The organism is Kitasatospora sp. NPDC034023, from assembly GCF_055575795.1.
In genome coordinates, this window is record NZ_JBVIRY010000019.1 from 55970 (window position 1) to 111166 (window position 55197).

Consider the following 55197-nt stretch of genomic DNA (forward strand, 5'->3'; position numbering starts at 1 on the left):
TCCACCTGCGGCCTCCCGACCGTCACCACCGCTCCGTTGCTTCTGCTTTGTTCTACCAAGTTGGCACTTGGAAAGTCCAACCTTTTGGCTATGCTGATCCACATGTCACGCCGAAGCTACGACCAGTACTGCGCCGTCGCCCGCGCCCTGGACGCGGTGGGGGAACGCTGGAGCCTCCTGATCGTCCGTGAACTCCTCGGCGGCCCCCGCCGCTACACCGACCTGCACGCCGACCTGCCCGGAGTCTCCACCGACATCCTGGCCGCCCGGCTCAAGCAACTGGAGGGCGAGGGGCTGGCCACGCGGCGGCGACTGGAACGACCGGCCAACGCGACGGTCTACGAGCTGACCGAGCGCGGGCGCGAACTGCGGCCGGTCATCGAGGCACTGGGGGAGTGGGGCCTGACCGCCCTCGGCGAGCAGCGGCCCACCGACGCCGTGCGCGAGCACTGGTTCACGCCCCGCAAGGCGGGGGACGAGGCGGCGGCGGTCGCGGGCTGACGACCCGGCGAGGCGAGGCGGTCCGGGCGGGGCGGTCCGGGGAGGTGTGGTGCGGGGGGTGCGGGGCGGCGGCAAGGCCCCCGTCGCCGGCCGCCGCCCCGTGGCCCCAGGGTGGCGCGGGCCGATAAACGAACGCTCGACGCGCGATGAGCGCCGAGGTCAGGGACCTCCCCGCAGGGCCCTGACGCGGGACCTCCCCGCAGGGCCGCGCAGGCGCACACGTACGATCGTCGGACCGCGAAGCCGTCCCAGGAGAGCGGAGGCCAGCCCGTGCCCACCCCCTATCGCAGCTACGTCGACTACGTCGCCCTCGGTGACTCCTTCACCGAAGGCATGTGCGACGACCTGCTGCCCGACGGCCACTACCGCGGCTGGGCCGACCGGGTCGCCTCGGCACTGGCGGCGGAGCACACCGACGGCCACTTCCGCTACGCCAACCTCGCCGTCCGCGGCAAGCTCATCGGCCAGATCCACGACGAGCAGCTCGCCCCGGCCGCCGCCATGGGCGCCGACCTGGTCACCCTGGCCGGCGGCCTCAACGACGTGCTGCGCCCCGGCTGCGACATCGACCGGGTCGAACGGCTGCTCGGCGACTGCGCCCGCGAACTGCGGGCCACCGGCGCCACCGTCGTCCTGTTCACCAGCACCGACCCCACCCGCAGGATGGCGGGCGGCGCCCGGCTGCTGCCCACCATCCTGCGGATGAAGGCCTTCGTGCAGGAACTCGGCCGGCAGGACGGCTTCGCCGTGGTCGACCTCTTCTCCGCGCCCTGCTTCGACGACCGCCGCATGTGGGCCGAGGACCGGCTGCACCTCTCGCCGGAAGGCCACCGGCGGGTCGCCGAGGGCGTGCTGGAGGCGCTCGGCCGCCCCGCCTCCTTCGACTGGCGCGCCCCGCTGCCCGTCGCCGCCCCGCCCGGCCGCGCCGAGCGCCTGCGCGCCGACGCCCGCTGGCTGCGCACCCACCTCGGCCCGTGGATCGGCCGCCGCCTGACCGGCCGCTCCTCCGGCGACGGCCGCCCGCCGAAGCGGGCCGAGCTGCTGCCGTACTCGTAGCGGCTGCCTTCAAGCTCCCGCCTGCGGGGCGAGTTCGAAGGCAGCCCCTAGGCCGCAGCCGGCTTCGGCTCCAGGACCAGGCTCGCCATCGGGGCGTGGGTGGTCCAGCCGAGCGCGGTGTAGAGCGCCTGTCCCTCCGGGGTGCCGACCAGTACGCCGGTGCGCGCGCCCCGCTCGTACGCGGCGGACTGCAGCGTCCGCATCACGAGGGCGCCCAGGCCCCGGCGGCGGAACTCGGGCACCGTGGTGATCTGGTCGGGGACGGCCACCGGGCCGGCCAGGCCCGCCTGGCCGCGGGCCGCCGGATGCCCGGCCTCGGTGCGCACCAGCGTCCGGAGCACTCCGCCGCGCTCCCAGATGGTCACGGTGTGGCCGGCCGGGGGCTCGGGCCGCTCGGGGGCGAGCGGGACGCTCATCAGGAAGCCCGGCGCGTCCAGCCGCCACTGCGGGCCCAGCCAGGGGCGCACGGTGTCGCCCTCGGCGAACAGCTTCAGCCAGGTGGTCGGCGCGGTGGTGGCCTCGGCGATCTTGCGGACCTCGGCCTCGGTCGGCTCGGGCAGCACGTGCCGGCCCACCTCCCCGACCGGCGCGCCGACGTCGATGCTCCAGCCCCAGGGCTGGTCCACCGGCTCGGCGGAGCCGCGCGAGACGGCCCAGCCCGAGATCCACATCCGGACCAGTTCCCTGATGCCCGGCTCCGTCATGATGCCCACCCTTTGCATGTAATAGTCACTTGTGCAGTTCATACCTTACAGGCGGTTCGGGTGGTCTGCCCAGTAGGATTTCGGGGTTCACGGCGCCGCACCGGCGCCCAGTTGGAAGGACCCCGGAACGTGCGCGAGACCCAGCCGCCGCAGGACCCCACGGCGGCCGCGCCGACCCCGCTCCAGTCCGACTGCGGCAGCTGCTTCGGGCTCTGCTGCGCCGCCCTGCCGTTCACCGCCGGCACCGACTTCGCCATGAACAAGTCCGCCGGCACCCCCTGCCGCAACCTGCAGACCGACTTCAGCTGCGGCATCCACGCGCGGCTGCGCGAGAGCGGCTTCCCGGGCTGCACCGTCTACGACTGCTTCGGCGCCGGGCAGCGGGTCTCCCAGGTGACCTTCGGCGGCCGCAGCTGGCGCGAGGAGCCGGACAGCGCCGGGCCGATGTTCGAGGTCTTCCCGATCGTGCGGCAGCTGCACGAACTCCTCCAGTACCTCACCGAGGCGCTCACCTTCGAGCCCGCCCGCCCCCTCCATGCCGAGCTGCGACAGGCCCTGGAAGAGACCGACCGGCTGGCCGGCGGCACCCCCGAGGAGATCCTCGCCGTCGACGTCCCGGCCCACCGGCAGCGTGTCAGCGAGCTCCTGCTGCGCGCCGGCGAACTCGTCCGCGCCGCCGTCCCGCGCCGCCGCGAACACCGCGGCGGCGACTTCTTCGGCGCCCGCCTGCGCGGCGCCGACCTGCGGGGCGCCAACCTGCGCGGGGCGCTCCTGGTGGCCGCCGACCTCGCCGGCGCCGACCTGCGGCTCGCCGACCTGATCGGCGCCGACCTGCGCGACACCAACCTGGCCGGAGCCGACCTCAGTACGGCCCTCTTCCTCACCCAGGCCCAGCTCCACGCCGCCCGCGGCGACGCCGCCACCCGCCTCCCGGCCGGCCTCACCCGCCCCGCCCACTGGCCCACCACGGCGCTGCCGGTGGCGGCCCCGGCGGCCAAGCCCCGGTCCCGGTCCGGTGCCGGGTCCGGGTCCGAGGCCGGTTCCGGTTCCGGTTCCGGCAGGTCCGGCGGCCGGCCGGCCCGGGGGCGTCGCCACTAGAGCGGCCCAGGGGCTACTGGCCCACCCGGCCGTCGACGCACTCGCGCAGCAGGTCGGCGTGCCCGCAGTGCCGGGCGTACTCCTCGACCCGGTGCAGCAGCACCTCCCGGATCGCGATCCCGCCCTTCCCGACCCGCTCGCCCAGGTCGGCGTACCCCGCCAGCGCGGCGTCCGTCGCGGCCTGCTCGCGTTCGAGGTCCCGGAACGAGGCCTCCACCACGGCCTGTTCGGCCACCGCCCCCTCGAAGTCGGCGTCCCGCGTGCCGTAGAGCTTGGGCAGCGGCTCGTCCTCGGTGAGCCAGTTGCGCCAGTCCCGCTCGACCTCGGCCAGGTGCCGGACCAGCCCGAGCAGGGACATCGTCGACGGCGGGACCGAGCGGCGGGCCAGCTGTTCGGCGTCCAGGCCCTCGCACTTCATCCGCAGGGTCAGCCGGTAGTTCGTCAGGTAGTCCTCCAGCGTCCCGAGTTCGCCGTCGGGGCTGGGGCCTTCGCTGTTGCGGGGGTCGGCGTCCGGGTCGGCCCACATGTCGGGGTAGACGGTCGCCTCGGTCCGTCGCGCGGGTTGCTCGGTCATACCGTGCATGGTTGTCGCAACCGCTCCTGCCCGCCACCGAGTTATCGCCGCGGGCGCACGGGAAGTCGGCCGGTCCGACTTCCCGTGCGGGCAACGGCGCGGCTCAGTCGGTGAGCAGGCGGGCGCGCAGGTCGGCGACCTGGTCGCGGTCGATGCCGAGGGTGCCGGTGAGGTAGCCGTCGACGGAGCCGTAGCGGGCGGCGAGGTCGGCGAGGGTGAGGCGGATGACGGTCTCCGGGGCGCGGCCGTAGCCGGGCCAGCGCAGGACGCGGTCGGGGTGGGCGGCGTGCCAGTCGGCGATGAAGTGCGGGGTGGCGAGCTCGGTGAGGGCGAAGTCGGCGGCGGTGTCGTCCTCGGCGACGCCCAGCAGGGTGAGCAGCAGGGCGGCGATGAGCCCGGTGCGGTCCTTGCCGGAGGCGCAGTGGAAGACGACCGGGGCGTCGGCGGCCGCGATCACGTCCAGGACCTGGCGGATCTCCTTCACCCCGTCCTCGGCGACCTCGGCGAAGCGGTCGGCGAGGTAGCGCCAGGGGTCGAGCTCCGGGTCGATCTCGGCCTGGTCGTAGGGGCGGTGCTCGATCGACAGGTTGTGGTATTCCAGTCCGTCGACGTCGGGCACCCGGCCCTTGGCGGCGATCTCCCAGGGGTAGCGGAGGTCGATCACGGTCCGGACGCCGAGGGCCCGGAGCTTGTCGAGGTCGGCGGGCGAGGTGAGCTTGCCGAGCGAGTCGGAGCGGTAGAGCAGGCCCCACCGTACGGACCGTCCTCCGGCGGCCGGATAGCCCCCCAGGTCGCGGAAGTTGTGCAGGGCATCGAAGGTGTGGTGACGCGTCGTCATGCGCGGCACTCTAGGACAGGCCGCTAGCCGGCGGCGGGCCGGCCGTAGCCGTGGGCGAGGAGGTCGAAGGCGCGGGTGGCGTCGCCGACGGCCTCGGCGTGCAGGTCGTCGGGGGTGCGGCCGTCCTGGATGCGGCGCCAGTTGTGCAGGGCGAGGACGCGCTGGGTGGCGGTGACCTGGGCGGCGAGCAGTGCGGCGGTGAGCTCGCGGGGCTCGGCGAGGTCGGGGGCCTCGCGCAGGGCGTCGGCCAGGGACCGTTCGGCGCGGGCCACGTACTCGCCGACCCGGGCGGCCAGGCTCGGGGTGCCGTAGACGAGGGCGGTGAAGGCGAGGACGGCGGGGTGGTCGTTGAGACCGGTGACGGGGTCGCGCCGGGTCAGGCCGGTCAGGAAGTCCCGGAGCAGGGCGTCGAGCACCGGTTCGCCGGCGAGCCGGTTGCGGACGACCTCGGCGGCCTGTTCCTGGTGGTCGGCGAAGCGGTGGACGACCAGGTCCTCCTTGCTGGGGAAGTAGGAGAACAGGGTCGGCTTGGAGACCTCGGCGGCCGCCGCGACCTCCGCCACCGACACCTGGTCGAAGCCGTGCTCCAGGAAGAGCGCGATGGCCGCCTCGGAGATGGCCCGCCGGGTCTGCTCCTTCTTGCGCTCACGCAGTCCGCTCATGCCGTCAGGCTAGCAGAAACCTTGACTCGGGAAGGGTTTTGACCCGGTCGCCCTGTCGGCGCGGCGCCGTCAGGAGTTGATCGACTCCAGGATCCGGCGGATCGACTCCACCACCGGGGCGCCCGCCGTCACCAGGGAGGCGACGCCGGAGATGTTCCGCAGCGCGCGGCGCAGGACGGACGGCGGCGTGCCGGTGCCGTCGCCGATGGCCTCCAGTGACTCGTCCAGCACCTCGCGGTCCTCCGCCGGGACCTGCCCGCGCAACGCGTGCACGGCGGCGACGAGTTCGCGCATCGCCGCCCGGGGGTCGGCCGGGGCCTGGTGCTTGACGATGCCGATGTTGTGGTCGCCGTGCTGGGTGACGGAGTCGCCGAAGTGGATGTCGCCGCTCATCGGCCGACCTGCTTCCCTGTGTTGTGGTTGCCGTACTGGTTGATCCGGTCTCCGATGTGGACGTTCTCCACCTGGAGGGCGAACTCGGCCTGGGGGTTGTCGATCGCGTCCATGATCATCTGGATCAGGTCGCCGATCTGCCGCGGGTCGTGGCTCACCACCGCGGTGGTCGAGGAGTTGGAGGTCTCGATGACCAGTTTGTACAGCGCCCGCTGGCGCAGCCTGGCGACCAGGCGGTAGACGATGAAGACCAGACCGACGAGCACCAGCAAACCGGGGACGACCGCCGCCTGCGACTTCTCGAGGGAGTTCTGGACGAGCGCGCCGAGGGTGGCGGTGGCGAACACCAGCGCGAACAGCTGCCGGACGAACCGGATGATCGTCCGCGAGCGCTTGGGCGGCCACCAGACCAGCTGCCGCGCCCGGGCGATGTGCTGGAGCGGGTACGCGTCGCCACCGATCCACAGCACCCGCCGGCTCACGCTGACGTCGATCACGTTCCGTGCCAAGTCCGTTCCCCCTGCCCCTAGTGGCACAGGAACCATAGCAACCGACGCCGACATCGTGACGTGGAGTCAAGAGGGCGGCTCAGGAGGGAGAGTCAGGATGGCGGGTCAGGAAGGAGAGTCAGAAGGGCGGGTCAGGACGCCGCCCGACGGGCGGTGACTTCGATCTCGATCCGCATCCGGGGGTCGGCGAGCCCGCACACCTGCATCGTGGCGGCCGGGCGGACGTCGCCGAAGCAGCGGCGCAGGACCGGCCAGCAGGGCTCGAAGTCCGCGCGCTCGGGCAGCAGGTAGCGCACCCGGACCACGTCGGTGAAGCCGCAGCCCGCCTCGGCCAGCGCGGCCGCGATGTTGCGCAGGCACTGCTCGGCCTGCTCGACCACGTCCTCGGAGATGGTCATGGCCGTGTAGTCGAACCCGGTCGTCCCGGACACGTGGACCCAGTCGCCGTCCACCACGGCACGGGCGTAGCCGATCTGCTCCTCGAAGGTCGAACCGCTGAGGATCGCGCGTCGTTCTGTCATGCCGGGAACGCTAGGTGGGCTGCGGGGATACGTCCAACACTCCGAGCGGGATGATCTGATATCCCTGGAGGTATGGAGCGCCCCGAACTCCCCCTCCCACAGCTGCACGCCTTCGCCGTGCTCGCCGAGGAACTGCACTTCGGCCACGCCGCCGCCCGCCTCGGCATCGCCCAGCCGCCGCTGAGCCAGCAGATCCGGCGACTGGAGGAGAAGGTCGGCCACCCGCTGTTCCGGCGCGACCCCGGCGGCGTCGCCCTCACCCCGGCCGGCCGCGAACTCCTGCCCGCCGCACGGCGGGCCCTGACCGACCTCGCGGACGCGCTGGCCGCCGCCCGCGCCGTCGGCAGCGGCGAGGCCGGCCGGCTGCGGATCGGCTTCTCCGCCTCCCTCGCCCTGACCGTCCTGCCCGGCCTGCTGGACACCTTCCGGCAGCGCCGGCCCGCCGTGCACCTGGACGTGCGCGAGATGACCAGCGCGCCGCAGCTCGCCGCGCTGCACGACCGGAGCATCGACGTGGGGCTGCTGCGCGAACCGCCGACGGACGAGCCGGAGCTGCGCTTCCGGACGATCCTCACCGAGCCGTTCGTGGCCGTGCTGCCGGCGCACCATCCGCAGGCCCGCCGACGGACCGCCCGGCTCGCGGAGTTGGCGGACGAGCCGTTCGTGCTGCTGCCCCGGGAGGACGGGCCGCAGCTGTACGACCGGATCACCGGCCTGTGCGCCGGGGCGGGCTTCACCCCGCGGATCGGGCAGCACGCGGTGGAGTGGCAGACGGTGTGCGCGCTGGTCGGGGCCGGACTGGGCGTCTCGCTGGCCCCGGCGAGCATCCGGCGGATCCGCCTGCGGGGCGTCGCCTTCCGCCGCGTCGAGCCCGGCACCGCCCGCACCCGGGTCGCCGTCGCCTGGCGTGCCAACGACCCCAACCCCCTGGTGCGCCACCTGCTCGCGGCCGTCGACGAGGAGCAGCAGACGGAGCCCTAGGCTCTAGACGCTGCGGTCGGCGAGCACCTCGCGGACGACGTGGCGGGCGTTGGCGGTCAGGGCCTGGTCGGTGTGCCGGTAGTACGGGATCGTCACCAGGGCGATCGAGAAGGCCCAGGCGCGGCCGCGGGCCCACATGGCGTCGTCGGCGCGCAGGGCGGCGCGGAAGGCGGGGCGGGCGGCGGCGGGCAGCAGGTTCCAGGCGGCGATCAGGTCGGCGGTCGGGTCGCCGACGCCCATCAGGGCGAAGTCGATGACCGCGGCGAGCCGGCCGGTCCGGGAGACCAGCAGGTTGCCGGGGGTGAGGTCGCCGTGCATCCAGACCGGCGGTCCGGCGTAGTCGGGCAGGCGCAGGGCCTTGTCCCACAGGGCGGTTGCGGCCGCGGTGTCGATGGAGCCGGCGAGCTGGGCGATGGCCGCGCGGGTCGCGCCGTCCCGGGAGGCGAGCGGGACGCTGCGGTGGCCGGCCGGGGCGTCGGTCGGGTTGACGGTGCGCAGGGCGTTGACGAAGCCGGCCAGGTCGCGGGCGAGCGCGTCGGGCGCGGCGAGGACGCCGACCGCGGGGTTGACGCCGTCGATCCAGTGCAGCACCGACCACTCCCACGGGTAGCCCGCGGCGGGCCGGCCGATCGCGAGCGGGGCGGGGACCGGCCGCGGCAGCCGTGGTGCCAGCCGGGGCAGCCACTGGTGCTCCCGGCGGACGTCTCCGGCCGCCCACTCCACCCGGGGCAGCCGGACGGCGAGTTCGGGCCCGAGGCGGAACATCGCGTTGTCCGTCCCGGCGGAGCCGACCGGCGTGATGGGAAGGCGCTCCCACTGCGGGAACTGGGCGGAGATCAGGCGTCTCACCAGGGCCGCGTCGACCACCGGCTCGTTGGGGTGCATCCGGGTGGCAGCGCACATGCCCGGCAGCGTACAGCTCCGGTCGTTTTCGTTCAGGCGTATTCCCGAAGTGTGCGGACTTATAGGCTGACGGCATGGTGATCAGTCAGCGGACGCCGGGAGAACGCCGGGCCCTGCACGCGGCCCTGGCCGTGCTGGCGCTGCTCGTCCTGCTCGGTGCGGTCGGGCAATACAGCGAGCGCCCGGGCGGCCTGCTGGTGCTGCGCGACTGGTTCGACCGGCCGCTGCTGCTGTGCACCGTCGCGCTGCCGCTGCTGCTGGTGGTGCTGTACTGCGTCACCTGGTCGGCCTGGATCCGGGTGGTCCTGGGCGTCGGCGTGCTGCTGACGGCCGCGGCGACAGTGCCGCTGTGGATCTTCCTCGACGACCCGCGGTCCACCGCGACGCGGCCGGCACCCGACCGCTCCGACCGGCGGATCGTCCGGCAGGAGGAGCCCGGGATGCTCAGCACCGCCCAGTGGGTCTTCGTCGACCAGGGCACCGGCCTGACCACCCGCCGCTGGCAGGTCGCCTACGCGGGCTTCCGGTACGGCGACGGGGTCGACGCCGCCTGGGACGGCCCGGACCGGATCAGGCTGACCTACGGCAGCCGGACGACGGTGATCGACCTCGCCGCCGACGGCCGGCCCGACGGTTCGCTCACACTGGAGTGACCCGCACCCCGACCGTGCCGCCCTTGCCGAAGCGCAGCACGTTCGCGGTCAGCGCGATCGCGCACAGCAGCCCGTACTTGCGCCGCAGCAGCTTGCGGTAGGCGGGCGCCCGGGCCGGGTCGAGCACGGCGGTGGCCGGGACCTGGGCGCCGAGCAGGTTGCCGCGGATGTCGCTCGGGCCGACCAGCACGTCGGAGCGGTTGCGCAGGCGCTTGACCTTGCCGGTCTTCGTCACGGTGGTGAAGACCAGCGCGTCGCCGTCCCGCGCGACCCAGACCGGGGTGGCGACCGGGGTGCCGTTCCTCCGGTAGGTGGTGAACAGCAGGTACTTGGCGGCGGCGAGCCGCTCCACCTCGGCGGCAGCGTCCAGAGTGTCCATGCCCGCCAGCCTAGGAAGCGGCAACTGGGCATCGCTTGAGCCTTCTTGGGGCCGCCGGCCGGGCACGCCACGCCCGGCCGCCCCGGGTACGGCCGGGCGTCGTCGTCGGCACCTGCCAGAATGCAGGGCGTAACGGCGAAAGCACTGAAGGAGAAGGTGACCGGCTTCGTGACCACGCCAGCCGAACAGGTGGCCCGCCAGGCCCAACAGGCGATCGAGCGCAAGATCGCCGAGGAACTGGGCGTCCGCGAGGGGCAGGTGAAGGCGGCCGTCGACTTGCTCGACGGCGGCTCGACCGTTCCCTTCGTGGCCCGCTACCGCAAGGAGGTCACCGGCTCCCTCGACGACGCCCAGCTGCGCAGCCTGGAGGAGCGGCTGCGCTACCTGCGCGAACTGGAGGAACGCCGGGCGGCCGTCCTGGAGTCGATCGAGTCCCAGGGCAAGCTGGACGACGCGCTGCGCGCCCGGGTGCTGGCCGCCGACTCCAAGGCCCGGCTGGAGGACATCTACCTGCCGTTCAAGCCGAAGCGGCGCACCAAGGCGCAGATCGCCCGCGAGGCGGGGCTGGAGCCGCTGGCCGACACCCTGCTCGCCGACCCCTCGCAGGATCCGACGGCGCTCGCCGGCGGGTACCTCAACGAGTCGGTGGCGGACGCCCCGGCGGCCCTGGAGGGCGCCCGGGCGATCCTGGTCGAGCGCTTCGGCGAGGACGCCGACCTGGTCGGCTCGCTGCGCGAGCGGATGTGGACCCGCGGCCGCGTGGTCGCCACGGTCCGCGCCGGCAAGGAGCAGGACGGCGCCAAGTTCGCCGACTACTTCGACTTCTCCGAGCCGTTCACCAAGCTCCCCTCGCACCGCATCCTGGCGATGCTGCGCGGCGAGAAGGAGGAGGTGCTCGACCTCGAACTCTCGCCCTACGACGGCGAGTCCGAGGGTGACCTGCCCGGCGAGAACGACTACGAGCAGCGGATCGCCGCCCGCTTCGGCATCGCCGACCGCGGCCGCCCGGCCGACAAGTGGCTCGGCGACACCGTCCGCTGGGCCTGGCGCACCCGGATCCTGGTGCGCCTCGGCATCGACCAGCGCGCCCGGCTGCGCGCCGAGGCCGAGGACGAGGCGGTGCGCGTCTTCGCCGCCAACCTGCGCGACCTGCTGCTCGCCGCCCCGGCCGGCACCCGCGCCACCATGGGCCTGGACCCGGGCTTCCGCACCGGTGTGAAGGTCGCCGTGGTGGACGCCACCGGCAAGGTCGTCGCGTACGACACGATCTACCCGCACCAGCCCGCCAACAAGTGGGACGCGGCCCTGCACACCCTGGCGGCGCTGGCGAAGAAGCACGACGTCGACCTGGTCGCGATCGGCAACGGCACCGCCTCCCGGGAGACCGACAAGCTCGCCGAGGACCTGATCAAGCGCCACCCCGAGCTGAACCTCACCAAGGCGATGGTCAGCGAGGCCGGCGCCTCGGTCTACTCGGCCTCCGCGTTCGCCTCGCAGGAGCTGCCGGAGCTGGACGTGTCGATCCGCGGCGCGGTCTCGATCGCCCGCCGTCTCCAGGACCCGCTGGCCGAACTGGTCAAGATCGACCCCAAGTCGATCGGCGTCGGCCAGTACCAGCACGACCTGAGCGAGGTGAAGCTCTCCCGCTCGCTGGACGCCGTGGTCGAGGACTGCGTCAACGCCGTCGGCGTGGACGTCAACACCGCCTCGGCGCCGCTGCTCACCCGGGTCTCCGGGATCACCGGCACGCTCGCCGACAACATCGTCGCCCACCGCGACGCCAACGGCCCGTTCCACACCCGCAAGCAGCTCAAGGACGTCGCCCGGCTCGGCCCCAAGGCCTTCGAGCAGTGCGCGGGCTTCCTGCGCATCCCCGGCGGCGAGGACCCGCTGGACGCCTCCAGCGTGCACCCCGAGGCCTACCCGGTGGTGCGCCGCATCCTCGCCGCGACCGGCGGGGAACTGCGCGAGCTGATCGGCAACGGCGCCGCGCTGCGGGCGCTGAAGCCCGGCGACTTCGCGGACGACACCTTCGGCGTCCCGACCGTCACCGACATCCTCGGCGAACTGGACAAGCCCGGCCGCGACCCGCGCCCGGCCTTCCGCACCGCGGTCTTCAAGGAGGGCGTCGACAAGATCGGCGACCTGGAGGTCGGCATGGTGCTGGAGGGCGTGGTCACCAATGTCGCCGCCTTCGGCGCCTTCGTGGACGTGGGCGTCCACCAGGACGGGCTGGTGCACGTCTCGGCGCTGTCCAGGAACTTCGTCAAGGACCCGCGCGAGGTGGTCAAGCCCGGCGACATCGTGAAGGTCCGGGTGCTCACGGTGGACGTGCCGCGCAAGCGGATCGGGCTCACCCTGCGGCTGGACGACGAGGTCGGGCGCGAGCGCGGCGACCGGGGCGGCGACCGCGGTGACCGTGCGGACCGGGGCGAGCGGCAGGCCCGTCCGCCGCGCCAGGAGCGGCGCGGCAGCGGGCAGGGCGGCCAGGGCGGCCAGGGCGGCCAGGGCGGTCAGGGTAACCAGGGTGGTCAGGGCGGACGCGGTGGCCAGGACCGGCGCGGTGGCGGCCAGGGCGGTCAGGGTGGCGGCGGCGCGGCACCGGCCAACAGTGCCATGGCGGACGCGCTGCGCCGGGCCGGCCTGACCGGTGGCGGCGCCGGCGGCGCGGGCGACCGGCGCTCCGGGCGGCGCTGAACCGGCGCTGACCGGCACTCCGGGCGGCGCTGAACCGGTGCTGACCGGCCGGGTGAACGAAGGCGGGGCCGGTGGACGTTCGCGCGTCCACCGGCCCCGCCGTCGTGCCGGTCGCAGTGCCCGTCGCAGTGCGGTGCCGGTCAGACCAGGAGTTTGTCCTTGGCCTTCTGGTACTCCTCGTCGGAGATGGCGCCCTTCTCCTTGAGGGCCGCGAGTTTCGCCAGGTCGTCGACGTGGCTGCCGCCGCCGGCGGTCGGCTCCGTCCCGGCCGCGTCCCGGATGTAGGACTTGAACGCGGCTTCGGACCGTTGCGCCTGCTCGATGTCGCGTGTGCTCATCGATTGCCCGCGTGCGATCAGGTACGCGAGGATGCCGATCAGCGGCAGGAAGATCACCAGGACCAGCCAGCCGGCCTTGCCCCAGCCGCTGAGGTCGTGGCTGCGGAAGATGTCCGTGATGATCTTGAACAGCAGGAAGAACCAGAGGATCCAGAGGAACAGCTCCAGCATCGTCCAGAAGATGTTGAGCACCGGGTAGTCCACGGCCAGCGATGTGGTGTCCATGGATGAGTCATATCACCACAAAACGGACATCGTCGCCCGATGCTCCGCCGTTCCAGTGGTCTTCCCCGACCGCGGGAATACCTCGGCCGGGCGACGACCTCGGCCGGGCGACGGCCTCGGCCCGGTCAGGGCCGGCTCGGCCTCAGCCCCGTCCGGCCCGGCCCCGCAGTTCGACCGCCAGGCCGATCAGCTCGCCCCACCAGGCGTCGTGCCCGCTTAGCAGCAGCCGCTGCGCCTCGGCGACGGGGACCGTACGGACCTCGACCACCTGCTCGCCGTCCGCCGGGTTGGTCGGCGAGGACTCCAGCACGACCTCGCCCCAGCCCCACAGCCAGGCCTTCTCCGGGTGTGGCTGCCACGGCCGGTACGGCACCGGATCGTCGGTGCGGCAGCGGTGCGCGCCCAGCCAGCCCGGCTCGCCGAGCAGCCGGGCGCCCGCCTCCTCGCGCAGTTCGCGCTCCAGGCAGGAGGCGACGCTCTCGTCCTGCTCGCGGGTGCCGCCGGGCAGGAACCAGTGGTCCCGGTCGTCCCGGCAGAGCACCACCTCGCCGTCCGCGAAACCGACCAGGTGGATGTTGGTGACCAGTGAGTCCGGCGGCATCTCGATGGAGAACTGCGCGTCGTACCGTCCCCAGCTCCAGTGCTGCGGCGCGTGCAACGCCGGGAAGCGGGCGGCGAGTTCGGCGGCTCTGGCGGAGGTGTCGGTGCGGTCCGTGGTGTCGGTCATTCGGTGATCGTAGTGCCGGTCGGGAAACGGCGGGGAGCGGTCGGATGGACGAGGGCGATGTCGGACGTGGAGATGGCGCGCGGCCGGCGCGGGCGCAGCGTGTCGGTCGGTGCGCCGACCCAACTCCCCAGCGAGATCTCGGCGGTGATGCCCGGTCCGAAGCCGGCGATCAGTCCGGTGGTGCCCTCGGAGACGCCGCCGTCGTCGAACAGCCGGGCGAGGGCGTCGAAGACGACGGCGCTGGCGATGTTGCCGCGCTCGGTGAGCGTCGCGCGGCTGTAGCGGAAGGTGGCCGGCTCCAGGTTGAGGAAGCGGCACAGGTCGTCCAGGATGCGTGGGCCGCCGGCGTGCACGATGTAGAAGCCGAGCCCGGAGACGTCCCAGCCGTGCTCGCCGGCCAGGCCGCGCAGTGCGGGCGCGAGCATCTCCATCGTGCCGGGCACCCGCCGGTCCAGCTGGAAGTGGAAGCCGGTGTCCCTCACCCCGTACGAGATCCAGTCCTCGGTGCCCGGGACGAGGTGCGAGCCGTTGCGCTCGATCTGCACGCCGCGCCCGCCGTGCCCGCGCATCACCACGGCGGCCACCGCGTCCCCGAACAGGCCGTTGGAGAGCAGCGAGCCCACGCCGAGGTCGGTCGGCTGGTAGCAGAGCGAGCAGAACTCGCAGGCGACGATGAGCACGTTGGCGCCCGGGTAGGCGCGGCAGAAGTCGTGCGCGCGGTTGACGGCGGCGCCGCCGGCCGCGCAGCCGAGCTGGGCGATGGGCACCTGGCGGGTGTCGGAGCGGAAGCCCATGGTGTTGATCAGCCATGCGGTCATCGACGGCATCATGAAGCCGGTGCAGGACACGTAGACCATCAGGTCGATGTCCCGGGCGGTCAACTCGGCGTACTCGAGGGCGCGTTCGATCGCCTCGGGGACGCGGCGCTTGGCCTCGCGCTCGTACACCTCGTTGCGGACGGTGAAGCCCGGGTGGGTGAGGGTCCGCTCGATCGGCTGGACCAGGTGCCGGGTCCGCACCCCGGTGTTCTCGATCAGCCGCAGGGCCAGGCCGAGTTCGGGGTGGCCGGCGTGCAGGGTGCGGGCCAGGGCGAGGGTCTCGTCGAGGGTGATGACGTGCTCGGGTACGGCGATGGCGGGGCGGCAGAGTGTTGCCATGGGCGTGGGTCTCCCCTGGGGGCCTGCGGGCAGGCCGGTGGATGCCTGGAACGGTACGGGCGCGGCGGCGGTGGCGGGCGCGGCGGTGGCGGGCGGGGGAGCTGCTACCAGGCCACCGGCAGGGTGCGCGGGAACCGCCAGATCGAGCCGGAGTCCCAGTCGAGGTCGGCGGGTTCGGCGGCCAGCCGCAGGTCGGGGAAGCGCCGCAGCAGGGTGCCGATGGCGACCTGCAGCTCCATCCGGGCGAGGTGCGAGCCGAGGCAGTGGTGCTGGCCGTAGCCGAAGGCCATGTGGGTGGGCTCGCCGCGGTCGAGGTCCAGCTCGTCGGGGCGCTCGTAGACCGCCGGGTCTCGGTTGGCGGTCAGGTAGGAGACGTGCACCGCCTCGCCGGCCCGGATCAGCACCCCGCCCAGCTCGACGTCCTCGGTGGCGACCCGGGCGATGCCGACGCCCTGGCGGAACGGGATGAAGCGCAGCAGCTCCTCCAGGGCGCGCGGCAGCAGGTCGGGCTGGGCGCGGAGCTTGGCGAGCTGCTCGGGGTGGGTGAGCAGGGTGTAGGTGATGTTGCCGAGCTGGTAGGTGCTGGTGTCGTGGCCGGTGACCAGCAGGACCATCGCCATGACGGTCAGTTCGTCGGCGTCGAGCAGTTCGTCGCCGTCGCGGGCGGTGGCGAGGGCGCTGATCAGGTCCTCGCCGGGGTCGGCGCGGCGGGCGGCGGTCAGCTCGCTGAAGTAGCCGCGCAGGGCGGCCTTGGCGGCTTCCTGGCCGTCCCGGCTGGCCGGGCCCATCCGCATCATCGCGACGGCGTGGCCGCGGAGTTCGGCGCGGTCGGCTTCGGGGATGTCCAGCAGCTCGCAGATGGTGGTGAGCGGGAGCCGGGCGGCCAGGAAGTGCATCAGGTCGGCGGGGGAGCCGTGCTCCGCCATCTCGTCGTAATAGCCGTCGACGGTCCGCTGGGTGGCGGGGCGCATCCGCTCGACCTGGCGGTTGGTGAAACCCTGGGCGACCAGTCGGCGGAGCCGGTTGTGGGCGGGCGGGTCCATCAGGTTGATCGCCTCGGACTGGGCGATCGGGGCGGGCGTCATCCGGGGCAGGTCGCGGCCGATGCCCGCGGCGCGGCTGAAGCGGCGGTCGGTGGTGACCACCCGGACGTCCTCGTAGCGGGTGGCCAGCCAGGCCTCGCCCTCGCCGTGCGGCAGCCGGATCCGGGCGATCGGGGCCTCGGTGAGCAGCCGCTTGAGGAGGGGGTCGAACTCCAGGCCGTCGGTGTGGTGGAAGGGGCAGTCCCACACGAGGGGAGTGGTGGTCACGGGCCTGTCCAATGGTCTTCGTCATGCCGGGTGATGCCGCCCGCGGTGGATCTTCCGTTCGGGCGCGGACATGCAGATGTTGCCCCATGAACTGGCAAAACGGGGGATTCGACGTGGAGTTAGCTCTAATGAGTGAGATGAATGATTGTCATGTGAACTGCCGTATTTGTGAGGCGAGTTGATGGTCAGCCGCCGCCGCCCCGTGCGACCAGCCCGGTCTCGTAGGCGAGGACCACCGCCTGCGCCCGGTCGCGCAGGTTCAGCTTGGCGAAGATCCGGGCCACGTGCGTCTTCACCGTCGACTCGCTGAGGGTGAGTTCGCGCGCCAACTCGGTGTTGGAGAGCCCGCGTCCGAGCAGGGCGAGCACCTCCGCCTCGCGCGGGGTGAGCGGGGCGAGGTCGCGGTGCAGCGGCGGGCCGTCGGCACCGGGAGCCGGACGCGGGGCGCCGGCCGCGAAGCGCTCGACCAGCCGTCGGGTGATCGAGGGCGCGAGCAGGGCGTCCCCGGTGTCCACCAGCCGTACGGCGGCGGCGAGGTGGGCGGAGGTGACGTCCTTGAGCAGGAAGCCGCTGGCCCCGGCGGACAGGGCGGCGTAGACGTAGTGGTCGAGGTCGAAGGTGGTCAGCATGATCACCCGGCAGTCCGGTACCCGGGCGAGGATGCGCCGGGCGGCCTCCAGGCCGTCCATGCCGGGCATCCGGATGTCCAGCAGGGCGACGTCCGGCCGGTGCAGGACGGCGGCGGCCACCGCCCCGGCGCCGTCGCCGGCCTCGGCGACCACGTCGATGCCGCGCGCGGTCAGGATCATCCGGAAGCCGGTGCGGACCAGCTCCTGGTCGTCGGCGATCACCACCCGGGGGCGGCGCTCCTGGTGCTCTTCCTCCACGGTGCCCTCCGTCGTCTGCTCCGTCGTCTGCCCGGTCGCCCGCGCTGTCGCCCGCTCCGTCACGGCCGGTCCAGCGGGATGCGGGCGCGGACCCGGTAGCCGCCGCCGAGCCGGCGCCGGGCGTCCAGGTCCCCGCCGTACACGGCGACGCGCTCGCGCAGGCCGATCAGCCCGCGCCCGGCGCCGTCGGCCGGCCGCGGTGCCGGGGCGGGCGCGCCGGGCGGGGCACCGGACAGCACGCTCGGCCCGCTGTTCAGCACCTCGACCCGCAGGAAGTGGTCCGCGTAGCGCACCGTCACCTCCGCCGTCACCCCGTCCCCGTGCTTGAGCGCGTTGGTCAGCGCCTCCTGGACGATCCGGTACGCCGTCACGTCGATGCCGGCGGGCAGCGGCCGGGGCTCGCCGGAGATCCGGACCTCGACCGGCAGCCCGGCGAAGGCGAACCGGTCGATCAGCGGGCTCAGCCGGCCCAGGCTCGGCTGCGGCGCGAGGTCCTCCCCGTCCGCCTCCTCGCTGCCGTCCGCGGCGGGGGCGAGCAGGCCGAGCAGGTGCCGCAGTTCGGTCATCGCGTCCCGCCCGGCGGCCTCGACGGCGCCCATCGCCGCCGCCGCCTCCTCGGGCATGGTGGCCAGCACCTCGCGCGCCGCCCCGGCCTGCACCACCATCAGACTCACGTTGTGGCTGACGATGTCGTGCAACTCGGCGGCGATCCGCGCCCGTTCGGCGTCCACGGCGGTACGGGCGGCGCTCTCGCGCTCCCGTTCCAGCAGCCAGCCGCGCTCGCCGATGGCCGCCCGGTGCAGCCGCCGCGCCCGGGCCAGCGCCACGGCCAGCCAGCCCGCGCCCACGCCCGCCGTCCCCGCCACCGCGACGGCGGCCCACTCCAACCCCGTTCCCCACACGGCGCCAGCTTCCCAGGTCACGGCATGATCCACATCATCCGGGAGTGCCGGGCCCGTACATCCCCGGTACTACGGCCGCCCGCGGTTACACCTCGGGTGGGACGTACCGGCGGGGCGCCCGCGCCTACCGTCGTCCACCATGAGCAACGACCACGACGGGACCTCCCGGCCGGACGACGCGCAGGTCGTCGTCGAGCTGTCCGGGGTCCACAAGGAGTTCGGCGACGCCAGGGCCCTCGACGGCGTCGACCTGCGGATCCGGGCGGGCGAGGCGGTCGCCGTGATGGGCCCCTCGGGGTGCGGCAAGTCCACCCTGCTGAACATGGTGGCCGGCCTGGACCGGCCCACCTCCGGCACCGTCCGGGTCCAGGGACAGGACCTCGGGCAACTGAACGAGACCGGCCTGGCCCTCTTCCGCCGCCGACACGTCGGCATGATCTTCCAGTTCTTCAACCTGATCGACGACCTCCCGGCCCTCGACAACGTCGCCCTGGCCGCCCAGCTGACCGGCACCACCGCCCGCCAGGCCCGCCGCCGCGCCCTGGAACTGCTGGACGAACTCGGCGTCGCCCACCGCAAGGACGTCTACCCGGCCGCGCTCAGCGGCGGCGAGCGCCAGCGGGTCGCGGTGGCCCGGGCCCTGATGAACCGTCCGGCCCTGCTGCTGGCCGACGAGCCGACCGGCGCGCTGGACAGCCGCTCCGGCGAGCAGGTGATGGACCTGCTGATCGACCTCAACCAGATCGGCCAGACCCTGCTGATCGTCACCCACGACCCCAACCTGGCCACCCGCTGCGCCAGCCGGCTGGTCGAGGTCGCGGACGGCAAGGTGGCGCGCGAGCGGATGCTGGAGGCCCAGTCGTGAGCGAGCGAAGCGAGGGAACCGTCAAGAGGTGCGTGTTGCGCGAAGCGCCCGCCGAGCGCAGCGAGGTGGGCGCATGAGCGGGGCTGTCTGGCGGGCGTCGCGGGCGGCGGTGAAGCGCCGCCGGGTGCAGACCATCGTGATCGGCCTGGTCGTCTTCTGCTCCACCGCGACCGTGCTGCTCGCCCTCGCGGTGATCAGCGCCGCCCGGGCCCCGTTCGACGCCGCCTTCGAGGCCGAGCACGGCGCCCACGTCAGCGCCGTCTTCGACCCGGCCAAGGCCTCGGCGGACCAACTGGCCGCCACCGCCCACCGGCCGGGCGTCGAGGCCGCCGCCGGGCCCTTCGACCAGGCCGTGGTGACCATCCCCACCGACTGGGCCGGCCACCCGCCGGGCCCGCTGACCCTGGTCGGCCGGCCCGACCCGGCGGCCGCGCCGGTGGACCGCGCGGAACTGCTGTCCGGCCGCTGGGCCACCGCACCCGGGGAGATGGTCATGGCCACGGCCGGGGGCTCCGCAGAGGGAGTCATCGGCACGTCGATCACCACCGGCACCGGGCTCAAGCTCACCATCGTGGGCTCCGCGTCCACGATGAGCCAGTCCGCCGGCGGCTGGGTCACCCCCCAGCAGGCGGCCGCCCTGCACCCCACCGGCCGGCAGATGCTCTACCGCTTCACCGACGCGGGCACCGAACAGCAGCTCACCACCTCGCTCGCCAACGCCACCGAGGGCCTGCCCGGGGACGCCGTCGCCAGCGGGCAGTCCTACCTGGTGCTCAAGCAGGCCTTCTCGGCGGGCGCCGACGCCTACCTGCCGCTGATGACGGTCTTCGGCGTGCTCGGCCTGATCGTCGCCGCGCTGATCATCGGCAACGTGGTCAGTGGTGCGGTGGTCTCCGGCTACCGGCACATCGGGGTGCTGAAGTCGATCGGCTTCACCCCGCGCCAGGTGGTCACGGTCTACCTGACCATGGTCTCGGTGCCCGCCGTCGTCGGCACCGTCCTCGGTACGGCGGCCGGCTGGGCGGCCGCGTACCCGATCCTGCTGACCGCGTTCAGCGGGATCGCGACCGGCACCGCCGTGATCGAACCGGCCGGCTGGCTGCCGGTCGCGACCCTGCTCGGCGTCCCGTTGCTGGTCGCGCTCGCCGCCTTCGTCCCCGCCTCGCGGGCCCGCCGGCTCTCCGCCGCCGAGGCCATCTCGGCCGGCAGCGCGCCGCGCGGCGGGCGCGGCCTCAAGGTCCAGCGTTGGCTGAGCGGCACCCGGCTGCCGCGCGCCGTCAGCCTCGGCCTCGGCCAGCCCTTCGCCCGCCCGGCCCGCACCGCGCTGACCATGGCGGCGATCGCACTCGGCGTGGTCACCGTGACCGTGACCACAGGGGTGACCGGCACCCTGGCCAAGTCCATGACCGCGTCCGACACGTACACCCACATCAACGTGCAGACCGGTGCCTTCTCGGACAACAAGGTCGCGCCCCGGCTGACCCAGGAGCAGACCGAGGCGATGCTGCACGCCACCCCCGGCGCCGACCGGGTCTCCGTCCGCGGCCTCCTCCGGGTCGCCGTCGCGGGCCAGCCGCAGCTGGTCTTCGCCAACTTCTACGGCGGCGACGCCATGGTCGACCACCGGCGGCTCGACGTGGTCGAGGGCCGCCCGGCGACCGGGCTGGGCGAGGCCGAGGTCGGACCGGCCTTCCTCGACCAGCACGGGCTCAAGCTCGGCGACAAGGTCACCCTGCTGCTGGACGGCCGGCAGACCACCGTCACCATCGTCGGCGAGGAGGCCCAGGGCAACGCCAACGCGCTCACCTCCAACGCCGCCACCGCAGCTCTGCTCACCTCCGACCCGCACGTGGTCGAGTACGACGTACGGCTCGCCCCCGGCACCGACGCCAGGGCCTACCGGGACGCGGTCTCGGCGGCCGACCCGAGCCTGTCGACCTCGGTGGTCACCGCGGGCACGGAAGGGTCGATCGTCGCGATCCAGTCCTTCACCACGATCTTCACCGTCCTGCTGTCGGTGGTCGCCGCGCTAGGCGTCTTCAACACGCTGCTGCTCACCATCCGCGAGCGCCGCCGCGACCTCGGCATGCTCAAGTCGATCGGGATGACGCCCCGGCAGGTCGTCGCCATGACCATCACCTCGGTGGCCTGGCAGGGCGTGGCCAGCGGGATCATCGGCATCCCGGTCGGGATCCTGGTGCACCGGGTGATCGTCGAGAACGTCCGGATCATCCACTTCACGGACTCGATGATCGACGTCTGGGGCGCCCCGCTGCTGGCCGCCCTCGCCCTCGCGGGAATCGCGATCGCCGTCCTCGGCGCGCTCGTCCCGGCCCGCTCGGCGGCCCGGCTGCCGATCGCGGAGGTGCTGCACAACGAGTGAGGTTCTGCACAACGAGTGAGGTTCTGCGGGAGCGGACGGCCGGGCGAGGAACCGCCCGGCCGTCCGTCGCGTCCCAACTCCCGTCGACACCCGGGGAGATGAGGCGAGTGCCCGTCAGCCGTAACGGATTGGGCCCGAGGGCGGCCGCCACGCTCGGCGGCGTCGTGCTGTTCCGACTCGGGCAGAGCCTGCCGCTGCCCGGCGTCGACCCGGCGGTCCTGCGGCGGGTCGCGGACCGCACCCAGCCGGCCGACCAACTGCGCGGCCTGGCGCGGCCGACGGGTACCGGTTCAGCGGCGCGAGCCTGCTGGTGGCGGCCGGTACGGCGCTCGGTGCGGTCGGGCAGCTGATGCGGGACGTCCAGCGGGCGGCGGTGCCGCGCCGTGTCGCCGAGTGGGCGAGGCACCCCCGGTCGAGACCGTATGGGCGCCTATCATCGCGCCATGGCCACCGCTGAGCTGATCCGCATCGTCTCCCGCTCCTCGCCCATGGCACTCGCCCAGGTCGACCGGGTCCGCGCCGAACTCGCCGCGCTGCACCCGGACCTGCGTACCGAGGTGGTGCCGGTCACCACCTCGGGCGACCGCTGGACCGGGGACCTCGCCGCCCTGGGCGGCAAGGGCGCTTTCACCAAGGAGGTCGACGCCGCGCTGCTCGCCGGGGAAGCCGACGTCGCCGTGCACTGCCTCAAGGACGTGCCCGCCGACCGCCCGCTGCCCGCCGGCACCGTCTTCGCCGCCTACCTGCGCCGGGACGACATCCGCGACGCCCTCGTCCATCCCGGCGGCCTGACCCTGGCCGAACTCCCGCCCGGTACCCGGATCGGCACCTCCTCCGTCCGCCGCACCGCCCAACTCGCCGCCGCCCACCCGCACCTGGAATGCGTACCGATCCGCGGCAACGCCAACAGCCGGCTCGCCAAGCTCGAGGCCGGCACCGTCGACGCCCTGCTGCTCGCCGTCTCCGGCCTGGAGCGGATCGGCGAGCAGGCACGGATCACCGAGGTCCTCGGCATCGAGGCGATGTGCCCGCCGATCGGCGCCGGGACCCTCGTCCTGCAGTGCCGCGAGGACGACACCGCGACCATCGACGCCGTCACCACGCTCGGCCACCACGACACCTGGCGCGAGGCGGCGGCCGAGCGGATGTTCCTGCACGTGCTGCAGGGCCACTGCAACAGCCCGATCGCCGGCTACGCCAAGGCCGAGCCGGACGGCCGGCTCTCCCTGCGCGGCCGGGTCTTCACCCCGGACGGCAAGCGGGTGCTGGACGCCCACGAGTGGGCAGGCGCGCTCAGCCCGGAGGACCTGGGGACCTCGGTGGCCCTGGCGCTCAAGCGGCAGGGGGCGCAGGAGCTGATCACCTCGATCGCGCACTGAATCGCTCACTGGATCGCGCACCGAACCGCGTACTGGATCGCGCACCGAATCGCGTACTGGATCGGCTACTGAATCGCGCACGGCGCGCGGCCGTGCGCCCGTTCCGCGGCTGCTTCGTTCCAGTGGGCGTGATCGCCAGAGTGCGGCGGCGGTGGCGCCGGCAGCCCGGCCGAGGCAACACCTTTCCCGTCGCGAGAACCGAGCAGCCGCGTGCGGCGTCCGTTGAGGCGTGATCAGTGCGGTGATCGGCGGGATGCCGATGTTCTGGCCCGGGCTGCTGCTCTCGCTGGCGCCCGCGGCCCTGCTGAACCGGCCGGTGGGGCGGCTGTTGCGGGCCCACTGGGCGGTGGGCTTCGTGCTGCTGCTCGGGCTCGGCGGGGTGGTCGTGGCGACGCTGCTGCCGGAGGCGTTCCGGCTCTCCGAGGACGCCGTCCGGCACTGCACCGTCGAGGGCGGGCGGCCGCGCTCGCCGTACGAGCTGCTGCACGTCCGGCACATCGAGCTCAAGCTGGCGACCTATGCCCCGGTCGGCTTCGCGGCCGCGCTGGCGGGGACCCGGCGGCGGGCGACGACGGCGCTGTTCGGCGCGGCGGCGCTGCCGTTCGCGGTGTCGGCGTTGCACTACGCGCTGCCGGTGATCGGGCGGACCTGCGATGTGCAGGACGTCTGGGACGGGGTGCAGGGGGTTGCCCTGGGCGCCGCGGCGGGGTTGCTGGTCGGGCCGGTGGTACGGGCGGTGGCCCGGCAGTCCTGGCGCCAGGCCTGAGCGTCGGTCACCGTCGCACGGGTAGCTCCTCGGTCACCGTTCCTCGGGCATCGCTCCCTCACCGTTCCTCGGGCAGCCCGTCGGGAAGCTCGTCGAGGAGCGGGAAGAGGCGGGTGACGGCGGCGACCGGGCGGGCGTCGGCGGGGCGGGCGGCCGGGTCGGCCTCGCGACGCCGGTAGCGGGCGAGGACCTGGCGGACGGCCTCGCCGACGGCCGAAAGCTCGTCGGGGGTCAGGTAGACGACGGCGCTGAAGGCCTCGTCGTGCTGCCAGTCGGCGGGGGCCTCGGCGCGCCGGGCGAGCCAGCGCCGGTAGCTCTCGTCCTCCAGGCCGCGGGCCAACGCGCCGAACTGGTCTTCCGTCCGGTCTTCCACCCGGCCTTGCGCCTGGTCGTCCGGGACGGGCTGCTGCTCGTGCGGCAGGCGCCACGGCCGGGCCCGCCCGTCGGTGGCCGGGGCCTCCTCGATCAGCCCGTGGCGGGCCAGCTGCCGCAGGTGGAAGGAGCACAGGCCGGAGCTGTAGCCGAGCCGGGCGGCCGCCTCGGTGGAGGTGAGGGTGCCGCGTTCCGCGAGCAGCTCGAGCAGCGCGGTGCGGACGGCGTGCTCGGGGAGGGCGCCGGTTCTGATGAGGTCTTCGGTCACTTTGCAAAGTCTGCTACTTTGCAAAGCTGACAGCAAGCCGTGCCACCCCCGAAGGAGCACCCGTGTCCGAGCTGCGCGAACGCCCGACCGTTCTGCGGATCACCGAAGTGGGGGAGGAGATCCTGCGCCGCACCTGCCGCCCGGCGACCGAGGACGACTTCGGCAGCGAGCGCCTGGCCCGGCTGATCGACTCCATGTTCGCCACCATGTACGTCGCCGACGGCTGCGGCCTCGCCGCCAACCAGGTGGACGTGGACCTGCGCCTGTTCGTCTACGACTGCCCCGACGACGACGGCGTCCGGCACGTCGGCCACGTGCTCAACCCGGTGGTGGACGAGCAGGAACCCGGCCGCCGCCTGATCGAGGACGCCGAGGGCTGCCTGTCCGTGCCGGGGGCGGACACCCGGCTCGCGCGGCCGGCCCACGCGGTCGTGCGCGGCGTCGACCAGCACGGCAATCCCGTCACCATCGAGGGCACGGGGTACTTCGCCCGCTGCCTCCAGCACGAGACCGACCACCTGAACGGCCACCTGTACCTCGACCGGCTCTCCGCCCGGGACCGGAAGCGGATGATGAAGCAGACCGCCGACCGGCGCGAGAAGGTGTTCGCCGAGCGGGCCACCAGGGCCGCCAAGGCCGCCAGGGCCGCCAAGGCCGCCAAGGCCGCCGAGGCCGCCGAGGCCGGGCGTTAGGGCGACGCGGTGACCGACCCCGCCCACCTCGCCGCCCACCTCGCCGCCGTCCGGGAGTCGTACGACACCGTCGCCGCCGACTACGTCCGCCTGGTCGTCCCGCCGGATGGCATGGACCCGGTGTCCAGGGCGATGCTCGCCGCCTTCGCCGAACTGGTCCGGGCTTCGGGCGGCGGCGAGGTCGCGGACCTCGGGTGCGGCCCGGGGCGGGTGACGGCGTACCTGGACGGTCTGGGGCTGTCGGCCTTCGGCGTGGACGTCTCGGGCGAGATGGTCGCGCTCGCCCGCCGCGCGTACCCCGAACTCCGGTTCCGGCAGGGCACGATGACCGCCCTCGACCTCCCCGACGGCGCCCTCGGCGGCATCCTCGCCTGGTACTCCGTCCACCACACCCCGCCCGAGCTGCTGCCCGCACTGTTCGCCGGGTTCCACCGCGCCCTCGCGCCCGGCGGCCACCTCCTCCTCGGCGGCCACATCGGCGACGCCCGACTGCACCCGGCGACGGGCTACGGCCACCCGGTCTCGTACACCTCCCACCTCGTCCCGGCCGACCGGCTGGTCGAGCTGCTGGCCGGGGCCGGCTTCACCGTCACCACCCGGCTGGAACAGCCCTGCCCGGGCCACCCGGACCGCGGGTACGTCAGCCTGCTGGCGCACGGGTAGTCGGCTCCGTCAGGGGGCTCCTGCCACCAGCCGTTATGCTCCGGGGCCATCGCGCAGGAAGTCGGCGTGGCCGACTTCCCGCGCGCGTGCATCGCTGGGCCGGATGACTATGTAGACCGACCGTCATATCCGTGCCGCAAGTGTCGCGCGAGAAGTCGACCGGGCCGACTTCCTGTGGGTGTAGCTGCCCCTGGTGTGCGGGCGGGGGCTGGTGGTTCCGAAGGCTGAGGGCGCGGTCAGTCGCCCGCGTTCCCGGTGACCAGGGAATCGGCGAGCCGCTCCGCCGTGGCCGGGTCCAGTGGTCCGTGGCCGAGCAGGAAGCGGTACCAGAACACCCCGTAGACCTGGTCCACGATCAGCTCCAGGTCGGCGTTCCCGGCCAGTTCGCCGCGCTCGCGTCCCCGGGAGAGGAGTTCGCGCAGGGCGGTGCGGCGGGTGGCGGTGAAGGTCTGCATGAGCTCGGCGAGGTGCGGGTCGCGGGCGGCCTCGCGGGCGAGGGTGCGCAGGGCGGAGGCGGTGGTGCTGCGCTGGGCGGCGTCGAAGGTGGTGGCGACGAAGGCGCGCAGGTCGGTGCGCAGGGTGCCGGTGTCGGGGCCGTGGACGTCCTGGTCGGCGCGGTCGGTGAGGGCGTCGAGCAGGACGGCGCCCTTGGAGGGCCACCACCGGTAGACGGTCTGCTTGCCGACGCCGGCCGTACGCGCGATGGCGTCGATGGTGACGGGGGTGCCGTCGGAGTCGGCGAGCAGGTGGAGGGCGGCGTCGAGGATCGCCCGGTGGGCGGCCTCGTTGCGGCGGCGTCCGGTGTGCGGGCGCGTGGACGGGCCCCGCTCGGCCTGCTCGGTCGCCCGGTCGGCCTGCTCCGGCTGGTCAGCCTGCTCCGCGCGATCCGCTCGGGGTTCGGTCTCGCTCATGGTCGCCCTCTCTTCCTGCCCCGTTTTCTTGCCCCCGCTTGACAAGACTAGCAGTCTCGACAAACATCATTACCGGAACAGACGGTCTCGACAAGTTGAAAGGCCCCACCATGAGCACCGCGTCAAACCAGTTCGCCGGACAGCACGTCGTCGTGATGGGCGGCAGCTCGGGCATCGGCGAGGCGGCCGCCACCGCCTTCGCGGCGGACGGCGCCGAGGTCGTGGTCACCGGCCGTGACCGCGAGCGGCTGGACGCCGCCGTCGCCCGGATCGGGGGCAAGACCACCGGCCGTCAGCTGGACGCGGCCGACCCCGCCGCCGTCGCCGCCTTCTTCGCCGAGGAGGGCACCGTGGACCACCTGGTCGTCGCGGTCAGCGGCGCGGCCGGCAGCGGCCCGTTCGCCCAGCTCGACCTGGCCGACCTCGCCACCGGCTTCGACGCCAAGTTCTGGCCGCAGGTCCGCGTCCTGCAGGCGGCGCTGCCGCACCTGCGCAACGACGGCTCGGTCACCCTGATCACCGCCGCCTCCGCCCGCGCCGCCATCCCCGGCACCGCAGGCCTGGCCGCGATCAACGGCGCGCTGGAGGCGATGGTCCCGCCGCTGGCCGTCGAGCTCGCCCCGCTGCGGGTCAACGCGGTCTCGCCCGGCGTCATCGACACCCCGTGGTGGGACCGTGTCCCGGCCGAGCAGCGCACCGCGCTCTTCGAGGGCCTCGCCGCCACCACCCCGGTCGGCCGGGTCGGCCGCGCCGAGGACGTCGCCCGGGCGATCCACATGCTGGCGGCCAACACCTTCGTGACGGGCGTGGTGTTCGACTGCACCGGTGGGGCCAACCTACCCACCGGCCGCTGAGCCGGCGGCGGCCCGCTCCGGGGCGGCTTCCCGGGGCGGGCCGTTGTCACGGGTCCCACAGGTCTCACAGCTCCCTGGGGTGGCTGCTACGACAGGTGGGCCGTCACCTCACCACTCCGCCACCCGGTAGTCCTTGAGGAACACGCCCGACACCGGGTGCCCGGCCTCGCCCCGGACGATCGGGTCGTACACCCGGGCCGCGCCGTCCACGATGTCCAGCGGGGTGCGGAAGCCGTGGGCGGCGATCCGGGCCTTCTTGGGCGCCGGGTTCTCGTCGGTGATCCAGCCGGTGTCGACGGCGCACATGTGCACGCCCCGGGTGGCGAGTTCGGCGGCGCTGGTGCGGGTGAGCATGTTGAGCGCGGCCTTGGCCATGTTGGTGTGCGGGTGCCGGGCGGTCTTGTTGCGGACGGCGAACCGGCCCTCCACGGCCGTGACGTTGACGATGTAGCGGGCGGGCTGCGGGGAGGCGAGCAGCAGGGGCAGCAGCCGGTCGCAGAGCAGCGCCGGGGCCAGGGCGTTGACCAGCTGGGTCTCCAGGATCTCCGCCGGGTCGAGCGAACCGAGCGTGGCGGACCAGGAGTTGGCGGCGGCGAGGTCGGGCAGCAGCCCGGCCTCGTCCGTCAGGTCGAGCAGGGATCCCATGCCCGAGGGGAGTCGGGGCGTCCCGGCGAGCGGCCGGAACCCGGGGGCGTGGCCGATGGCCCGGCGGTCGGCGGCGGGCAGGGCGTCCTGCTCGCCGGCGGCCAGCAGTGCGTACGACTCGGGCGGGCGGCGCAGCGTCTGGGCGGCGTTGTTGACGAGGATGTCGAGTGGGCGTCCGTCGGCGCGCAACTGCTCGGTCAGGCCCAGGACTTGGCGCGGGTCGCGGAGGTCGATGCCGACCACGGTGAGGCGCTCCCACCAGCGCTCGCTGCCCTCGGCGGCGCGGAAGCGGCGGACGGTGTCCTGGGGGAAGCGGCTGGTGACGATGAGCTCGACGCCGTCGCGCAGCATCATCAGGGCGAGCTGGAAGCCGATCTTCACTCGCCCGCCGGTGAGCAGCGCGCGGCGCCCGTGCAGGTCGGTGGCGAGGGCTCGGCGGGCGGTGTTGTCGGCCGAGCAGTCCGGGCAGAGCATGTGGTAGAAGCCGTCGACCTGGCGGTAGGCCTGTTTGCAGACGTAGCACTTGCGCGGTATCCGCAGCTCGCCGACGGGCCCGCCGCCGGGTGCGAGCGGCGCGTCCTCGCGGCGGTGCCGGCCGCCGGTCGCGGTGGCGGCGAGCAGTGCGGCGTCGGCGTCCCGGAGGGCCTGCCGCGACTCCTGGCGGCGGCGCTTGCGGCTCTCCATCACGAAGGAGCTGAGCTGCCGCTCGGCGTGCAGCCGGGTGCGGTCGTGGGAGGGGAGTGCGCGGAGGCGGCCGAGGGTGCGGCTGAACGCGGCGAGTTCCTCGGTGGTGAGGCCGCCGGCGCAGGCGGCGTCGCTCGTCGGATGGATGGTGATCAGCTGGTTGTGGTCGTCCCGGACCGTCATGTCCGCTCCCTCGTGCCGTACAGGTGGGAGGGACAGTAGCCGACGGTCCGGGACGATGAGATGTCAATTTCCCCCGGGTGCTCGGCCGCAGTCGGGCGTGGGCGAACCGACCCGCAGTGCCGGTGGCCCTGACCCGGCCGGCGTTCCGGAGCCGGCACCCCGGAACGGTGATCAGCAGTCGGCAGCCCGCTGGTCAGCCCGGGTACTGGGCGAAGAGCTTCGCGAACTCGTACGGCTGCTGCGGGATGTTGGTGCACTTGGAGAGCGAGCCGCCGGTGCAGGCGTTGGCGTCCCGGGTGGCGTCCCAGAAGGCGAGCAGGCCGAGGTGGTTCTGCTTGGCGAAGGTCACCAACTGCTGGGCGGCGGCCTGGTTGTAGATCTGGTGGTCGTCGTTCTCGCCGATCATCGGGGTGACGCCGACCATGGCCCACAGCTGGGCGTCGGTCTTCGCCGGGTAGAGCGCCTTGAGCTGGCCGAACAGCGACTGGGCGGCCTGGACGGCGGCGTTGCCGTAGTCCGTTCCGCTCCGGTAGTAGTCCATCGCCATGATGTTGACCAGGTCGGTGTTCACTCCGGCGTCGCGGGCCGACTTGGCGATCGCGACGCCTTCGGCGGTCAGGCCCTCGGGCAGGACCGGCAGGGTGAAGGAGACCTTGAGGCCGGGGTGGGCCTGCTGCAGCCTGGCGAGCGCGGCGGAGCGGCGGTCGTTGGCGGCGGTGTCGGCGATCGCCGCGCCCTCGATGTCGAAGTCGACGTAGCGCAGGTCGTAGGCCTTCACCACAGCGTCGTACTCGGCGAACAGCGAGTCCACCGAGGTGCAGGCGGCGGCGAGTTCGGTGCCGCCGGCGCCGCCGAAGGAGACCTTGACGTCGCCGCCCGCCGCGCGCAGGGCGTCGACCTGGTCCTTGGCCCAACCGGTGCGCGGGTCGTAGGCGTTGAACCAGCTGGCCTTGCAGCCGACGCCGGTGACGAAGCCCATCGTGTAGCCCTTGAGGTGGCCGGCCTTGGCCAGGTCGGGCATGGACGGGGTGGGCCAGGCGCCCATGTCGATGTAGGGGGCGACCGGGAGCGGGACGTTCGGCGGCGGGGTGCTCGGGCCGCCGGTGGGCGTCGCGGTGGGCGTGCCGGTCGGGGTGGCGGTGGGCGTGCTCGAACTCGGCGGCGGGGTGCTGGGGCCCCCGCCGGGGCCGGTCAGCGTGATGTCGTCGGCCAGGTAGCCGCCCTGCCCGTACCAGCCGTGCAGGTACACGGTGATGCTGGTGGTGGCCGGGCCGGTGGTGAAACTGGTGGACAGCTGCTGCCAGTCGGCGCCGCCCGGGGTCCAGGTGGCCGGGTCGGTGACGCCGCTGCCGGTGGCGCCGAGGTAGACGTACTGGCCCCGCACCCAGGCCCTGAGGCTGTACGTGGTGCCGGGCCGGACGCTGACGGTCTGGCCGCACTGCGCGGTGTCGCTCGCGCTCACCGCCCCCTTCAGTGCGTACGTCCCGCTGTGCGCACCGGAGTTGACGACGCTCCCGGTGCCGGCGGAACAGCTCCAGGGGCTGGGCTCGGCGCTCTCCAGGCCGCCGTTGGCGAGCAGGTTGCCGTCGGCGGCCCCGGCGTTCCCGGCGAGGACGGCCAGGCCGCCGGCCGCCAGTGCGGTGGCGGCGGTGAGGCTCAGCAGGGTGGTCCGGCCGGTGGGGCGGCGGTGCGCGGGGGCGTGCTGGGGCGCGCTGGGCATGGGGGTGCCTCTCGGGACGTGGGGGCCGCCCGCGCCGCGAGGGGGGGGGAGGCGCGGGGCGGGCGGCCTGGGGTGGTCCGGTGCGGGGGAGCGCGGTGCTGAGCATCAAACTGGACTAGACCAGCTGTGCACGTCAAGCACTTCCCGGCACCGGACGCCTCGCCGAGGGCAGGTTTTAGGAAGGGTTAAGGCGGGGCCCGGGACGGTGGCGGCCCCCGCGGGTCGGTCGGTCAGCCGCAGCAGGGCTTGCACTCCTTGACCTGCACGTTGTCGATCACCGGTCCGTACGCCCCCGCCACGGTGCTGGCGAAGGACAGCGTGGTGGACGAGTTCTGGGCGACGAAGCTGAACTGCCGCCCCACGTAGCCCATCGCGGCCCTGGTCTTGCCGGTGGAGTCGAAGGAGAAGTCCTGGAAGTCCTGACCGTCGATCAGGGCCCGGCCGGTCTTCAGCGCCAGGCCGCCCGCGGGGTTGGAGGCCAGCGCGTACGTCACCGAGTAGGTGGCGCCCGGGACGGTGGTGAAGGTCTGGGCGACGGTGCCGCTGCTGCCGCCGTTGAGGTCCAGCGACTGGTCGCCCTCGGCGGCCTGCCAGAAGCCCGCGCCGCTCAGGTCGACGCTGCCGCTGACGACCTGCCACGGGCCGATGACCTGGCCGGCGCTGAACTCGGTGAAGGCGTTCGCCGGGGCCTTGGGCGTCTCGAAGCTGCCGTCGTCGAAGTGACTGAGCGCGCGGTGCCCGCCGGCGGCCTGCGCCGGGACGGCGAGCGCGGTGGCGGCGGCCGCGAGCAGGGCGACGACGGTGACGCGGGTGCGCGAGAGCTGCATGGGTCCTCCCCGATGGGATGTGAGGTGTGAGGCGATGAGCCGATGATCGGCCGTGCACAGAGCGTCGACCGTCCCGGTGGGCCCTGCCAAGGCCGGACGGGCGGCGCCCGGTGGTGCGGGGTGCTCGCGCGCGGGCTCTCGCGCGCCGGTTTGGCGGAGGGGTACCTGTGATGACCCGGTGAAAGGTCCGGGGACGAACGACGGGGGGCTGACGGCCGGGTCTTCCTGCCTGGTGGTGAAACCGGAATCGTGCGCCCCGCCCGCACCCCCCGCGGTGAGCCGATGGCCGTACGAACGGACTTGACCTTGAGTGCACTCCAAGGTGAAAGCTGAAGGCGTTGATCACGCACCACCACGCGAATCACTGCGCGAACCGCCACACGAACCACGACACGAACCACCGCGAAGACAACACATGGGAGCACCGTCATGCGCAAGGCCTCGTTCGGTACCAAGGGCCCCGAGATCGGCGTCATCGGCCTCGGCTGCATGGGCATGACCTGGGCTTACGACGTGCAGAACCGGGACGACGAGAACTCCGTCCGGGTGATCCGGCAGGCGCTGGACCTCGGCGTCGGCCTGATCGACACCGCCGACATGTACGGCCCGTACACCAATGAGGAGGTCGTCGGCGCCGCCCTGGCCGGCCCGTACCGGGAGCGCGCCTTCCTGGCCACCAAGGTGGGCATCGTCCCGGGCGGCAACGGCCAGCAGGAGCGCGACGGCCGGCCCGAGCACGTGCGCCGCTCGATCGACGAGAGCCTGCGCCGCCTGGGCACCGACCACGTCGACCTCTACCAGCTGCACCGGGTCGACCCGCAGGTCCCGATCGAGGAGACCTGGGGCGCGTTCGCCGAGGTCGTCGCGGCGGGCAAGGCCCGGAGCATCGGCCTCTCCGAGGTGACCGTCGAGGAGATCAAGCGGGCGCAGTCGGTGCACCCGGTGGCCTCCGTGCAGAACGAGCTGTCCCTGTGGACCCGGGACGCGCTGGCCGAGGTCCTGCCGTACACCGAGGAGCAGGGCATCGCCGTCCTGCCGTTCTCCCCGCTCGGCCGGGGCTTCCTGACCGGCAGCATCGCCTCCTTCGACGAGCTGCCCGCCGACGACTTCCGCCGCCGGCTGCCGCGCTTCCAGCAGGACGCGCTGAAGGCGAACCTGGCGCTGGTCGGGAAGGTCCGGGAGGTCGCCGAGCGGATCGGTGCCACGCCCGCGCAGGTGGCGCTGGCCTGGGTGCTGGCGCAGGGCCGGTACGTCTTCCCGATCCCGGGCACCCGGACGCCGCGCTACCTGGTGGACAACGTGGGCGCGGCCGAGGTCGTGCTCTCGGCGGCCGACCTCGCCGAGCTGGACGCGCTGCCGGCGCCGACCGGCGGGCGCTACTGACCGGCGGGCGCTACCGGCCGGCGGGCGCTACCGGCCGTCCCGCACGGACCCGGTCCGTTCCTTGACCCACACCAGCTGCCGTCCGGTCTCGCCCGGAGCCCGGACGGCGGCCGCGGCGACCCGGTCCAGCCGGTAGCCGAGCTTGCGCGGGACGGCCGCGCTGGCGGCGTTCGCCCGGTCGCAGTGGATCTCGACCCGGGTGATCCCGGGCAGGGCCAGCGCGGCCTCGGTCAGCGCCCCGGCCGCGGTGGTGGCGATGCCCCGGCCGACGTGCCCGGCGCCGACCCAGTACCCGATCTCCAGTGCGCCCGGGCCGATCCGCCCGTGCAGGCCGACGGCGCCGATCACGGCGCCGGGTTCGGCGTCCAGGCCGACCAGGTACATGAAGTCGGTGCCGGCCTCCCAGGCGGCGGAGCCGGCCCGGGTGAGCTCGGCGGTCTGGGCCCGGGTCGGGGCCTCGGCCGCCCACTCCATCCAGGGCCGCAGGTGCTCCAGGTTGGCCCGGACGGCCCGGTTCAGCGCCACCGCGTGGGTGCTGCCGCGGCGGCGCAGCCAGAGACCGCCGGGCAGCCGCAGCAGCTCGGGCGGCCGCCCGGTGGTCACCTCGGCCGCCGCCCGCGCCCGGTCGGCCGTGCGCGCCTCTTCGACCGGGACGGAGTCACAGGACCGTGGCTGTGCTTGGCTCATGACGGCGATTATGTCCTTGGCCCGGACCTGTCACCATTCGGCCCGGTCGGAAGCCCCCTGATGGCGGGCGCGCACGGCGGAGGCCCCCGGCGCGCGGTCGCGGCCCCGGCGTACGGCCGCCGACCGGGGCGCGTCAGAGCCGGACCAGCACCTCGTCGAGCTCCTTGCGCCGCAGGTCCGGCACACGTGCTCCCTCGGCCGGGTAACCGACCGGAATCACGTACGCCGCCCGCTCCTCGGCCGGGCGGTCGCACACCTCGTTGAGGAACCTCATCGGGCTCGGTGTGTGGGTCAGCGTGGCCAGTCCGGCCTGGTGCAGCGAGGCCAGCAGCAGCCCGACCGCGATCCCCACCGACTCCTTGGTGTAGTACGGGCGCGGCGATCCGGGCCCCTTGTGCACCTCGAACACGACGATCACGGCCGGCGCGTCCTCCAGGAACGGCTTGCGCCAGTCGGTGCCGATCGGCGCCAGCGCGGCCAGCCACTCCTCCGACGCCCGGTGGCCGTAGAACTCGCGCTCCTCGGCCTCCGCGGCCTCGCGCAGCCGCCGCTTGCGCTCCGGGTCGGTGATCACCACGAACCGCCAGGGCTGGACGTGTGCGCCGCTGGGCGCGGTGCTCGCGGTCCGGACCGCCCACTCGACCACCCCGTCCGGGATCGGGCGGGTCGCGTAGTCGCGGACGGTCCGGCGCTGGGCCATCACCTCGTGGAAGGACCTGCTGCGGGCCTCGGCCTCGTGGGCCGGGACCGTCATGGGGGCGAGGGGGACGGTCGGGTGGGACGTCCCCGCCACGGTGCTCTCCGCCACGGTGCTCTCCGCCACGGGGCTCACCGCACTGTCGATGTCCGTGCTGTCGACGTCTGCGTCAACGTCTGTCCTGTCAACCATGGGCGACAGCACAGCACATGGCGGTCCCTCCGGGAAGAGGTAGAGACCAATAGTGGCCGCTACAGCTCGTGCACCCGCCCGTCCCGGACCTCGATCCGCCGGTTCACCGCGACGGTGTCCAGCATCCGCCGGTCGTGGGTGACCAGCAGCAGGGTGCCGGTGTACGAGCCGAGTGCGGACTCCAGCTGCTCGATCGCGGCCAGATCCAGGTGGTTGGTGGGCTCGTCCAGGACCAGCAGGTTGACCCCGCGGGCCTGCAGCAGCGCCAGCGCGGCCCGGGTGCGCTCGCCGGGGGAGAGGGTGCCGGCCGGGCGCATCACGTGCACCGCCTTCAGGCCGAACTTGGCCAGCAGGGTGCGCACGTCCTCCGGCGAGAGCTCCGGTACGGCGGCAGCGAAGGCCTCCGCCAGCGGCTCCCCGCCGAGGAACAGGCCGCGCGCCTGGTCCACCTCGCCGACCACCACGCCGGAGCCCAGCGAGCCGCTGCCGCCGTCGAGTTCGAGGCGGCCGAGCAGGGCGGCCAGCAGCGTGGACTTGCCCGCGCCGTTGGCGCCGGTGATGGCGACCCGGTCGGCCCAGTCGATCTGCAGGTCCACCGGGCCGAAGGCGAAGTCGCCGCGCCGGACCGTGGCCCCGTTCAGGGTGGCGACCACCGAGCTGGAGCGCGGCGCGGCGGCGATCTCCATCCGCAGCTCCCACTCCTTGCGGGGCTCCTCGACCACCTCCAGGCGCTCGATCATCCGCTGGGTCTGGCGGGCCTTGGAGGCCTGCTTCTCGGTGGACTCGGAGCGCATCGCGCGACCGATCTTGTCGTTGTCGGAGGACTTGCGGCGGGCGTTGCGCACGCCGTGCTCCATCCAGCCGCGCTGCATCCGGGCGCGGGCCTCCAGCCCGGCCTTGGTGTCGGCGTAGTCCTCGTAATCCTCGCGGGCGTGCCGGCGGGCCACCGACCGCTCCTCCAGGTACGCCTCGTAGCCGCCGCCGTACAGGTTGACCTGCTGCTGGTGCAGGTCCAGCTCCAGGACCTTGGTCACGGTGCGGGCCAGGAACTCGCGGTCGTGGCTGATCAGCACGGTGCCGGTGCGCAGGCCCTTGACGAAGGCCTCCAGCCGCTCCAGGCCGTCCAGGTCGAGGTCGTTGGTGGGCTCGTCGAGCAGGAAGACGTCGTAGCGGGAGAGCAGCAGCGAGGCGAGGCCGGCCCGGGCGGCCTGGCCGCCGGAGAGCGCGGTCATCGGCAGGTCGAGCGAGACCTTCAGCCCGAGGGAGTCGGCGACCTCCTCGGCCCGCTCCTCCAGGTCGGCGCCGCCGAGGTCCAGCCAGCGGTCCAGGCTCGCCGCGTACGCGTCGTCGGCGCCCGCCCGGCCCTCGACCAGGCCCTCGGTGGCCTCGTCCAGCGCGGCCTGGGCGGCCGCCACGCCGGTGCGGCGGGCCAGGAACGCGCGCACCGACTCGCCCTCGCGCCGCTCCGGCTCCTGCGGGAGGTGGCCGATGTTGGCACCGGCCGGGCTCAGCCGCAGCGAGCCGCCCTCGGGGGTGTCCAGGCCCGCCAGCAGCCGGAGCAGGGTCGACTTTCCGGCGCCGTTCACACCGACCAGGCCGATCACGTCGCCGGGGGCGATGACCAGGTCCAGGCCGGAGAAGAGGGTGCGTTCGCCGTGGCCGGCGCTGAGGTCCTTGACTACGAGTGTCGCGCTCATGATGGGCCCGATTGTAGGAGGAACAGGGCCGGCACCGGAAAAAGCCGGCCGGCAACGGAAAGGCCCGGGGGCCGCGGCTGTGGCAGCCGCGGCCCCCGGGACCGGTGGGGGATCATCCCCCGTGGATCACTTGGCCTTCTTCGAGAAGTAGTCGAACATGTGCTGGGCCACGTCCTCCAGGTACGGACCGGCCTCGTAGGTGTTCGCGCCGTTGCCGATGGAGGTGTCGCTGACCAGGGCTGGCTTGCCGTCCTTGGTCGCGTACCAGCCGCCGCCGCTGCTGCCGCCGGTCATGTTGCAGCCGATCAGCAGCATCGCCGGGCGGCTCGGGTCGCCGGTCTTCTTGGACGGCTTGCCGCCGTCGCAGTGCTCCAGCTCGACGCCGTCGAAGGGCTTGCCCTCCGGGAAGCCGTAGTTGGAGACGGCGGCCAGCTGGTCGCGCGGGGCGTTGAACCACAGCGGCACCGAGCCGCCGACGGTCTCCTCCAGCGACTTGCCGTTCGGGTCGGGGTTGGCGACCTTGATGATGCCGAAGTCGTACTGGCTCCACGGGCCGCCGTGCTCCGGGTCGGCCTCGGCGGTCCACTGCGGGGAGACCATGCCGGCGGTCGCGCCCCACTCGCCGTACGGCTCGGCGTCGTCCAGCTTGGACTTCTGCTTGTTGCCGTTGCTCAGCACGCCGTTGCTGTTGAAGGCCGGGGCGAAGGTGATGTCGGTGTAGTACTTGTTGCCCTTGCCGCCGTGCAGGCAGTGGCTCGCGGTCCACACCAGGTTGCTCTTGCCCGGGTTGGCCGGGTCGGAGACGACGGTGCCGGAGCACACGTAGTCGTCGTTGCCGTCCTTGAAGAAGAGCTTGCCGTTGACGTGCATGTTCTTCGGGAACGGGTGCGCCACGGGCTTCGCCGGGACCATGGCGGGCATCTGGTCCGGGCCGACCGGCGGCTGGGCGGCGGTGGGCTGGGCCGGGGCCGGGGCGGCGCTGGTGGGCTGCGCGGTCGGCTGGGCGGGCGCCTGCGTCGGGTCCTGGGCCGGGGCCTGGGGCAGCGGCTTCGGCTTGGCCTCCAGCAGCTTCTGCAGGGTCCAGTAGCCCTTGACCGCCGGGGTGATGACGTTCGCCTGGGCCCACTTGTCCCAGTCCTCGGGCTTCCAGGTCTTCAGCTCTTCGAGCGTCGGAAGCTTGATCGGCGCCGCGCCCGGCTTGCCGGAGGCGCTGGCCGCGACGGAGGGGGCCGTGGTCTGGGCGCCGGCCGGGTCGCTGTTGTCCGGTCCGCACGCGGTGGCGACCACCATGGTCAGTGCGGCGACGGAGGCGCCCAGGACGGCACGGCTCGGCCGGGATATCGGTGACATGAGTTCAAATCCCCCTGTTGACTACCGCCATACGGCCCGTTCCGCGGGTACGGCTGCACTTCGCCGCAGGTATGGCGGTGAGGAGTCTGCCATGTGGATAAGGAACTCCTTACACCCACCCCTGACCGGGACGAGGCTGTCACCGGATTGGCACGGGATCGGCACGGAGCCTCCGTCGGGGCCTCGTCGGGATCCCGTCGCGGCCGGAAAATCGGTTGCACACGTTCCCCGGTGTGCCTAGCGTGGTTCGGGTCATCAGCCAGACAAGGAGAAGGCCGTTGCTCTACTGAGGTCCCGGGACACCGCCCCGCCACGCAGGCCCTGCTGCCGCGTGGTGCGCGCGTGTGCGACCTCAGTCACGGCCCCGTGGCGATCCTCCGTGTGACGCCACCCCTTCGTCCCCCTCCGGCCGGACCGGTTCCGCACCAGCGGCGTCTCCCCGTGTTGCTCACCACCCCATCGGCAACCATCCCGGGAGGCCTTCATGGCACAACCCACCACCGCCGTCCTCTGCACCGACCTCGCGTTCGAGTGGCCCGACGGCAAGCCCGTCCTGGACGGCTTCCACCTCGCCGTGGGCCCCGGCCGCACCGGCCTGATCGGGCTCAACGGCGCGGGCAAGTCCACCCTGCTGCGGCTGATCGCCGGCGACCTCACCCCGACCGGCGGCACCGTCCGGGTCGACGGCGAACTCGGCTACCTGCCACAGGGCCTGACACTCGACACCACCCTGCGAGTGGACGAGGCACTCGGCATCCGGGCCGCCCGCGAGGCCCTGCACGCCATCGAGTCCGGCGACACCGACCAGCGCCACTTCGACGCCGTCGGCGACGACTGGGACGTCGAGGAGCGCGCCCGCGCCACGCTCGACCGGCTCGGCCTGCGCCGCCTCGGCCTCGACCGCACCACCGGCGAACTCTCCGGCGGCGAGGCGGTGCTGCTGCGGCTGGCCGCCCTGCTGATGGCCCGCCCCGACGTCCTGCTGCTGGACGAACCCACCAACAACCTCGACCGGGCCGCCCGCGAGCGGCTCTACGAGACGGTGGCCGGCTGGCACGGCGTGATGCTGATCGTCAGCCACGACCGCGAACTGCTGCAGCACGTCGACCAGATCGCCGACCTGCGGGACGGCGACGTCACCTGGTACGGCGGCAACTTCGCCGACTACGAGCGCACCCTCACCGCCCAGCAGGAGACCGCCGAGCGGCTGCTGCGCAACGCCGAGGCCGATGTCCAGCGCCAGAAGCGGGACTTGGTCGAGGCCCGGAGCCGGCTGGACCGCAGCGCCGCGTACGGCAGGAAGCGCTCGGTCACCCGCAACGACCCGCACATCTTCGCCGGGATGCTCAAACGCAAGGGCCAGGAGACCGCCGGGCGGCTCCAGGGCATGCACACCGAGCGGCTGGAGGACGCCAAGGCACGGCTCAGCGCGGCCGAGGAAGCGGTACGCGACGACGCCGAGATCCGGATCGACCTGCCGCGCACCGAGGTCCCGGCCGGGCGCACCGTCCTCACCCTGCAGAAGGTCCGGCTGCCGCACGGCGGCACCGCCGACCTCGACCTGCGCGGCCCCGAACGGATCGCCCTGGTCGGCCGCAACGGGGCCGGCAAGTCCACCCTGCTGCGCGCCATCGCGGGCGAACTCGCCCCACTGGAAGGAGAGATCACCACCCCGGTGCCGCTGCGGCACCTCCCGCAGCGGCTCGACCTGCTGGACGACGAGCTCAGCGTCGTCCAGAACGTCAAACTGTTCGCCCCGGCCGCCGGGGACAACGCGATCCGCGCCCGGCTCGCCCGCTTCCTGTTCCGCGGCGCCCGGGCCGACCAGCCGGCTGCCACCCTCTCCGGCGGCGAGCGGTTCCGCGCCACGCTGGCTGCCCTGCTGCTGGCCGACCCGCCGCCGCAGCTGCTGCTGCTCGACGAGCCGACCAACAACCTGGACCTCGCCAGCGTCCACCAGCTCACCCAGGCGCTGGCCGCCTACCGGGGCGCGCTGATCGTGGCCAGCCACGACCTGCCGTTCCTGCGCGGCCTGGGCGTGACGAGGTGGCTGGAGCTGGACGGCGACCTGCGGGCGGTGGATCCGATGTAGCGGACACCGATGTAGCGAACACCGCTCCGCCGGGGCAGCAGAGAAGCCGGGGCGGCTGGGGCGAGCACCTGGCGGCTGGGGCGAGAACCCGGCGGCCGGGCTCAGGGACGAGTCCCTGAGCCCGGCCGCCGGACGTGCCTACGCTCGGGCGGGCTTGAGCTTGCCCGCGACCAGTGTCCCGAGCCGGTCCAGCCCGACGACGAGGGCGGCGAGCACGACGAACTCGACGGTCAACTGGGCGATCTGGCCCCAGACGTAGCCGTAGCCCTTGGTGGTCGGGTCGAAGAAGAAGTACGGGTACGGCAGTGGGTAGTCGGCGAACAGGGCGTTGCGGGCGAGCACGATCGCCGCGTAGCCGAGCGGGAAGGCCAGCCAGAGTGGGATGTCCTTCCAGGCCGCCGCGTTGCGCGGCTTCAGCACCAGCCAGTCGACGATCACCATCACCGGTGTCACGTAGTGCAGGAAGAACGAGGACCAGTGCGCCAGCTTGTCCGGCCCGCTGACCAGCCCGGGCAGGGGGCTGGCGCCGTGCTGCAGCAGGACGTGCGAGACGAGCCCGGTGATCAGGATGTACAGGGTGGCGGCGCCGCGCAGCCGGGGCGCGGGCGCGTCCACGGTGCCGCGCTGGATCATCCAGTACACCGCTCCGATGAAGTAGCCGAGCACGATCACGTTGCTCTGCACGGTGAAGTACACCAGCGGTGCCGTCCCGAGGGTCAGGCCGAGGCCCGCCGAGAGCACGATTCCCATGCGCCACCACAGCGCGGGTCGGGTCCGGACTGTCATGCGGCCACCAGTTCGTTTCAGGCGATACGGGAGGTATCGGACGGCTGAGGGGAAAATCGCACTCTACTCGCTGGTACGGGCGAGGTGGAACCTGTGTGCGACCCCTGCGGAGCTCAGGCCGGCACCTCAGGCCGGACGCTGCGGCCGGAAGTACGACTCAGGCCGGCAGTACGAACCCGGACTCGTACGCCGCGATGACCGCCTGGGTGCGATCCCGCGCGCCGAGCTTGGCGAGCACACTGCCGACGTGGGTCTTCACCGTCTCCTGGCTCACCACCAGCCGAGCGGCGATCTCGCCGTTGTTGAGCCCGGTGGCCATCAGCCGCAGCACCTGCCCCTCCCGTTCGGTCAGCCGCCCGATCGGCCCCCGCTCGACTGCGGCCTCCCTGCGGCGGTCCGTGCCGTGGCGCACCGCGAGTTCGCGGACGGCCGCCGGGAAGAGCAGCGAGTCCCCGCGCGCGACCAGCCGTACCGCCTGCACCATCTCCTCCGCCCGGGCCCGCTTCAGCAGGAACCCGGCGGCGCCCGCGCGCAGCGCGTCGTACACGTGGTCGTCGTGCTCGAAGGTGGTGACCACCAGGATCCTCGGCGGCTCGGCCATGCCGCCGACCAGCTGCTCGGTGGCCCGGATCCCGTTGATGCCGGGCATCCGGACGTCCATCAGTACGACGTCCGGCCGCAGTTCGCGCACCAGCGGGACGACCTCGGCGCCGTCGGCGGCCTCGCCGACCACGGTGAGGTCGGGCTCGGCGTCGATCACCACCCGCAGGCCCATCCGGACCAGCCGTTCGTCGTCGGCGATCACCACCCGGATGCCGTCCTCGCGGCCGTCCTTGCCGTCGTCCGCGCGGCGGTCCTCGCGCCCGTCCCCGCTTTCGCGCTCGCCGCTGTTCCTGCCGTGTCCGCCGTTCACCGTGTCCCCGTCTCTCATCGTGCGGTCCCTCCCACCGGCAGCCAGACGGCCAGCCGCCACGTCGTTCCGTCCGCGCTCGGCCCGGCGGTGCTGCCGCCGCGCAGGGCCGTCGCGCGCTCCCCGATCCCGCGCAGCCCGCGCCCGCCACCGGGGCGGCTCGGGCGGGCGGGGCCCAGCGGGTTGGTCAGTTCGATCTCCAGCCGGCCGTCGGCCAGGCCGACCCGCAGCCCGGCCGGGGCCGGCCCGGCGTGCCGCAGCACGTTGGTCAGGCCCTCCTGCACGATCCGGTACGCCTCGCGGGAGACCGGGGCAGGCAGGCCGGTCAGGCCGGGGGCCAAGTCGGCGTCCACCGCCACCCCGGTGCGGGCGAGTTGGCGCAGCAGGTCGTCCAGCCCGGCGAGGGTGGGTCCGGCCGGTCCGGCGGCCTCCGGGTCCTCCTCGCGCAGCAGGCCGAGCACGGTGTCGAGTTCGGCGACGGCCGCCCGCGCGGTCTCCTCGATCGCCTGCAGCGCCTCGGCGGCGAAGTCGGGGTTGGTGCGCAGCACCCGGGCGGCCGCCGAGGCCTGGATGCCGACGGCGCTGAGCGCATGCCCGACCGAGTCGTGCAGTTCGCGGGCCAGCCGGTTGCGCTGGGCGAGCATGGTGGCCCGGCGCTCGGCGGCGGCCAGCCGCTCCTCCGGGGTGGGGCCGAGCAGGGCGGGTGCCCAGCGGGCTAGCAGTGCGCCGCAGGCGGCGTTGGTGAGGACGATCAGCAGCAGGACGGCGATGCCGAGGGTGGGGCCGGTGAACATCCAGCCGGGGAACCGGTCCTCCCAGAAGCGGATGAGGTCCTGGGCTCCGCCGAACGAGAAGATCAGTACCACCGCGAACGGCGTCCCGGCCAGTGTCATCCCGGCGACCACCCCGCCGAAGAACAGGTGGAGCACGAACCAGAGCGCGGTGCGCCACCGGGCCGGCCACGAGCGGGCCGGCCCGGTGGCCAGCTCCTCCGGTCGGGGGGCCGTGCACAGCGCCCGCGCGGCCGCGCCCTCCAGCCCCCGGACCGTGGGCACCAGCGCGGTGACGGCGGCCATCGGCAGCGAGGTGAACAGCGAGAGGACCTGCAGCAGCACCTGCCGGCCGGGCGCCTGGTCGGTGTTGAGCGCCCCGAGCATCACCACCGAGAGCAGCCAGTACGGCATCAGCAGCGCGGCGCCCAGCACCAGGTGTGCCCAGCGCAGCCGGGCCCGCCGCCCGAACACCGCCTCCACCGCACGCCGCAGCCGCGTGCCCGCCCCCGTGATCACCCGGGTGACTTTACGTCAGGGGCGCCGGCCCGGGCTCCCCGTTCGGTCAGCGCCATCGCCCCGACGACCAGTACCAGCACCCCGGTCATCACCTGGGCGGTCTGCACCAGGGGCATCAGCCCGGGCACGGCCATCCGCAGGTCGCTCACCCGGGTCGTGGTCGCTCCGAAGGCCACCATCTGCCAGCTGCCCCAGCTGAACAGCGAGCCGGCCGCGGTCCAGACCGCCAGCAGCGGGCCGAGCAGCCGCCGCCGCGGCCGGATCCGGAAGACCAGGACCAGCAGCGCCGTCGCCGCGGCCACCGCCATCACGGCGAACACCCCGTCCATCACCGCCGCGCCCCGGTTCCCGTCCTCCGTCATCGCGATCGGCATGCCGGCGGTGCCGCCCGCCGCCCAGTACGCCCGGGCCGCCGCGACGCCGGCGGCGAGCAGCGCGGCGACACAGGCGAGGGCGCGCTGCACGGTCAGTGTGGGGGAGTCCGGCAGGTCGCCGATCCGTTCCTTGAGCAGCCCGGCCCAGCGCTGCCGGGCGTACAGGGCGAAGGCGGTGATCAGCGCGAGTCCCTGCACCGTGAACCCGCCGTACACGACGAGGAAGACCCAGTCGCCGAGGCCCTTGTCGTTCGGGTCGGCGCTGTGCTCCGGACCCAGCACCAGGGCGCTCAGCAGGAACAGCGGCAGCGCCACCAGGATGGTGCCGAGCAGCCCGGTCGCCACCCACATGGGGAACGCCACCAGCCCGGCCGGCGCCCGCCGCCCCCACGGCCGCACGAAGGCCAGCGCCAGGGCGACGGCGATCGCGTCCATCCCGAAGGTGAGCAGGTTCAGCAGCCAGAGCTTGTGCATCGAGCCGGGATCGTCCGCCCCCACCGGATGGCCGGTCAGCCAGAGCAGCTTGAGCGTCAGGTAGGGCCCTGTCGCCGCCACCGCCGTCCATGCCGCTCCGGCCCGTACGACGCCTTCGTTGATCCTCATGCCTCCACGGTCGCGTCCCGCCCAGGCCGCGGTCCTCCGCCCGGGGCGGGATCCGTCTCCCCCCGGTGGGGGATCTTCGGCTCAGACCGTCAGACCGTCAGACCGTCAGGCGGTCAGGCGGTCAGGCGGTCAGGCGGTCAGGCGGTCAGCCGTCAGAGCGTCAGAGCATCAGGCCATCCGGTGGATCAGCCGGTCCTCGTCGTCGACCCGGCCGTCCGGGTCCGCCACCAGTCCGAGCCGCTCGGCGAGCCGGCGGGAGGGCAGGTTGTCGGCCCGGATCAGCGCGACCACCGGGATGCCGGGGAACCGCGGCCGCCCCTCCGCCATCGCCGCGCGCGCCGCCTCGGCCGCGTACCCCTGGCCCCAGGCGGACGGCCGGAACCGGTAGTAGAGGTTGAACACCCGCTCCCCGTCCAGCGTGTGCAGGTACAGCCCGGCGAACCCGATGATCACCTCCGGCTCCTCCCGCGTCGACACCGCGCAGTACCCCACGCCGTCCCGCACCCAGTCGGCCACGAAACCGTCCAAGGCCTCCTGGGCCGCCGCGATGTCCCGCTGCGGCCCGTGCGGGTTGTACCGGTTGGTCTCCGGATCCCCGTGGACGGCGAACATGGCCCCCGCGTCCCCCTGCTGCGGCTGCGTGAGCACCAGCCGTTCGGAGACGGCGACGACCGTGCGGGCAGGGTGCTGGGCATGAGGCTGGGCAGGGTGCTGGGCAGTGGTCATGACGCTTTCCCCGTTGTCTGTTTGTCTGTCTGCCGTAATGGCTGACTCGCACCCTAGGCCATTACGGCGACAGGCGTCCGACACTTTTTCCCCGGATCCCTTTCGCCGGCCGCACGCTGGGCTGCACGCGTGCGGTGCGGGGCGGCGCGGGTGGCGGTGGAGGTCTTGTTACCGGCGGGTCGCTTGCCTATCATCCCGAGTGTTACAGCTTTACTGTCAAACCCCGAAGGGTTCTGCGGCCAGTGCGTGACACGAGCAGTCCGGTGGGCGAGGGCGCCCGGGGCCCGTTGGCGGGTGTGCGAGTGGTGGAACTCGCCGGAATCGGGCCGGGGCCGTTCGCGGCGATGCTGCTGGGAGACCTCGGGGCGGACGTGGTGCGGGTCGACCGCCCCGAGCCGTCGCCGCTCGGAACCGACCCGGCGTACGACCTCAGCAACCGCAACAAGCGCTCGGTGCTGGTCGACCTGAAGTCGCCCGAAGGGCCCGGGCTGGTGCTGGACCTGGTGGAGCGGGCCGATCTGCTGATCGAGGGCTACCGGCCGGGTGTCGCCGAGCGGCTCGGGGTCGGGCCGCAGGCGTGCCTGGCGCGCAATCCGGCGCTGGTGTACGGGCGGATGACCGGCTGGGGGCAGCAGGGCCCCCGGGCCGCGACCGCCGGACACGACCTCGGATACGCAGCGGTGGCCGGGGTGCTGGGGCTGGTGGCGGCCCCCGGGGGCGCCGACGAGGCACCCGGAATCCCGGCCAACCTGCTGGGCGACTACGCGGGCGGCTCGCTCTACCTGGTCGTCGGCCTGCTCGCCGGGCTGCACCACGCCCGGGCCACCGGCACGGGCCAGGTGGTGGACGCCGCGATCGTCGACGGCGCGGCACACCTCGGCAGCATGCTGTGGGGCCTGCTCGCGGCCGGCCACTGGCAGGACCGCCGTGGCGTCAACCTGCTGGACGGCGGCGCGCCGTTCTACGCCGTCTACCGAGCGGCCGATGGCGGACACCTGGCCGTCGGCGCGCTGGAACCGCGCTTCTACGCCGAATTCGCCCGGCTGCTGGAACTCGGCCCGGACGCGCCCGGTCAGTACGACCTCGACCGCTGGCCCGAACTGCGCGCCCGGATCGCCGCCCGCTTCGCCACCCGGACCAGGGCCGATTGGGAGGCCGTCTTCGCGGGCTCCGACGCCTGCGTGGAACCAGTGCTGACGATGCGTCAGGCGGCGGGCGACGGACACCTGTCGGCGCGCGGGACGTACGTCGAGGTGGACGGCGTCACCCAGCCCGCCCCCGCCCCGCGCTTCTCCGCCACCCCCGGCGCGCTGCGCCGCCCGCCGGCCCGCCCCGGCGCGGACACTGCCGAGGTGGCCCGGCACTGGGCCGTGCCATCCCTCACCTCCGGGGCGGACGGCTCGGAGGCAGACAACCCCGCAGTGGGCACCCCCGAGGCAGACAACCCCGAGGCAGACACCTTCGAGGCGGGCAACTCCGCAGCAGAGCAAGGAGAGTAGCGTTGCAGCGCGAGATCTTCACCGAGCAGCACGACGACTTCCGGGCCGCCGTACGGGCCTTCCTCGCCAAGGAGGTGCTGCCGCACTACGACCGCTGGGAGAAGGCCGGCATCGTCGACCGCTCCGCCTGGGTCGCGGCCGGCCGCCAGGGCCTGCTCGGCCTCGCCGTCCCCGAGGAGTACGGCGGTGGCGGCACGCCGGACTTCCGCTACGCCGCCGTGCTGGCCGAGGAGTTCGCCCGGGCCGGCGCCTCCGGGCTGGCGATCGGCCTGCACAACGACATCATCGGCCCCTACCTCACCTCCCTCGCCACCGAGGAGCAGAAGCGTCGCTGGCTGCCCGGGTTCTGCTCCGGCGAGCTGATCACCGCGATCGCGATGACCGAGCCCGGCACCGGCTCCGACCTGCAGGGCATCCGCACCCAGGCGGTCGACCAGGGCGACCACTTCCTGCTCAACGGCGCCAAGACCTTCATCTCCAACGGCATCCTCGCCGACCTCGTCATCGTGGTCGCCCGCACCACCCCCGAGGGCGGCGCGCACGGCCTGAGCCTGCTGGCCGTCGAACGCGGGATGCCCGGCTTCGAGCGCGGCCGCAACCTCGACAAGATCGGCCAGAAGGCCCAGGACACCGCCGAGTTGTTCTTCGAGGACGTCCGGGTGCCGAAGGAGAACCTGATCGGCGAGCTCAACGGCGGCTTCGTCCACCTGATGCAGAACCTCGCCCAGGAGCGGCTCACCATCGCCGCCTCGGCGATCGCCGGCGCCGAGTACCTGGTCGAGATCACCACCGACTACGTCAAGCAGCGCGAGGCCTTCGGCCGGCCGCTCGCCAAGCTGCAGCACGTCCGCTTCGAGATCGCCGAGCTGGCCACCGAGTGCGCCGTCACCCGGGCTTTCGTCGACCGCTGCATCACCGAGCACAACCGCTACGCGCTCACCCCGGCCGACGCTTCGATGGCCAAGTGGTGGGCCACCGAACTGCAGAAGCGCACCGCCGACCGCTGCCTCCAACTGCACGGAGGATACGGGTACATGAGCGAGTTCCCGGTCGCCCGGGCATTCACCGACGGCCGCATCCAGACCATCTACGGCGGCACCACCGAGATCATGAAGGAGATCGTGGGCCGCTCCATCCTCGGCTGACCCCCTCCGCCGAGCCCCTGCCCCGCCGAGGCCCCGCCCCGCCCCGCCCGCCTCGAAGCCCGAAGTCCGAAGCTCGAGCCCGAACCCCGAAGTCCGAAGCCCGAAGCCCCCGAAAGGCATTCCCATCGTGACCACCGAAGCGTACGTCTACGACGCGATCCGCACCCCGCGCGGCCGGGGCAAGGCCAACGGCTCGCTGCACGGCACCAAGCCGATCGACCTGGTCGTCGGCCTGATCCACGAACTGCGCAGCCGCTTCCCCGGCTTGGACCCGGCCGCGATCGACGACATCGTGCTCGGCGTGGTCAGCCCGGTCGGCGACCAGGGCTCCGACATCGCCCGGATCGCCGCCGTCGCGGCCGGTCTGCCCGACACCGTCGCCGGCGTCCAGGAGAACCGCTTCTGCGCCTCCGGTCTGGAAGCCGTCAACCTGGCCGCCGCCAAGGTCCGTTCGGGCTGGGAGGACCTGGTCCTGGCCGGCGGCGTGGAGTCGATGTCCCGGGTCAAGATGGCCTCCGACGGCGGCGCCTGGTTCGCCGACCCGATGACCGCCTACGAGACCAACTTCGTCCCGCAGGGCATCGGCGCCGACCTGATCGCCACCATCGAAGGCCTCTCCCGCACCGACGTGGACGCCTTCGCCGCCGAGTCCCAGGCCCGCGCCGCCAAGGCCCAGGCGGACGGCCTGTTCGACCGCTCGGTGGTCCCGGTGCGCGACCGCAGCGGCCTCGTCGTGCTGGAGCGCGACGAGTTCATCCGCCCCGGCACCACCGTGGAGACCCTGGCCGGCCTCAAGCCCTCCTTCGCCGCCATCGGCGAGGCCGGCGGCTTCGACGCCGTCGCCCTGCAGAAGTACCACTGGGTGGAGGCCATCGACCACGTCCACCACGCGGGCAACTCCTCCGGCATCGTGGACGGCGCCGCCCTCGTCGCCATCGGCAACCGCGAGGTCGGCGAGCGGTACGGGCTGCGCCCGCGCGCCCGGATCGTCTCCGCCGCCGTCTCCGGTTCCGAGCCCACCATCATGCTCACCGGCCCCGCCCCGGCCACCCACAAGGCGCTCGCCAAGGCCGGGCTCACCGCCGCCGACATCGACCTGGTCGAGATCAACGAGGCCTTCGCCGCCGTCGCGCTCCGCTTCATCCGCGAACTCGGCTTCCGCCACGACCAGGTGAACGTCAACGGCGGCGCGATCGCCCTCGGCCACCCGCTCGGCGCCACCGGCGCGATGCTGCTCGGCACCGTCATCGACGAACTCGAGCGGCGCGACCTGCGCTACGGCCTGATCACCCTGTGCGTGGGCGGTGGCATGGGCATCGCCACCATCGTCGAGCGCATCTGAGTCCGGCCCCCGGTAGACCTGGCAGACCTGGAGAACTTCATGAGCGACACCACCACCATCCGCTGGGAGCAGGACCAGGACGGCGTGGTCACCCTCGTCCTCGACGACCCCACCCAGTCCGTCAACACCATGAACGAGGCCTTCACCGCCGACTTCGAGACCGTCGTCGGGCGGCTGGCCGCACTCGGGGACGCCCTGCGCGGCGTGGTGATCACCTCCGGCAAGAAGACCTTCTTCGCCGGCGGAGACCTGCGGATGCTCTCCGCCGCCCGCCCCGAGGACGCCGAGGCCGTCTTCGAGAAGTCCATGCGGATCAAGCGCGCGCTGCGCACGCTGGAGACCCTCGGCAAGCCGGTCGTCGCCGCCGTCAACGGCAGCGCGCTCGGCGGCGGCCTGGAGATCACCCTCGCCTGCCACCACCGCATCGCGCTGAACACCCCGGCGAGCCGGATCGGCCTGCCCGAGGTCACCCTCGGCCTGCTGCCGGGCGGCGGAGGAGTGGTCCGTACGGTGCGGCTGTTCGGCATCACCGACGCCCTGCTGAAGTTCCTGCTGCAGGGCCGCCAGTACCGCCCGGCGCAGGCGCTGGAACACGGACTGGTGCACGAACTCGTCGACACCCCCGAGGAGTTGACCACCCGGGCGCGCGCCTGGATCGAGGCCAACCCGACCGCCGTCCAGCCCTGGGACGTCAAGGGGTACAAGGTCCCCGGCGGCACCCCCGCCACCCCGGCCTTCGCCGCCAACCTGCCCGCCTTCCCGGCCAACCTGCGCAAGCAGCTGAACGGCGCGCCCTACCCGGCCCCGCGCAACGTCCTGGCCGCCGCGGTGGAGAGCGCCCAGGTCGACGTCGACACCGCGATGGTGATCGAGGCCCGCTACTTCACCGAACTCGCCTGCGGCCAGACCAGCAAGAACATGATCCAGGCGCTGTTCTTCGACATGCAGGCGGTCAACTCCGGTGCCGGGCGCCCCAAGGGCATCGAGCGGCGGCCGGTCCGCAAGGTCGCCGTGCTCGGCGCCGGGATGATGGGCGCGGGCATCGCCTACGCCTGCGCCAAGGCCGGCCTCGACGTCGTCCTCAAGGACACGACCGTCGAGGCCGCCGAGCGCGGAAAGGCCTACTCCGAAGGGCTGTTGAACAAGGCCATCGCGCGCGGCCGCTCCACCGAGGCCAAGCGCGACGAACTGCTCGCCCGGATCACCCCCACCGGCGACGCCGCCGAGCTGGCCGGCTGCGACACGGTGATCGAGGCGGTCTTCGAGAACACCGAACTCAAGCACAAGGTGTTCCAGGAGATCGAGGACGTCGTCGCCCCCGACGCGCTGCTCTGCTCCAACACCTCCACCCTGCCGATCGGCCTGCTCGCCGAAGGCGTCCGGCGCACCGGCGACTTCATCGGCCTGCACTTCTTCTCGCCGGTCGACAAGATGCGACTGGTGGAGATCATCCGCGGCCCGCAGACCGGCGACGAGGCCCTCGCCCGCGCCTTCGACCTGGTCCGGCAGATCGACAAGACCCCGATCGTGGTCAACGACTCGCGCGGTTTCTTCACCTCGCGGGTGATCGGCCAGTTCCTCAACGAGGGCGTCGCCATGGTCGGTGAGGGCATCCACCCCGCCTCCATCGAGCAGGCCGCCGCCCAGGCCGGCTACCCCGCCAAGGTGCTCTCCCTGATGGACGAGCTCACCCTCACCCTGCCGCGCAAGATCCGCGACGAGTACCGGCGCTCGGTCGAGGCCACCGGCGGCACCTGGACGCCGCACCCGGCCGACGCGGTCGTGGACCGGATGGTCGACGAGTTCGCCCGCCCGGGACGCAGCGGCGGCGCGGGCTTCTACGAGTACGGCGAGGACGGCAAGCGCGGGCGGCTCTGGCCCGGGCTGCTGGAGCACTTCTCCGGCTCCGGCTCCGGTTCGGACGGCTCGGGCGGCGCCGAGGTGCCCTTCGAGGACCTCAAGGAGCGGATGCTGTTCAGCGAGGCGCTGGACTCGGTGCGCTGCCTCGAGGAAGGCGTGCTGACCTCGGTCGCCGATGCCAACGTGGGCTCGATCATCGGCATCGGCTTCCCGGCCTGGACCGGCGGCGTGTTCCAGTACATCAACGGCTACGAAGGCGGACCGGCCGGGTTCGCGGCCCGCGCCCGCGAACTCGCCGCCGCCTACGGCGAGCGGTTCGCGCCGCCGGCGCTGCTGGAGCGGATCGCCGCGGAGGGGCGGACGTTCACGGACTGACCCGGGGTGCTGCCCGGGTTCCGGGTGAGGCCGTGTCCCGCACGGCCTCACCCGGCTCCTGGCGTTCTCCTAGCTCGGCTCCTAGCTCGGCTCCTGGTCCAGTTCCTGGTCGAGTTCCTGGCCCAGTTCCTCCCGCAGGGAGCGCTGGAACGCCGTCACCAGCGCCTGCGCCACCATCGGCTGGATGTGGTCCGTCAACGCCTTCATCCGGGCCAGCTCCTCCGGTGCCGGCTCGCTCTCCCGGTACGGCTTCCACACCGTCTCCCGGAACAGCCGCTGCAACTCCCGTGCCGTCGCCCGGCTGTGCTCCAGCACCACCGCCCGGGCGGCCAGCAGCGTCTCCAGCGGGATCGGCACGTCCAGGATCCGCACACCCAGCGGCAACAGGCCCGGATCCACCCGGAACACCTCCGGGTCGTCGGTCCGCTCCAACGCCCCCATCGCCGCCAGTCGCTCCACCTGCGCCTCCGACAGCCCCCGACCGGCCCGCCGCTCCAGCTGCGCCCGCCCCAGCTCCTCGGCGGCCTCAGGCGTCCAGGACGCCACCAGCGCCCGGTGGATCGCCAGATCCAGCGGCGTACTGTCCTCCGGCAACCGCGCCAAGTACCGCTCGATCGCCGCCAGCGTCAGCCCCTGCCGCTGCAACTCCTCGATCAGCCCCAGCCGGTCCAGGTGCGCCGCCCCGTACAGCCCCACCCGCCGCGGCCCCAACTCCGGCGGCGGCAGCAAACCCTTCGTCCCGTAGAACCGCACGGTCCGCACGGTCACCCCAGCCCGCGCCGCCAGCTCGTCCACCGTCAGCCGAACCCCGCCCGTCACGGCGCCGTGCTCCCCCATGTGCTTCCCTCCCGCGCTGGCACACTCCTGCTGTGACAGCAGCAGTGTGACAGTGCGGCCGGTGGCGGTCCACCGGCGGACCGCCACCGGCCGCCCGTCGTGGTGGCCCGCCGGTGGCCGCTGGCTGCCGCTGCCGCTGGCGCGCCGAGAGCCGGGATGCCGACGGATGCCGGGGCGGCTGGGTGCGGACCGGGTGCCGAGGGCGGCCGGATGCCGGCCGGCCGCCGGCGGGATGTCCGCGGAATGCGCGTCCCCGGGCCGGTGTCGTGGCAGCGGTCAGGGCTGCTCGCCGGGCCGAACATCGGCAGGTTGAGCAGGCGCGAAGGGCGGGGAGGAGGATCCTCCACCGCGGGGCCGGGTACGTCGACGCCCCGGCCCGTCGCGTCAGGGCGTCGCCTGACCCACCCGGGGGCGCCGCCGGGGTGGGTCAAGGGGAGTCGGGTGCCGACGGGTGGGCTCGGGGTGCGCCCGGGTGTAGCCCGCCCACTCGTTGGGGCCGAACCGGGTCTCCCAGGGTCTCTCTGGGTCTCCCCGGTTCTCGCCGGCGCCGCCCGGGTCAGGCGAGGGCGGCGTGGTGGCGGCGGGTGACTTCGGGGTGGGCCCGGGTGTAGCCCTTCCACTCGTTGAGGCCGAAATCGGCGAAGAGGGGGTTGTCCGGGTCCTCGGTGGCGCCGGGGGCGTGGTGGGCGAGCGGGAAGTCCAGCGGCGCGATGTGGGCGTCGAGGCGCGGGTTGTAGAAGAACGGGACGGAGAAGCGCTCGCGGGCTCCGGGCGGGCTGACCACGCGGTGGTTGGTGGCCTTGAGGTAGCCGTCCGTGGCCACTTCCAGCAGCTCGCCGAGGTTGACGACGAAGGCGCCGTCGAGCGGCGGGATGTTCAGGAAGGTGCCGTCCTGGCGTTCGACCTGGAGGCCGCCGACGGTGTCCTGGAGCAGCAGGGTGATGAAGCCGTAGTCCTTGTGGGCGCCGACGCCCTGGCCGGCGCCGTCCGGGGCGGTGCCGGGGTAGCGGACCAGCTTGAGGCGCAGGTGGGGGTGGCCCGCGAAGGCTTCGTCGTAGAAGTCGGGGCTGGCGCCGATCGAGGTGAGGAGTTCGTGCAGCAGCCGGCGGGCGACCCCGCCGAGGTGGTCGATCCAGCCGAGTGCGGCGGTGCGCAGTTCGGGGAGCGCCTCGGGCCACTGGTTGGGGCCCTCCAGCCACCAGTACGGGGGCTCGCCGGTGCCGGGGACGTGCGGGGGCAGCTCGGCGCCGATGTCGAGCTGGTCGCGCCAGTCCTGGCTGCCGCCGGTGCGCTCGTCGCCGGTGCGGGTGTAGCCCCGGTAGTGCGGGGAGTTGAGGTTGCTCACGGCGAGCCGGTCGGCTTCGGGGAGGGCGAAGAAGGCGCGCATGGCCTGGGTGAGCGCGGCCGTCTCCTGCGGGGTGACGCCGTGGCCGACGAGCTGGAAGAAGCCGACGCCGGTGGCCGCGGCGCGGAGCTCGTCATGCAGGCGGCGGCGGTCCTGCGGGCTGCCGTCGGCGAGCGAGAGGTCGATCACCGGGAGGGCGTCCGCGAGGGTGGAGCCGGATCCGGTTTCGGATATGGGGGTGTGCTGCTGCGTCATGTGTGACATCCGCTGGGTCTCGTCCCGGCCGGGCCCGGTGGTCGACCGGGGGCGCCGGAGCAGTGCCTGGTGCGGCGGGTGCTCGGGAGCCGGGAGGCGGGGGCGGCCGGGTGGGGCCGCCGTTGAGGTGGTTGGAGCGAGGTTCAGCCGGAGCGTCGACAGGACATGCTGGTCACGCGGAGCAGGTCCACGTGGCGGCGGCGAACAAGGATGAGCACGGCACCAGCCTAGATGACCGGTTCGGCGGTGGGCGAGCCCCCTGCGGCGGAGGGCCGCCCATCACTTGTCGGTGATCTGTCAAATGAGGTTTGCTCGATCGCGGCGTGCTGCGATCGGCGTCCCCTTGCAGGTGGTGTTGCGTCCCCTTTCAGGAATTGTTGAGGTACGCCAGGACGGCCAGCACCCGGCGGTTGTCGTCGTCGGAGGGCTGCAGGTCGAGCCGGACGAAGATCGACGCGGTGTGCTTGGCGACCGCCCGTTCGGTGATCACCAACTGCTGGGCGATGGCCGCGTTGGAGCGGCCCTCCGCCATCAGTGCCAGCACCTGCCGCTCGCGCGGGGAGAGGGTGGAGACCGGGCCGGCCGAGGAGTTGTGGGTGAGCAGCCGGGTGATCACCTCCGGATCCATCGCGGTACCGCCCTGGGCGACCCGTCGGACGGCGTCGATGAACTGGTCGCCGTCCATCACCCGGTCCTTGAGCAGGTAGCCGATCCCGCCGGTGCTGCCGGCCAGCAGCTCGCGCGCGTACAGCTGCTCCACGAACTGCGACAGCACCAGGACGGGCAGGCCCTGGTGGGCCTGGCGGGCGGCCAGCGCGGCCCGCAGCCCCTCGTCGGTGAAGCTCGGCGGCAGCCGGACGTCGACCACGGCGATGTCGGGCCGGTCGGCGGCCACCGCGGCGAGCAACTGGTCGCCGTTCTCGACCGCCGCGGTGACCTTCATGCCGTTGGCCTCCAGCAGCCGGGTCAGGCCGTCCCGGAGGAGGAAGAGGTCTTCGGCGATGACAACGCGCACGGGATCTCCAGGTTCACGATGGTCGGACCACCGGAGGGGCTGCTGATCGCGAGCACCCCGTCGAAGGCGGCCAGTCGGCGTTCGGTTCCGCTGAGGCCGGTGCCCCGGGACGGGTCGGCGCCGCCGTGCCCGTCGTCGGTGACCGATATCCGCAGCAGCCCGTCACTGTGCCCTATCTCGATCCATACGTGCGAGGCGCCCGCGTGTTTCACCACGTTGGCGAGCAGTTCGGTGACCGCGAAGTAGGCGGCCGACTCCACCGGGGCGGGCGTCCGCCCCGGCAGGGCGCCGGTGAAGGTGACCGGCAGCGGCAGGTCCAGCGCCGTCGCCTGCACCGCGTCGGCCAGTCCGCGGTCGGCGAGCACCGGGGGGTGGATGCCGCGGACCAGGTCCCTCAGCTCGCTCAGCGCCTTCACCGAGGACGTCCGGGCCTCGGCCAGCAGCGGGCCGAGGGCGTCCGGGTCGTCCTTCAGCTGCTCGGCCACGGTCAGCAGCATGCCCAGGGCCACCAGCCGGGCCTGCGCCCCGTCGTGCAGGTCCCGCTCGATCCGGCGCAGCTCGGCGGCCCCGGCGTCGATGGTGTCCGCCCTGGTCCGCGCCAGGTGGCTGACCTGGCGGGTGAGTTCGGCCCGCCGGGAGGGGCCCAGCAGGGCCCGGGCGGCCCGCTCGTGGACCCGCAGGACCGGCGGGGAGGCCCACAGGGCGGCCGCCGGTGCAACCCACAGGCCCATCCCGTAGACGATGCCCAGCGGGAAGAACGGCCCGTTCCGGCCGAAGACCTCCAGGGCGAGCGGGGCCACCAGGACGATCACGGCGGTGAGCAGCACCGCGCAGCCGGTGAGCAGCGCCCAGGCGAGGTCCCGCCAGACCGCCGGGTCGGTCAGCCAGCCGCCGGCCCGCAGCCGCTGCCAGGGGCCGGCGGTGCCGGGCGGGCGGCGGTACGGCACCGGGACGGGCCGCCCGCTCCACTTCCCGACCACCCGCCTGGTCTCCGTCGCGATCCAGCGCGCGCCGAACAGTGCGAGCACCAGCAGTGAGGGCGCCAGCCAGAGGGAGACGGACCGGCCACCGGGCGCGGCGCCGCCGTAGAGGTGCGTCGCCATCACCGCGAGCGCGCCCGGGGCGAACAGGGCGGCCCCGACCGCCCGGCCGCCGCCCCCGGTGGCCCAGCACAGCGCCCAGAGGGCGACCGGCCCCAGCGGCACCGTCAGGATGAACGGGCCGCCCGGCCCGAACCTCCCGGCCTCGTCGGGGCCGAACAGCGCGGCGGCCAGCAGGAGCGGACCGGCCAGCAGCGAGACCAGGCCCGTCACGGCGAGCGTCACCACGTACCAGGCGCGCACGCCGTCCACGCAGGCCCGGCTTACCCGGTCCACCACTCCCGTGTGCATTTCCGTCGTCATGACGCGCCCCCTCGCCGTCCCGGAGCCCCCGTCCGGAGGCCTCGAAGCACTCGGCTCCGGAGCCCTCGCGGACCCCGGTTCCGATCTGTCGGTGGCTCAGTCTGCCTG

General features: G+C 73.4%; 53 protein-coding genes and 1 pseudogene (1 of these 54 running past the window's edge). 20 read left to right on the forward strand and 34 right to left on the reverse strand.

The genetic code is table 11. From position 1 onward, the window contains the following. Positions 1-5, reverse strand: the start of a protein-coding gene (locus tag ACZ52R_RS24485; protein WP_360499315.1) for a pyridoxal phosphate-dependent aminotransferase. 1210 nt of this gene lie to the left of the window's left edge; 5 of the gene's 1215 nt are visible here — the first part of the coding sequence; it begins with the start codon at positions 3-5; its stop codon lies off the left edge, out of view. A 97-nt stretch (positions 6-102) separates the two neighbouring features. Between ACZ52R_RS24485 and ACZ52R_RS24490 the strand changes: the two are divergent. Both ACZ52R_RS24490 and ACZ52R_RS24495 read left to right on the forward strand, forming a co-directional pair. Next, a pseudogene (locus ACZ52R_RS24490) lies at positions 103-456 on the forward strand (winged helix-turn-helix transcriptional regulator); the annotation flags it as partial. Between the two features lie 315 nt (positions 457-771). Continuing rightward, on the forward strand, positions 772-1557 hold the full coding sequence (locus ACZ52R_RS24495) for an SGNH/GDSL hydrolase family protein (RefSeq protein WP_465618600.1): 786 nt from the start codon (positions 772-774) through the stop codon (positions 1555-1557). Positions 1558-1604: 47 nt separating this feature from the next. Here ACZ52R_RS24495 and ACZ52R_RS24500 read toward each other — a convergent pair whose 3' ends face one another. Further along, positions 1605-2261 (reverse strand): GNAT family N-acetyltransferase, encoded by a 657-nt coding sequence (locus tag ACZ52R_RS24500; protein WP_465618602.1) that lies wholly within the window; start codon positions 2259-2261, stop codon positions 1605-1607. A 129-nt stretch (positions 2262-2390) separates the two neighbouring features. Here ACZ52R_RS24500 and ACZ52R_RS24505 point away from each other — a divergent pair, with 129 nt between their 5' ends. Next, a complete protein-coding gene (locus tag ACZ52R_RS24505) occupies positions 2391-3359 on the forward strand; it encodes a pentapeptide repeat-containing protein (RefSeq protein WP_465754140.1) in 969 nt (322 codons plus the stop codon). Between the two features lie 13 nt (positions 3360-3372). Here ACZ52R_RS24505 and ACZ52R_RS24510 read toward each other — a convergent pair whose 3' ends face one another. From ACZ52R_RS24510 to ACZ52R_RS24535, 6 genes are all read right to left on the reverse strand, one after another. After that, positions 3373-3933, reverse strand: coding sequence for a DinB family protein (locus ACZ52R_RS24510; protein WP_465754141.1), 561 nt, complete (start codon positions 3931-3933; stop codon positions 3373-3375). Positions 3934-4036: 103 nt separating this feature from the next. Next, positions 4037-4771 (reverse strand): tyrosine-protein phosphatase, encoded by a 735-nt coding sequence (locus ACZ52R_RS24515; RefSeq protein ID WP_465754142.1) that lies wholly within the window; start codon positions 4769-4771, stop codon positions 4037-4039. A gap of 23 nt (positions 4772-4794) precedes the next feature. Beyond that, complete coding sequence (locus ACZ52R_RS24520; protein WP_465754143.1) at positions 4795-5433, reverse strand: TetR/AcrR family transcriptional regulator; 639 nt, start codon at positions 5431-5433, stop codon at positions 4795-4797. Between the two features lie 69 nt (positions 5434-5502). Then, on the reverse strand, positions 5503-5826 hold the full coding sequence (locus ACZ52R_RS24525) for a hypothetical protein (protein WP_465618608.1): 324 nt from the start codon (positions 5824-5826) through the stop codon (positions 5503-5505). Then, positions 5823-6335, reverse strand: coding sequence for a DUF6232 family protein (locus tag ACZ52R_RS24530; RefSeq protein ID WP_465663836.1), 513 nt, complete (start codon positions 6333-6335; stop codon positions 5823-5825). The genes ACZ52R_RS24525 and ACZ52R_RS24530 overlap by 4 nt, the downstream gene beginning before the upstream one ends. A 131-nt stretch (positions 6336-6466) precedes the next feature. Next, positions 6467-6856, reverse strand: coding sequence for a RidA family protein (locus tag ACZ52R_RS24535; protein ID WP_465663835.1), 390 nt, complete (start codon positions 6854-6856; stop codon positions 6467-6469). Between the two features lie 72 nt (positions 6857-6928). Here ACZ52R_RS24535 and ACZ52R_RS24540 point away from each other — a divergent pair, with 72 nt between their 5' ends. Then, the gene (locus tag ACZ52R_RS24540; RefSeq protein WP_465754144.1) at positions 6929-7837 is read left to right on the forward strand and encodes a LysR family transcriptional regulator; all 909 of its coding nucleotides are present in this window, start codon (positions 6929-6931) and stop codon (positions 7835-7837) included. Positions 7838-7840: 3 nt separating this feature from the next. On the opposite strand, the gene ACZ52R_RS24545 is transcribed toward ACZ52R_RS24540, so the two are convergent. After that, positions 7841-8740 carry an aminoglycoside phosphotransferase family protein gene (locus ACZ52R_RS24545; protein WP_360499336.1) on the reverse strand — a complete coding sequence of 300 codons (900 nt, stop codon included), beginning with the start codon at positions 8738-8740 and terminating at the stop codon, positions 7841-7843. A gap of 74 nt (positions 8741-8814) precedes the next feature. On the opposite strand from ACZ52R_RS24545, the gene ACZ52R_RS24550 reads away from it, so the two are divergent. Then, positions 8815-9393, forward strand: coding sequence for a hypothetical protein (locus ACZ52R_RS24550; protein WP_465618618.1), 579 nt, complete (start codon positions 8815-8817; stop codon positions 9391-9393). Here the strand turns inward: ACZ52R_RS24550 and ACZ52R_RS24555 are convergent. Beyond that, positions 9380-9772 carry a PPOX class F420-dependent oxidoreductase gene (locus ACZ52R_RS24555; protein ID WP_360499340.1) on the reverse strand — a complete coding sequence of 131 codons (393 nt, stop codon included), beginning with the start codon at positions 9770-9772 and terminating at the stop codon, positions 9380-9382. The two genes, ACZ52R_RS24550 and ACZ52R_RS24555, sit on opposite strands and share 14 nt — an antisense overlap. A 168-nt stretch (positions 9773-9940) precedes the next feature. Between ACZ52R_RS24555 and ACZ52R_RS24560 the strand changes: the two genes are divergently transcribed. Continuing rightward, on the forward strand, positions 9941-12469 hold the full coding sequence (locus ACZ52R_RS24560; RefSeq protein ID WP_465754145.1) for a Tex family protein: 2529 nt from the start codon (positions 9941-9943) through the stop codon (positions 12467-12469). A 140-nt stretch (positions 12470-12609) separates the two neighbouring features. Here the strand turns inward: ACZ52R_RS24560 and ACZ52R_RS24565 are convergent, their stop codons facing one another. The 6 genes from ACZ52R_RS24565 to ACZ52R_RS24590 all read right to left on the reverse strand — a co-directional run bounded on the left by ACZ52R_RS24565 (position 12610) and on the right by ACZ52R_RS24590 (position 18036). Then, positions 12610-13032: an SHOCT domain-containing protein gene (locus ACZ52R_RS24565; protein ID WP_360499344.1), complete on the reverse strand. Its 423-nt coding sequence runs from the start codon at positions 13030-13032 to the stop codon at positions 12610-12612. Positions 13033-13174: 142 nt separating this feature from the next. Beyond that, entirely contained in the window at positions 13175-13759 is a 585-nt protein-coding gene (locus ACZ52R_RS24570; protein ID WP_360499346.1) for an NUDIX hydrolase, read from the reverse strand. Further along, positions 13756-14916: a type III polyketide synthase gene (locus tag ACZ52R_RS24575; protein ID WP_360499348.1), complete on the reverse strand. Its 1161-nt coding sequence runs from the start codon at positions 14914-14916 to the stop codon at positions 13756-13758. Before ACZ52R_RS24575 ends, ACZ52R_RS24570 begins: the two co-directional genes overlap by 4 nt. Before the next feature lie 104 nt (positions 14917-15020). After that, the gene (locus tag ACZ52R_RS24580; RefSeq protein WP_465618624.1) at positions 15021-16226 is read right to left on the reverse strand and encodes a cytochrome P450; all 1206 of its coding nucleotides are present in this window, start codon (positions 16224-16226) and stop codon (positions 15021-15023) included. A gap of 185 nt (positions 16227-16411) precedes the next feature. Continuing rightward, positions 16412-17113 carry a response regulator gene (locus ACZ52R_RS24585; protein WP_465618626.1) on the reverse strand — a complete coding sequence of 234 codons (702 nt, stop codon included), beginning with the start codon at positions 17111-17113 and terminating at the stop codon, positions 16412-16414. Positions 17114-17172: 59 nt separating this feature from the next. Beyond that, the gene (locus ACZ52R_RS24590; RefSeq protein WP_465618628.1) at positions 17173-18036 is read right to left on the reverse strand and encodes a sensor histidine kinase; all 864 of its coding nucleotides are present in this window, start codon (positions 18034-18036) and stop codon (positions 17173-17175) included. 118 nt (positions 18037-18154) lie between these two features. Between ACZ52R_RS24590 and ACZ52R_RS24595 the strand changes: the two genes are divergently transcribed. The 5 genes from ACZ52R_RS24595 to ACZ52R_RS24615 all read left to right on the forward strand — a co-directional run bounded on the left by ACZ52R_RS24595 (position 18155) and on the right by ACZ52R_RS24615 (position 23408). After that, positions 18155-18880: an ABC transporter ATP-binding protein gene (locus ACZ52R_RS24595; RefSeq protein ID WP_465618630.1), complete on the forward strand. Its 726-nt coding sequence runs from the start codon at positions 18155-18157 to the stop codon at positions 18878-18880. A gap of 73 nt (positions 18881-18953) precedes the next feature. After that, positions 18954-21263, forward strand: coding sequence for an ABC transporter permease (locus ACZ52R_RS24600; RefSeq protein WP_465663831.1), 2310 nt, complete (start codon positions 18954-18956; stop codon positions 21261-21263). Between the two features lie 107 nt (positions 21264-21370). Further along, positions 21371-21613 (forward strand): hypothetical protein, encoded by a 243-nt coding sequence (locus ACZ52R_RS24605; protein ID WP_465618634.1) that lies wholly within the window; start codon positions 21371-21373, stop codon positions 21611-21613. A gap of 93 nt (positions 21614-21706) precedes the next feature. Continuing rightward, positions 21707-22642, forward strand: a complete 936-nt coding sequence (gene hemC / locus ACZ52R_RS24610) for a hydroxymethylbilane synthase (RefSeq protein ID WP_465618636.1) — start codon at positions 21707-21709, stop codon at positions 22640-22642. A 229-nt stretch (positions 22643-22871) separates the two neighbouring features. Beyond that, complete coding sequence (locus ACZ52R_RS24615; protein WP_465754146.1) at positions 22872-23408, forward strand: hypothetical protein; 537 nt, start codon at positions 22872-22874, stop codon at positions 23406-23408. A gap of 58 nt (positions 23409-23466) precedes the next feature. Here the strand turns inward: ACZ52R_RS24615 and ACZ52R_RS24620 are convergent, their stop codons facing one another. Beyond that, on the reverse strand, positions 23467-24048 hold the full coding sequence (locus tag ACZ52R_RS24620; RefSeq protein ID WP_465618640.1) for a helix-turn-helix domain-containing protein: 582 nt from the start codon (positions 24046-24048) through the stop codon (positions 23467-23469). Positions 24049-24074: 26 nt separating this feature from the next. Here ACZ52R_RS24620 and def point away from each other — a divergent pair, with 26 nt between their 5' ends. Continuing rightward, the gene (gene def / locus ACZ52R_RS24625) at positions 24075-24740 is read left to right on the forward strand and encodes a peptide deformylase (protein ID WP_465754178.1); all 666 of its coding nucleotides are present in this window, start codon (positions 24075-24077) and stop codon (positions 24738-24740) included. A gap of 9 nt (positions 24741-24749) precedes the next feature. Further along, a complete protein-coding gene (locus tag ACZ52R_RS24630) occupies positions 24750-25403 on the forward strand; it encodes a class I SAM-dependent methyltransferase (RefSeq protein ID WP_465754147.1) in 654 nt (217 codons plus the stop codon). 236 nt (positions 25404-25639) lie between these two features. Here ACZ52R_RS24630 and ACZ52R_RS24635 read toward each other — a convergent pair whose 3' ends face one another. Beyond that, a complete protein-coding gene (locus ACZ52R_RS24635; RefSeq protein WP_465618644.1) occupies positions 25640-26314 on the reverse strand; it encodes a TetR/AcrR family transcriptional regulator in 675 nt (224 codons plus the stop codon). A gap of 110 nt (positions 26315-26424) precedes the next feature. Here ACZ52R_RS24635 and ACZ52R_RS24640 point away from each other — a divergent pair, with 110 nt between their 5' ends. Further along, positions 26425-27168 (forward strand): SDR family oxidoreductase, encoded by a 744-nt coding sequence (locus ACZ52R_RS24640; protein ID WP_465754148.1) that lies wholly within the window; start codon positions 26425-26427, stop codon positions 27166-27168. A gap of 108 nt (positions 27169-27276) precedes the next feature. On the opposite strand, the gene ACZ52R_RS24645 is transcribed toward ACZ52R_RS24640, so the two are convergent. The 3 genes from ACZ52R_RS24645 to ACZ52R_RS24655 form a co-directional block, all read right to left on the reverse strand. Then, positions 27277-28680 carry an SDR family NAD(P)-dependent oxidoreductase gene (locus ACZ52R_RS24645; protein WP_465663827.1) on the reverse strand — a complete coding sequence of 468 codons (1404 nt, stop codon included), beginning with the start codon at positions 28678-28680 and terminating at the stop codon, positions 27277-27279. Positions 28681-28873: 193 nt separating this feature from the next. After that, positions 28874-30400 (reverse strand): carbohydrate binding domain-containing protein, encoded by a 1527-nt coding sequence (locus ACZ52R_RS24650; RefSeq protein ID WP_465663826.1) that lies wholly within the window; start codon positions 30398-30400, stop codon positions 28874-28876. A gap of 230 nt (positions 30401-30630) precedes the next feature. Further along, on the reverse strand, positions 30631-31227 hold the full coding sequence (locus ACZ52R_RS24655; protein WP_465618652.1) for a choice-of-anchor C family protein: 597 nt from the start codon (positions 31225-31227) through the stop codon (positions 30631-30633). A 429-nt stretch (positions 31228-31656) separates the two neighbouring features. On the opposite strand from ACZ52R_RS24655, the gene ACZ52R_RS24660 reads away from it, so the two are divergent. Then, entirely contained in the window at positions 31657-32610 is a 954-nt protein-coding gene (locus ACZ52R_RS24660; protein WP_465663825.1) for an aldo/keto reductase, read from the forward strand. A 27-nt stretch (positions 32611-32637) separates the two neighbouring features. Here ACZ52R_RS24660 and ACZ52R_RS24665 read toward each other — a convergent pair whose 3' ends face one another. The 4 genes from ACZ52R_RS24665 to ACZ52R_RS24680 form a co-directional block, all read right to left on the reverse strand. After that, complete coding sequence (locus ACZ52R_RS24665; RefSeq protein WP_465663824.1) at positions 32638-33297, reverse strand: GNAT family N-acetyltransferase; 660 nt, start codon at positions 33295-33297, stop codon at positions 32638-32640. 133 nt (positions 33298-33430) lie between these two features. Next, positions 33431-34051 (reverse strand): nitroreductase family protein, encoded by a 621-nt coding sequence (locus ACZ52R_RS24670; protein WP_465618792.1) that lies wholly within the window; start codon positions 34049-34051, stop codon positions 33431-33433. Positions 34052-34245: 194 nt separating this feature from the next. Next, a complete protein-coding gene (locus ACZ52R_RS24675; protein ID WP_465754149.1) occupies positions 34246-35883 on the reverse strand; it encodes an ABC-F family ATP-binding cassette domain-containing protein in 1638 nt (545 codons plus the stop codon). Positions 35884-36009: 126 nt separating this feature from the next. Then, positions 36010-37233, reverse strand: a complete 1224-nt coding sequence (locus ACZ52R_RS24680) for a trypsin-like serine peptidase (RefSeq protein ID WP_465663822.1) — start codon at positions 37231-37233, stop codon at positions 36010-36012. 484 nt (positions 37234-37717) lie between these two features. On the opposite strand from ACZ52R_RS24680, the gene ACZ52R_RS24685 reads away from it, so the two are divergent. After that, positions 37718-39325, forward strand: coding sequence for an ABC-F family ATP-binding cassette domain-containing protein (locus tag ACZ52R_RS24685; RefSeq protein ID WP_465618662.1), 1608 nt, complete (start codon positions 37718-37720; stop codon positions 39323-39325). 138 nt (positions 39326-39463) lie between these two features. On the opposite strand, the gene ACZ52R_RS24690 is transcribed toward ACZ52R_RS24685, so the two are convergent. The 5 genes from ACZ52R_RS24690 to ACZ52R_RS24710 all read right to left on the reverse strand — a co-directional run bounded on the left by ACZ52R_RS24690 (position 39464) and on the right by ACZ52R_RS24710 (position 44013). Then, a complete protein-coding gene (locus ACZ52R_RS24690; RefSeq protein WP_465618664.1) occupies positions 39464-40111 on the reverse strand; it encodes a Pr6Pr family membrane protein in 648 nt (215 codons plus the stop codon). A gap of 157 nt (positions 40112-40268) precedes the next feature. Further along, positions 40269-41042 carry a response regulator transcription factor gene (locus tag ACZ52R_RS24695; RefSeq protein WP_465618666.1) on the reverse strand — a complete coding sequence of 258 codons (774 nt, stop codon included), beginning with the start codon at positions 41040-41042 and terminating at the stop codon, positions 40269-40271. After that, complete coding sequence (locus ACZ52R_RS24700) at positions 41039-42310, reverse strand: sensor histidine kinase (RefSeq protein WP_465618668.1); 1272 nt, start codon at positions 42308-42310, stop codon at positions 41039-41041. Before ACZ52R_RS24700 ends, ACZ52R_RS24695 begins: the two co-directional genes overlap by 4 nt. Further along, positions 42307-43287, reverse strand: a complete 981-nt coding sequence (locus tag ACZ52R_RS24705) for a hypothetical protein (protein WP_465618670.1) — start codon at positions 43285-43287, stop codon at positions 42307-42309. Before ACZ52R_RS24705 ends, ACZ52R_RS24700 begins: the two co-directional genes overlap by 4 nt. A 168-nt stretch (positions 43288-43455) precedes the next feature. Beyond that, entirely contained in the window at positions 43456-44013 is a 558-nt protein-coding gene (locus ACZ52R_RS24710) for a GNAT family N-acetyltransferase (protein ID WP_465663820.1), read from the reverse strand. A gap of 296 nt (positions 44014-44309) precedes the next feature. On the opposite strand from ACZ52R_RS24710, the gene ACZ52R_RS24715 reads away from it, so the two are divergent. The 4 genes from ACZ52R_RS24715 to ACZ52R_RS24730 all read left to right on the forward strand — a co-directional run bounded on the left by ACZ52R_RS24715 (position 44310) and on the right by ACZ52R_RS24730 (position 50234). Further along, the gene (locus tag ACZ52R_RS24715) at positions 44310-45512 is read left to right on the forward strand and encodes a CaiB/BaiF CoA transferase family protein (protein WP_465754179.1); all 1203 of its coding nucleotides are present in this window, start codon (positions 44310-44312) and stop codon (positions 45510-45512) included. Positions 45513-45514: 2 nt separating this feature from the next. Beyond that, on the forward strand, positions 45515-46657 hold the full coding sequence (locus ACZ52R_RS24720) for an acyl-CoA dehydrogenase family protein (RefSeq protein WP_465618674.1): 1143 nt from the start codon (positions 45515-45517) through the stop codon (positions 46655-46657). Positions 46658-46784: 127 nt separating this feature from the next. Next, the gene (locus tag ACZ52R_RS24725; protein WP_360509349.1) at positions 46785-47999 is read left to right on the forward strand and encodes an acetyl-CoA C-acetyltransferase; all 1215 of its coding nucleotides are present in this window, start codon (positions 46785-46787) and stop codon (positions 47997-47999) included. Between the two features lie 39 nt (positions 48000-48038). Further along, entirely contained in the window at positions 48039-50234 is a 2196-nt protein-coding gene (locus ACZ52R_RS24730; protein WP_465754150.1) for a 3-hydroxyacyl-CoA dehydrogenase NAD-binding domain-containing protein, read from the forward strand. 81 nt (positions 50235-50315) lie between these two features. Here the strand turns inward: ACZ52R_RS24730 and ACZ52R_RS24735 are convergent, their stop codons facing one another. From ACZ52R_RS24735 to ACZ52R_RS24750, 4 genes are all read right to left on the reverse strand, one after another. Next, entirely contained in the window at positions 50316-51071 is a 756-nt protein-coding gene (locus ACZ52R_RS24735) for a MerR family transcriptional regulator (protein WP_465618678.1), read from the reverse strand. 556 nt (positions 51072-51627) lie between these two features. After that, complete coding sequence (locus tag ACZ52R_RS24740; protein ID WP_360509355.1) at positions 51628-52671, reverse strand: isopenicillin N synthase family dioxygenase; 1044 nt, start codon at positions 52669-52671, stop codon at positions 51628-51630. Positions 52672-53038: 367 nt separating this feature from the next. Further along, complete coding sequence (locus ACZ52R_RS24745) at positions 53039-53686, reverse strand: response regulator transcription factor (protein ID WP_360509357.1); 648 nt, start codon at positions 53684-53686, stop codon at positions 53039-53041. Further along, positions 53638-55089 (reverse strand): sensor histidine kinase, encoded by a 1452-nt coding sequence (locus ACZ52R_RS24750; RefSeq protein ID WP_465754151.1) that lies wholly within the window; start codon positions 55087-55089, stop codon positions 53638-53640. Before ACZ52R_RS24750 ends, ACZ52R_RS24745 begins: the two co-directional genes overlap by 49 nt. Between the last annotated feature and the right edge of the window lie 108 nt (positions 55090-55197).

Excerpts from the sequence above, each read along its gene's own strand:
- ACZ52R_RS24500 (WP_465618602.1), bottom strand. The coding sequence starts at position 2,261 with ATGACGGAGCCGGGCATCAGGGAACTGGTCCGGATGTGGATCTCGGGC.
- ACZ52R_RS24510 (WP_465754141.1), bottom strand. The coding sequence starts at position 3,933 with ATGACCGAGCAACCCGCGCGACGGACCGAGGCGACCGTCTACCCCGAC.
- ACZ52R_RS24515 (WP_465754142.1), bottom strand. The coding sequence starts at position 4,771 with ATGACGACGCGTCACCACACCTTCGATGCCCTGCACAACTTCCGCGAC.
- ACZ52R_RS24520 (WP_465754143.1), bottom strand. The coding sequence starts at position 5,433 with ATGAGCGGACTGCGTGAGCGCAAGAAGGAGCAGACCCGGCGGGCCATC.
- ACZ52R_RS24525 (WP_465618608.1), bottom strand. The coding sequence starts at position 5,826 with ATGAGCGGCGACATCCACTTCGGCGACTCCGTCACCCAGCACGGCGAC.
- ACZ52R_RS24535 (WP_465663835.1), bottom strand. The coding sequence starts at position 6,856 with ATGACAGAACGACGCGCGATCCTCAGCGGTTCGACCTTCGAGGAGCAG.
- ACZ52R_RS24540 (WP_465754144.1), top strand. The coding sequence starts at position 6,929 with ATGGAGCGCCCCGAACTCCCCCTCCCACAGCTGCACGCCTTCGCCGTG.
- ACZ52R_RS24545 (WP_360499336.1), bottom strand. The coding sequence starts at position 8,740 with ATGTGCGCTGCCACCCGGATGCACCCCAACGAGCCGGTGGTCGACGCG.
- ACZ52R_RS24550 (WP_465618618.1), top strand. The coding sequence starts at position 8,815 with ATGGTGATCAGTCAGCGGACGCCGGGAGAACGCCGGGCCCTGCACGCG.
- ACZ52R_RS24555 (WP_360499340.1), bottom strand. The coding sequence starts at position 9,772 with ATGGACACTCTGGACGCTGCCGCCGAGGTGGAGCGGCTCGCCGCCGCC.
- ACZ52R_RS24565 (WP_360499344.1), bottom strand. The coding sequence starts at position 13,032 with ATGGACACCACATCGCTGGCCGTGGACTACCCGGTGCTCAACATCTTC.
- ACZ52R_RS24570 (WP_360499346.1), bottom strand. The coding sequence starts at position 13,759 with ATGACCGACACCACGGACCGCACCGACACCTCCGCCAGAGCCGCCGAA.
- ACZ52R_RS24575 (WP_360499348.1), bottom strand. The coding sequence starts at position 14,916 with ATGGCAACACTCTGCCGCCCCGCCATCGCCGTACCCGAGCACGTCATC.
- ACZ52R_RS24595 (WP_465618630.1), top strand. The coding sequence starts at position 18,155 with ATGAGCAACGACCACGACGGGACCTCCCGGCCGGACGACGCGCAGGTC.
- ACZ52R_RS24600 (WP_465663831.1), top strand. The coding sequence starts at position 18,954 with ATGAGCGGGGCTGTCTGGCGGGCGTCGCGGGCGGCGGTGAAGCGCCGC.
- hemC (WP_465618636.1), top strand. The coding sequence starts at position 21,707 with ATGGCCACCGCTGAGCTGATCCGCATCGTCTCCCGCTCCTCGCCCATG.
- ACZ52R_RS24635 (WP_465618644.1), bottom strand. The coding sequence starts at position 26,314 with ATGAGCGAGACCGAACCCCGAGCGGATCGCGCGGAGCAGGCTGACCAG.
- ACZ52R_RS24640 (WP_465754148.1), top strand. The coding sequence starts at position 26,425 with ATGAGCACCGCGTCAAACCAGTTCGCCGGACAGCACGTCGTCGTGATG.
- ACZ52R_RS24645 (WP_465663827.1), bottom strand. The coding sequence starts at position 28,680 with ATGACGGTCCGGGACGACCACAACCAGCTGATCACCATCCATCCGACG.
- ACZ52R_RS24650 (WP_465663826.1), bottom strand. The coding sequence starts at position 30,400 with ATGCCCAGCGCGCCCCAGCACGCCCCCGCGCACCGCCGCCCCACCGGC.
- ACZ52R_RS24655 (WP_465618652.1), bottom strand. The coding sequence starts at position 31,227 with ATGCAGCTCTCGCGCACCCGCGTCACCGTCGTCGCCCTGCTCGCGGCC.
- ACZ52R_RS24660 (WP_465663825.1), top strand. The coding sequence starts at position 31,657 with ATGCGCAAGGCCTCGTTCGGTACCAAGGGCCCCGAGATCGGCGTCATC.
- ACZ52R_RS24665 (WP_465663824.1), bottom strand. The coding sequence starts at position 33,297 with ATGAGCCAAGCACAGCCACGGTCCTGTGACTCCGTCCCGGTCGAAGAG.
- ACZ52R_RS24670 (WP_465618792.1), bottom strand. The coding sequence starts at position 34,051 with ATGACGGTCCCGGCCCACGAGGCCGAGGCCCGCAGCAGGTCCTTCCAC.
- ACZ52R_RS24675 (WP_465754149.1), bottom strand. The coding sequence starts at position 35,883 with ATGAGCGCGACACTCGTAGTCAAGGACCTCAGCGCCGGCCACGGCGAA.
- ACZ52R_RS24680 (WP_465663822.1), bottom strand. The coding sequence starts at position 37,233 with ATGTCACCGATATCCCGGCCGAGCCGTGCCGTCCTGGGCGCCTCCGTC.
- ACZ52R_RS24685 (WP_465618662.1), top strand. The coding sequence starts at position 37,718 with ATGGCACAACCCACCACCGCCGTCCTCTGCACCGACCTCGCGTTCGAG.
- ACZ52R_RS24690 (WP_465618664.1), bottom strand. The coding sequence starts at position 40,111 with ATGACAGTCCGGACCCGACCCGCGCTGTGGTGGCGCATGGGAATCGTG.
- ACZ52R_RS24695 (WP_465618666.1), bottom strand. The coding sequence starts at position 41,042 with ATGAGAGACGGGGACACGGTGAACGGCGGACACGGCAGGAACAGCGGC.
- ACZ52R_RS24705 (WP_465618670.1), bottom strand. The coding sequence starts at position 43,287 with ATGAGGATCAACGAAGGCGTCGTACGGGCCGGAGCGGCATGGACGGCG.
- ACZ52R_RS24710 (WP_465663820.1), bottom strand. The coding sequence starts at position 44,013 with ATGACCACTGCCCAGCACCCTGCCCAGCCTCATGCCCAGCACCCTGCC.
- ACZ52R_RS24730 (WP_465754150.1), top strand. The coding sequence starts at position 48,039 with ATGAGCGACACCACCACCATCCGCTGGGAGCAGGACCAGGACGGCGTG.
- ACZ52R_RS24735 (WP_465618678.1), bottom strand. The coding sequence starts at position 51,071 with ATGGGGGAGCACGGCGCCGTGACGGGCGGGGTTCGGCTGACGGTGGAC.
- ACZ52R_RS24740 (WP_360509355.1), bottom strand. The coding sequence starts at position 52,671 with ATGACGCAGCAGCACACCCCCATATCCGAAACCGGATCCGGCTCCACC.
- ACZ52R_RS24750 (WP_465754151.1), bottom strand. The coding sequence starts at position 55,089 with ATGACGACGGAAATGCACACGGGAGTGGTGGACCGGGTAAGCCGGGCC.